The sequence below is a fragment of the Streptomyces endophyticus genome (assembly GCF_035798155.1).
GTDB lineage: Bacteria > Actinomycetota > Actinomycetes > Streptomycetales > Streptomycetaceae > Streptomyces > Streptomyces endophyticus.
In genome coordinates, this window is record NZ_JAOZYC010000094.1 from 1 (window position 1) to 57,671 (window position 57,671).

Annotated in this window: 37 protein-coding genes (1 of these 37 running past the window's edge); 9 read left to right on the forward strand and 28 right to left on the reverse strand. The window is 71.6% G+C overall.

The annotated features are described in order from the left end of the window. The 18 genes from OKJ99_RS13180 to OKJ99_RS13265 form a co-directional block, all read right to left on the reverse strand. A partial coding sequence (locus OKJ99_RS13180; protein ID WP_326016356.1) for an MATE family efflux transporter occupies positions 1–1,061 on the reverse strand: 1,061 nt, incomplete at its 3' end. A gap of 5 nt (positions 1,062–1,066) precedes the next feature. Continuing rightward, positions 1,067–2,350: a DUF4910 domain-containing protein gene (locus OKJ99_RS13185; RefSeq protein WP_326016250.1), complete on the reverse strand. Its 1,284-nt coding sequence runs from the start codon at positions 2,348–2,350 to the stop codon at positions 1,067–1,069. Continuing rightward, positions 2,338–3,363: an NAD-dependent epimerase/dehydratase family protein gene (locus OKJ99_RS13190; RefSeq protein ID WP_326016251.1), complete on the reverse strand. Its 1,026-nt coding sequence runs from the start codon at positions 3,361–3,363 to the stop codon at positions 2,338–2,340. The genes OKJ99_RS13185 and OKJ99_RS13190 overlap by 13 nt, the downstream gene beginning before the upstream one ends. A 3-nt stretch (positions 3,364–3,366) precedes the next feature. Then, positions 3,367–4,044, reverse strand: a complete 678-nt coding sequence (locus OKJ99_RS13195; RefSeq protein ID WP_326016252.1) for a PIG-L deacetylase family protein — start codon at positions 4,042–4,044, stop codon at positions 3,367–3,369. After that, positions 4,041–4,835 (reverse strand): glycosyltransferase family protein, encoded by a 795-nt coding sequence (locus OKJ99_RS13200; protein ID WP_326016253.1) that lies wholly within the window; start codon positions 4,833–4,835, stop codon positions 4,041–4,043. Before OKJ99_RS13200 ends, OKJ99_RS13195 begins: the two co-directional genes overlap by 4 nt. Then, positions 4,832–6,082: a class I SAM-dependent methyltransferase gene (locus tag OKJ99_RS13205; RefSeq protein WP_326016254.1), complete on the reverse strand. Its 1,251-nt coding sequence runs from the start codon at positions 6,080–6,082 to the stop codon at positions 4,832–4,834. The genes OKJ99_RS13200 and OKJ99_RS13205 overlap by 4 nt, the downstream gene beginning before the upstream one ends. Next, positions 6,079–7,359 (reverse strand): glycosyltransferase family 4 protein, encoded by a 1,281-nt coding sequence (locus tag OKJ99_RS13210; RefSeq protein ID WP_326016255.1) that lies wholly within the window; start codon positions 7,357–7,359, stop codon positions 6,079–6,081. Before OKJ99_RS13210 ends, OKJ99_RS13205 begins: the two co-directional genes overlap by 4 nt. A gap of 2 nt (positions 7,360–7,361) precedes the next feature. Continuing rightward, on the reverse strand, positions 7,362–8,597 hold the full coding sequence (locus tag OKJ99_RS13215) for an O-antigen ligase domain-containing protein (RefSeq protein WP_326016357.1): 1,236 nt from the start codon (positions 8,595–8,597) through the stop codon (positions 7,362–7,364). Between the two features lies 1 nt (position 8,598). Next, positions 8,599–10,134: a right-handed parallel beta-helix repeat-containing protein gene (locus OKJ99_RS13220; protein ID WP_326016256.1), complete on the reverse strand. Its 1,536-nt coding sequence runs from the start codon at positions 10,132–10,134 to the stop codon at positions 8,599–8,601. 15 nt (positions 10,135–10,149) lie between these two features. Beyond that, positions 10,150–12,096, reverse strand: a complete 1,947-nt coding sequence (locus OKJ99_RS13225; protein ID WP_326016257.1) for a heparinase II/III family protein — start codon at positions 12,094–12,096, stop codon at positions 10,150–10,152. Next, complete coding sequence (locus OKJ99_RS13230; protein WP_326016258.1) at positions 12,093–14,270, reverse strand: bi-domain-containing oxidoreductase; 2,178 nt, start codon at positions 14,268–14,270, stop codon at positions 12,093–12,095. The genes OKJ99_RS13225 and OKJ99_RS13230 overlap by 4 nt, the downstream gene beginning before the upstream one ends. An 18-nt stretch (positions 14,271–14,288) precedes the next feature. Further along, a complete protein-coding gene (gene asnB / locus OKJ99_RS13235) occupies positions 14,289–16,223 on the reverse strand; it encodes an asparagine synthase (glutamine-hydrolyzing) (RefSeq protein WP_326016259.1) in 1,935 nt (644 codons plus the stop codon). A gap of 3 nt (positions 16,224–16,226) precedes the next feature. Continuing rightward, positions 16,227–17,735, reverse strand: coding sequence for a Wzz/FepE/Etk N-terminal domain-containing protein (locus OKJ99_RS13240; protein ID WP_326016260.1), 1,509 nt, complete (start codon positions 17,733–17,735; stop codon positions 16,227–16,229). Further along, the gene (locus tag OKJ99_RS13245; protein WP_326016261.1) at positions 17,732–19,099 is read right to left on the reverse strand and encodes a Wzz/FepE/Etk N-terminal domain-containing protein; all 1,368 of its coding nucleotides are present in this window, start codon (positions 19,097–19,099) and stop codon (positions 17,732–17,734) included. Before OKJ99_RS13245 ends, OKJ99_RS13240 begins: the two co-directional genes overlap by 4 nt. Then, a complete protein-coding gene (locus OKJ99_RS13250) occupies positions 19,096–20,343 on the reverse strand; it encodes a glycosyltransferase family 4 protein (protein WP_326016262.1) in 1,248 nt (415 codons plus the stop codon). Before OKJ99_RS13250 ends, OKJ99_RS13245 begins: the two co-directional genes overlap by 4 nt. 4 nt (positions 20,344–20,347) lie before the next feature. Then, positions 20,348–21,673 (reverse strand): nucleotide sugar dehydrogenase, encoded by a 1,326-nt coding sequence (locus tag OKJ99_RS13255; RefSeq protein WP_326016263.1) that lies wholly within the window; start codon positions 21,671–21,673, stop codon positions 20,348–20,350. Between the two features lie 71 nt (positions 21,674–21,744). Next, a complete protein-coding gene (locus OKJ99_RS13260) occupies positions 21,745–23,268 on the reverse strand; it encodes a sugar transferase (protein WP_326016264.1) in 1,524 nt (507 codons plus the stop codon). 556 nt (positions 23,269–23,824) lie between these two features. Continuing rightward, positions 23,825–25,834 (reverse strand): beta-N-acetylhexosaminidase family protein, encoded by a 2,010-nt coding sequence (locus OKJ99_RS13265; protein WP_326016265.1) that lies wholly within the window; start codon positions 25,832–25,834, stop codon positions 23,825–23,827. 225 nt (positions 25,835–26,059) lie between these two features. Between OKJ99_RS13265 and OKJ99_RS13270 the strand changes: the two genes are divergently transcribed. From OKJ99_RS13270 to OKJ99_RS13285, 4 genes are all read left to right on the forward strand, one after another. Beyond that, positions 26,060–27,085 (forward strand): hypothetical protein, encoded by a 1,026-nt coding sequence (locus OKJ99_RS13270; protein ID WP_326016266.1) that lies wholly within the window; start codon positions 26,060–26,062, stop codon positions 27,083–27,085. A gap of 84 nt (positions 27,086–27,169) precedes the next feature. Beyond that, the gene (locus OKJ99_RS13275) at positions 27,170–27,892 is read left to right on the forward strand and encodes an AfsR/SARP family transcriptional regulator (protein WP_326016267.1); all 723 of its coding nucleotides are present in this window, start codon (positions 27,170–27,172) and stop codon (positions 27,890–27,892) included. Between the two features lie 37 nt (positions 27,893–27,929). Further along, positions 27,930–35,411, forward strand: a complete 7,482-nt coding sequence (locus OKJ99_RS13280) for a SpvB/TcaC N-terminal domain-containing protein (protein WP_326016268.1) — start codon at positions 27,930–27,932, stop codon at positions 35,409–35,411. 79 nt (positions 35,412–35,490) lie between these two features. Then, positions 35,491–45,156 (forward strand): Tc toxin subunit A-related protein, encoded by a 9,666-nt coding sequence (locus OKJ99_RS13285; protein WP_326016269.1) that lies wholly within the window; start codon positions 35,491–35,493, stop codon positions 45,154–45,156. 36 nt (positions 45,157–45,192) lie between these two features. On the opposite strand, the gene OKJ99_RS13290 is transcribed toward OKJ99_RS13285, so the two are convergent. From OKJ99_RS13290 to rpmB, 3 genes are all read right to left on the reverse strand, one after another. After that, complete coding sequence (locus OKJ99_RS13290) at positions 45,193–47,067, reverse strand: SpoIIE family protein phosphatase (protein ID WP_326016270.1); 1,875 nt, start codon at positions 47,065–47,067, stop codon at positions 45,193–45,195. A 106-nt stretch (positions 47,068–47,173) separates the two neighbouring features. Further along, positions 47,174–47,479, reverse strand: a complete 306-nt coding sequence (gene rpsN / locus OKJ99_RS13295; protein WP_326016271.1) for a 30S ribosomal protein S14 — start codon at positions 47,477–47,479, stop codon at positions 47,174–47,176. Next, complete coding sequence (rpmB, locus tag OKJ99_RS13300) at positions 47,479–47,715, reverse strand: 50S ribosomal protein L28 (protein ID WP_326016272.1); 237 nt, start codon at positions 47,713–47,715, stop codon at positions 47,479–47,481. Before rpmB ends, rpsN begins: the two co-directional genes overlap by 1 nt. Before the next feature lie 82 nt (positions 47,716–47,797). Between rpmB and rpmG the strand changes: the two genes are divergently transcribed. The 4 genes from rpmG to rpsR all read left to right on the forward strand — a co-directional run bounded on the left by rpmG (position 47,798) and on the right by rpsR (position 49,697). Next, positions 47,798–47,962 (forward strand): 50S ribosomal protein L33, encoded by a 165-nt coding sequence (rpmG, locus tag OKJ99_RS13305; protein ID WP_326016273.1) that lies wholly within the window; start codon positions 47,798–47,800, stop codon positions 47,960–47,962. 70 nt (positions 47,963–48,032) lie between these two features. After that, positions 48,033–48,287 (forward strand): type B 50S ribosomal protein L31, encoded by a 255-nt coding sequence (locus OKJ99_RS13310; RefSeq protein ID WP_326016274.1) that lies wholly within the window; start codon positions 48,033–48,035, stop codon positions 48,285–48,287. Next, positions 48,287–49,441: a CobW family GTP-binding protein gene (locus OKJ99_RS13315; protein ID WP_326016275.1), complete on the forward strand. Its 1,155-nt coding sequence runs from the start codon at positions 48,287–48,289 to the stop codon at positions 49,439–49,441. Before OKJ99_RS13310 ends, OKJ99_RS13315 begins: the two co-directional genes overlap by 1 nt. Positions 49,442–49,460: 19 nt before the next feature. Beyond that, positions 49,461–49,697, forward strand: a complete 237-nt coding sequence (rpsR, locus tag OKJ99_RS13320; protein WP_326016276.1) for a 30S ribosomal protein S18 — start codon at positions 49,461–49,463, stop codon at positions 49,695–49,697. Between the two features lie 21 nt (positions 49,698–49,718). On the opposite strand, the gene OKJ99_RS13325 is transcribed toward rpsR, so the two are convergent. The 7 genes from OKJ99_RS13325 to OKJ99_RS13355 form a co-directional block, all read right to left on the reverse strand. Then, positions 49,719–50,699 carry a sensor histidine kinase gene (locus OKJ99_RS13325; RefSeq protein WP_326016277.1) on the reverse strand — a complete coding sequence of 327 codons (981 nt, stop codon included), beginning with the start codon at positions 50,697–50,699 and terminating at the stop codon, positions 49,719–49,721. Beyond that, positions 50,696–51,040, reverse strand: coding sequence for an STAS domain-containing protein (locus tag OKJ99_RS13330; protein ID WP_326016278.1), 345 nt, complete (start codon positions 51,038–51,040; stop codon positions 50,696–50,698). The genes OKJ99_RS13325 and OKJ99_RS13330 overlap by 4 nt, the downstream gene beginning before the upstream one ends. A 104-nt stretch (positions 51,041–51,144) precedes the next feature. After that, positions 51,145–53,913, reverse strand: coding sequence for an AfsR/SARP family transcriptional regulator (locus OKJ99_RS13335; RefSeq protein WP_326016279.1), 2,769 nt, complete (start codon positions 53,911–53,913; stop codon positions 51,145–51,147). Positions 53,914–54,019: 106 nt separating this feature from the next. Then, the gene (locus tag OKJ99_RS13340) at positions 54,020–54,919 is read right to left on the reverse strand and encodes a DUF5753 domain-containing protein (protein WP_326016280.1); all 900 of its coding nucleotides are present in this window, start codon (positions 54,917–54,919) and stop codon (positions 54,020–54,022) included. Beyond that, positions 54,916–55,434, reverse strand: coding sequence for an ATP-binding protein (locus OKJ99_RS13345; protein ID WP_326016281.1), 519 nt, complete (start codon positions 55,432–55,434; stop codon positions 54,916–54,918). The genes OKJ99_RS13340 and OKJ99_RS13345 overlap by 4 nt, the downstream gene beginning before the upstream one ends. Before the next feature lie 133 nt (positions 55,435–55,567). After that, entirely contained in the window at positions 55,568–56,356 is a 789-nt protein-coding gene (locus OKJ99_RS13350; RefSeq protein WP_326016282.1) for a class II aldolase/adducin family protein, read from the reverse strand. After that, on the reverse strand, positions 56,353–57,387 hold the full coding sequence (locus OKJ99_RS13355; RefSeq protein ID WP_326016283.1) for a C-terminal binding protein: 1,035 nt from the start codon (positions 57,385–57,387) through the stop codon (positions 56,353–56,355). The genes OKJ99_RS13350 and OKJ99_RS13355 overlap by 4 nt, the downstream gene beginning before the upstream one ends. A gap of 54 nt (positions 57,388–57,441) precedes the next feature. Between OKJ99_RS13355 and OKJ99_RS13360 the strand changes: the two genes are divergently transcribed. Then, positions 57,442–57,671, forward strand: partial view of an Lrp/AsnC family transcriptional regulator gene (locus OKJ99_RS13360; RefSeq protein ID WP_326016284.1) — the start only. Its footprint extends 775 nt past the window's final position; only the first 230 of its 1,005 coding nucleotides appear in the window; its start codon is at positions 57,442–57,444; its stop codon lies off the right edge, out of view.

Consider the following 57,671-nt stretch of genomic DNA (forward strand, 5'->3'; position numbering starts at 1 on the left):
GCGGCGGCGCCGGTGCCGAGCCCGGCGCCCGCGACGCCGAGGGTGACCGGCACGATGAGCTGGGAGGCGGCGCTCCAGACGTCACCGAGCACCAACGCGCCGGCCCGGTCGGGCACCAGGAGCAGCGCGGCGCCCCACAGCAGCGCGGCGACGGCCTGTCCGCCGCCGAGCAGCAGGCAGAACCGGCCGAGGCGGTGCGGGGCCCTGCGCAGTACCCGGGCCGCCTCGGCGACGGTGACCAGCGAGAGCCCCATCAGCACGGCCATGAACGGGCCGAGCAGCAGCTCGGCGCCGCGGACCACGCCGACCGCGCCGACGCCGACGATCACGCCGAGCCCGTACGCCCGCAGCTGGCTGCCGCCGCTGTTGCTGACGTTCTCGACGAGGTAGCGGGTGCCGAGGTCGCGGTGCTCGCGCAGCCACGCGCGCGCTCCGGTGAGCCGGGGCCGGATGCCGGACTGGAAGCAGCCGTACGCGGCGGCGACCGCGGCGGATCCGCCCCAGGCGAGCACGAAGGCGGGCACGCCGCCCACACGGGCGGCGACCACCAGGGCGGGTATCAGTGCGACGCACCACACGATGTCGTTGACGAACGCCTTGCGTCCGGTGCCCGCGGCGAAGAAGGCGAACCGCCAGGAGTCCTGGAGCAGCAGTCCGGGCAGGACGACGCCGAGGCAGGCGAAGGCGGGCCCGATCCGGTCGCCGAGGGCGAGGCCGATCACCAGGGACGCCGCGCCGAGCGCGAGGCCGACGCCGAGCGCGGTGCCCGAGGACCGGGTCACCGCCCGGCGCCAGGACGCCTCCGGCACGCCGCTGAAGCGCACCACGAGCGGGTCGGTGGCGAGTCCCCGGGAGACGTTGAGCACCACGCCGTACGTCACCCAGGCCAGGCTGAAGATGCCGAACGCGGTCACCCCGAGCGAGCGCGCCACGTAGATGCCCACCGCGAAGTTGGACACGCTGGAGGCCGCCTGGTCGGCGAGGCCCCAGGACAGCCGGCCGGCGAGGGCGCGCCTGGCGGATCCGGCGGATGCCTTCGTCTTCTCCTCCTCGGTGGTCATCGACGTCATGCCTTGACCAGTCCCGCGCCGTGCAGCGCGTCGGCCGCGTCGGCGACGGTGTCGAACGGCAGCCCGGACCGCTCGGCGACGTCGAGCAGGCTGTGCTCGCCGTCGGAGAGGTTGAGCACCCAGAGCATCGCCATCTGGGCCTGCTTGGTGTCACTGCGCCCGCCGAGCGCGTCGTACAGCCCGCGCCGTCCCAACTGCGGCTCCCCGTAAGGACTTTGGTTGAGGTAGCGGCGGTTGCGGTCCAGGACGGCGAACGCCTCGCGGCACACGGCGAGGGTGTCCGCCATCGCCTCCGGGGAGACGAAGTCCAGGTTGTCCGCGGAGGTGTGGTACTCGGGGTAGCCGGCGTACGGGGTGCGGGTGAGCGAGCCCACGCCCAGGTCGAACCCGGGCGAGCAGTACTGCCGCTCGTCGTATCCGTACGGCGTGAACTCCTTGACCTGGTGCGGCCGTTCGGAGGTGCTCAGCACGTGCCGCAGCACACGGTCGATCTCCGCGTCACCGCGTCTGCTCCGCTTGTACGTGAGGTCGCCCCGGTCGCCCGCGCAGGCCAGCACGAGGCCGTGCTTGACGTGTTCCACGCGCTCCTTGTTGCGGGCGAGCCAGGTGATCGCGCCGATGGTGCCGGGCGCGAAGATGAACCGGTAGGTGTAGTACGGCGTGTGCTTCACCAGCGCGCGGGCCAGGTACGTGGCCACCGCGATGCCCGCCAGGTTGTCGTTGGCGAGCGAGGGGTGGCACACGTGACAGGAGACGATCACCTCGTCGGGCACCTGGCCGGGCACGACGTGCTCGGCGTAGGTGAGGTGGCCGTCCTCCAGGGTGGAGTCGACGCGCACCTGGTACTCGCCGTCGGGCAGCGCGTCCAGGGTCTCCTGGGCCAGGCAGAAACCCCAGTCCGGCTTGTAGTAACTGGTGCGGTACGGCACCCACTTGGGCCGGTCCGGCAGTGTGTGCAGGTGGGCGCGGAGCTCGGACAGCGGCATCGTCGCCGACACCGGGACGCTGTAGCCGAGCACGTGCAGGCTGGATTCGGCGAAGTCGACGACGCGGCGTCCGGACGCGTCGGCGATGTACGCGTCGCGGATGTTCCACTCCTGCGGCACCGTCCAGTCGAGCACCTGGGTGCCGGTCGGTACCTCGTGCACGTCGAGCGGGATGTACTCGCCGACGATGGCCAGGGTGGCGCGCACACCATCGCCGGTGATGCTCCGGCACAGCGGGTACATCCGCTCCACCAGTTCGTACATCTGCTCTTCGATCGCGGTCACGGACGCCACCGCAGGGTGTCGTCGACGGCGCCGGCCTCGGACGCCGCGCGCAGCACGGCGAGGCGGGTGAAGCGGCGGTCGAAGTCGTCCTTGGTGAGGCCGAACTTCCGGTAGGCCTCGGCGAGTTCGAGCGCGCCCCGCTTGACCGTCCACTCGCAGTCGAAGCCGGGGATCGCTTCGCGGAAGCGGGCGAAGTCCACCCGGTAGGAGCGCGGGTCGGCGCCGTTCTCCCCGGTGATGCGCACCTTCGCGCCGGCCACCGCCTCGGCGACCTGTTCGGCGATCTCGGCGACCGTGACGTTGTTGGTCTCGCTGCCGATGTTGAACGCCCGGTCGTGCACCGCCTCGCGGGGCGCGCTCAGCGCGGCCGTGAAGGCGCGGGCGATGTCGCCGGCGTGCACCAGCGGCCGCCACGGGGTGCCGTCGGAGAGCACGAGGACCTCGCCGGAGAGCAGTGCGTGGCCCACGAGGTTGTTCAGGACGATGTCGGCGCGCAGCCGGGGCGAGTAGCCGAAGGCGGTGGCGTTGCGCATGTACACCGGGGTGAAGTCGCCGTCGGCGAGCGCGTGCAGGTCGTCCTCGACGCGCACCTTGGACTCGGCGTAGGGCGTGACGGGGCGCAACGGGGCGTCCTCGCCGACGAGTTCGCCGCCGCCCGCGGCTCCGTACACCGAGCACGTCGAGGCGTAGAGGAAGCGCTTGACGCCGGCCTCGCGGGCGAGGCGGGCCAGCTGGACGGAGGCGTGGTGGTTGATGTCGTAGGTGAGTTCCGGTGCCAGGGAGCCGAGCGGGTCGTTGGAGAGCGCGGCGAGGTGGATCACGGCGTCCACCCCGGCCACGTGCTCGGCGGTGACGTCGCGCAGGTCCACCCGGTGCCCCTGCGGGTCGTCGGGGGTCGGGCCGAGGACGCAGTCGGCGAACAGGCCGGAGTCGAGGCCGACGACGTCGTGTCCGGCGGCCCGCAGGACCGGGGCCATCACGGTGCCCAGGTAGCCCTGGTGTCCGGTCAGTAGTACGCGCAAGGTTCAATCCCCCAGAGTGAGAGCGCCCGGTGTGGGAGCGCCCAGGTCGAGCGTGAGTTTGGTGACGGCGAACGCCTCGGCGTAGCGCTCGTGGCATTCGATGCCGCGGATCCGGGCGAGGCCGAGGAAGGCCTCGCGGTCGTACCAGGGCCGGTGGCGCTGCGAGGCGTAGTGCTCCTGGAGCAGCCGCACCTTGTCCTCGGCGATCTCCGGTGTCAGCGGCTGGTACGCGGACATCCGGCCGAGGTCGCCGTCCCACTTGACGATCTCGTAGCCGAGCACGAGGTGGTCGCGGAAGGCGGTGGGTATCAGCCGCGCGAGGCCGCGGTGGTCCTGGTGCGCGTCGTCGGTGCGCGGGGCGAGGACGAGGTCCGGGTCACTCTGCAGGCGCAGTTCCTCGAGCGCGGACTTGACCTCCTCCCAGTGCGCGGGCAGCCGGCCGTCCGGCAGCTTGTGCACGGTCAGGCGCAGGTCGGCGCCCGGGCAGAAGGCGGCGAGTGCGGCCCGCTCCTCCTCCTCGCGCTCCCCGCCGCCACCGGTGAGCACCAACGCGTCGACGCGCAGGCCGGGCCGCGCCCTGCACAGCGTGAGCAGTGTGCCGCCGGCGCCGATGGCGATGTCGTCGCAGTGCGCGCCCACCGCGACGATCCGGTCAGGACCGCCGGCTCCGAGCCGGATCACGCGCTCACCCCCGCTTCGTCCCGCTCCCATACGGCCCACGGACGGTCGCCGCGCGCGTAGCCGGCGTCGAGTGCGGCGCGCTCCTTGACGGTGTCGGTGGGCTTCCAGAAGCCGCGGTGCTGGTGCGCCACGAGGCGTCCCTGCTTGGCGAGTTGGGCGCAGCCGTCGGCTACCAGGTCCCCGTTCTCCGGTATGTGGTCGAAGACCTCCTGGCGGAGCACGAAGTAGCCGCCGTTCTCCCACAGCGGCATGTCGCTGACCGCGGTGATGCCGCCGACCAGCCCGTCCTCGCCGAGGTCCACGCAGTGGAACGAGGACTGCGGCGGGACCACCATCATCGACGCGCCCGCGTCGCGCCGCGCGAACCGGTCGACCATCTCGTCCAGCGGGGCGTCGGTGAGCACGTCGGCGTAGTTGGCGAGGAACATCTCGTCGCCGTCCAGGTGGTGGCGCACCCGGCGCAGGCGCTCGCCGATCGGTGACTCGATGCCGGTCTGCGCGAACGTGATCGTCCAGTCGGCGATGTCGTTGGACAGCAGCTCGGCCCGCCCGTTGCGCAGCACGAAGTCGTTGGACGTCGTCTCCTCGTAGTTGAGGAAGAAGTTCTTGATGTGGTGCGCCCCGTAGCCGAGGCACAGGATGAACTCCTTGTGCCCGTAGTGCGCGTAGTAGCGCATGACGTGCCAGATCAGCGGCCGGGGGCCGACCATCGCCATCGGCTTGGGCACGTCGTCCGCGGCGCCGCTGCGCATCCGCATCCCGTAGCCGCCGCAGAACAGAACGACCTTCATGCTGACACCTCTTTCGCGGGCACCTCGACGATGCTCAGTTCCGGGATGGGGAAGACGAGGCGGCCGCCCCAGTCGCCCACGTACGACAGCTGCTCGGTCAGCTCGGCCCGCAGGTTCCACGGGAGGACCAGGACGTAGTCCGGCTTGTCCTCGGCGATCCGCTCGGGCGGCAGGATCGGGATGCGGGTGCCCGGGGTGAACCGGCCGTGCTTGTAGGGGTTGCGGTCCACCGTGTAGGCGAGCAGGTCCGGGCGGATGCCGCAGTGGTTGAGCAGCGTGTTGCCCTTGCCGGGGGCGCCGTAGCCGACGACCGTCTTTCCCTGCTCGGCCGCCTTGATGAGGAACTTCAGGAGGTCGCGGCGGACCTTGGCCACCCGGGCGGAGAACTCGGTGTACCCGGACAGCTCCTGAAGACCGGCCGCCTTCTCGCGGGCCAGGACGTCGTTGACGCGCTGCGACGGCTCGCCCGCCACCTCGGTGGGCCGCGCCCACAACCGGATGGAGCCGCCGTGGGTGGGCAGCAACTCGACGTCCACCAGGGCGAGTCCGCCGCTGGCGAGCGCGCGGATCGCGGAGGCGACCGTGTAGTACTGGAAGTGCTCGTGGTAGATCGTGTCGTACTGGTTCTCCTCGATCAGCGTCAGCAGGTGCTGCACCTCGATGGAGACCCAGCCGTCGGCCGCGACCAGGGCGCGCAGGCCCTGCGTGAAGCCCACGACGTCGGGGATGTGCGCGTACACGTTGTTCGCCGCGACCAGGTTCGCCGGGCCGTGCTCGGCGCGGACGGCCGCGCCGGTCTCCGGGCTGAGGAACTCGGTGAGCGTGGGCACGCCCGCCTCGCGCGCGGCGGCGCCGACGTTGACCGACGGCTCGATGCCCAGGCAGCGGATCCCCCGGTCCACCACATGCTTGAGCAGATAGCCGTCGTTGCTCGCGACCTCGACCACGAAGGCGTCGGGGCCGAGCCCCGCCCGTTCCACCGCGTCGGCCACGAACGTACGCGCGTGCTCCACCCAGGACGTGGAGAACGACGAGAAGTACGCGTACTCCTTGAACGTCTCCTCCGGCGTGATCAGCGGCGGGATCTGCGCCAGCCAGCAGTCGGTGCAGACCCGCAGGTGCAGCGGGAACGCGGGCTCCGGCGCGTCCAGTTGGTCCGCGGCGAGAAAGCTCTCGCACGGCGGTGTCGCCCCCAGATCGACGACGCTCGCCAGCGTCGCCGAGCCACAGAGTCGGCACTGAGTCATTTACTGCCCCCCATTGATTCCGTCCCCCATGTGTTTCCTTGCGCTGTGTTTCCTTGCGCTGTGTTTCCTTGCGCTGTGTTTCCTTGTTCCGACCGGCCCGCGATCGCGGAGCGGTACTCCTCTTCCAGGCGCGCAAGGCCGACGGCCGGGCTGAAGCCCTGCTCGTAGCGGAGCCGGGCCGCCCGGCCCATCGCCCGGTTGGCGGCCGGATCGGCCGTGATCCGGCGCAGACAGGACGCGAGCGAGGTGCGCTCGCCCGGCCGGTGCAGCAGTCCGGTCTCCCCGTCCTCGACGAGTTCGACGAAGGCGCCGTGACCGGAGGCGACGGCCGGGACCCCCGCCGCCATCGCCTCCGCGACCACCAGGCCGAACGTCTCCGGGGCCAGCGAGGGCGCCACCACCGCGACCGACCGGGCGACGGCCTTGCGGACCTCGTCCGGTTCGAGCAGGCCGACGTAGCGCACGTCGTCCCGGCCCTGCGCCCAGGCGGACACCTCCCGGTCCAGCGGTCCCGCGCCGGCCAGCACGAGCGGCACCCCCACGCCGCCCTCCGCGGCGATCATGTCCCAGGCGGCCATGAGCACCCGCACGCCCTTGGCCTCGGCGAGGCGGCCGAGGTAGAGCAGTTGCTCACCGTCCCCGTCCCTGCCGGCGCCCGGGTCGGGCACGAAGTTGTGCTTCACGGTCAGCAGCTCGGACGGCATGCCGGAGCGCACCAGGACGTCGCGCTGCGCCGCGGAGATGCAGAAGAACCGCTCGACGCCCGTCCACCAGCGCTGCCGGTTGACGGACAGGTTGACCGCGAGCGGCAGCGTGGCGAGGCGGGAGTTGCGGTAGCAGCCGTGCCGGATCGAGGGCAGCGGCAGCGTCTTACCGACGCAGTCGGTGCACAGCCGGCCGTCCCGCTGCAGCGTTCCGGGCGGGCACACCTGGTAGTAGTTGTGCAGCGTGGCGACGGTGGGCACCCCGACGTCGGCGCAGGCGGCGAGGACCGCGGGCGACAGCAGCGGGAAGACGTTGTGGACGTGCACCACATCGGGGCGGTCCGCACGGAGTTTGGCGGCCAGTTCCTTGCGGACCGCCGGGTTCCACGGCACGAGCAGCGGCACCGCGACCTTGCCGAGCAGCGACCGGCCCGCGATGTCGTCGCTGCGCCGCTCGAACAGCTCGACCCGGTGGCCCGCCGCGCGCAGCAGGGCGACCTCCTCGTCGACGACCCGGTTCTCCCCGCTCGGCTGTCCCGAGGAATAGCGGTTGTGCACCACGAGTACATGCATGGTCAGCTCACCTCCCGTTCCCGGGCCCAGCGCGGGATACGTGGTCGGGGCAGTGCGGGCGCCGGCAACGGTGTGGCCTTGGCGGGCGTCGCCAGGAGCGTGGCGGCCAGGGCCAGATGCAGCAGATACGGCGAGGCGTCGCCCAGGCCGGCCTCGGTGTACGACGAGAGCACGACATAGCTGATCAGGAAGATCGCGCAGGCCCTCTCCAGCGACGGTGGCCGCAGCAGGGCGACGGCGCCGAGGACGAGGAGGACGGACGCGACGAGGGTGACACCGATCAGGCCCTGTTCGTTGTAGACGGCGAGCCAGCTGTTGTCGATCGGCAGCCCGCCGAACGACTTGTCGCCCAGGCCGGTGCCGAAGAACTGCTCGGCGCCGGAGCGGGGCGCCGCGAGGAGCGCGTCCCAGACCTTGGCCCGGCCGGTGAGGCTGGTGAAGTACTCCTTGTTCTGTCCGCGCAGGAACCAGGCCTGGACCGCGGAGGCGAAGCCCACCGCGGCCACCGTCGCCACCAGCACCGCCCATCCGAAGAAGCGGCGGGCGGCGGCGCTGGTCAGCAGGAGCGAGCAGATCGCCAGCACGAGCCCGGCGAGCAGGCCGACCGTGGCCGTCCGGGTGTGGGTGAGCGCGAGCAGCACGAGGCACGGGACGATGACCACCGCCGCGCTCGTCCTGTCGATCCGGCGGCCGACGAGGAGCAGCACGGTGAGCCCGATGATCACCGCCGTGTACTGGCCGATCTGCGGCGGGGTGAGCGGCCACAGCGCGCCGACGAGCCGCCCGCCGTACAGCTCGGGCATGGCGGCGCCCGGGGAGATGACCAGGCCCGCGACCACCGTCACCAGCACCCCGAAGTACATCCGGATGTGGTAGCGGACGAAGGTCAGGCTGCCGTCCCACCAGCAACTCAGCAGCCACAGGGTGCCGACGAAGAGCGCGAGCCGGCCGCAGCGGAACAGCCCGCCGGGGCCGATCCCCAGGCTGGCGATCACGCTGGGCACGAGCAGCAGGGTCAGCAGGAACACGAAGGCGCTGGGCCGGATCCGCAGCCGTGTGTTGAGCGCGAGCGCCAGGGCGAAGGCGGCGACCAGCGAGCCCATGGTGACCAGTTGGATGACGGAGCGCGGCAGCGGGAAGATGGTCTTCGCTCCGGCGGAGCCCATCGTGTTGATGCCGAGCAGCAGCCAGACGATGCCGACGGCCTTGGGTGTGGCGAGCCTGTCCTGTTCCTCCATCTCAGCCACCGGCCTTTCGGTGGAAGGTGCTGCCCGCGTCCTGCTTGTACGGCGCGTCCTGCCAGTCCCCGCGGTCGACGACCCGGCTCATGTCCTCGACGACGAACGTCCACGGTCCGCGGTAGACGTTGTCGTGCCAGCGGTTGTGCTGCTTGCGGGCGATCGCCTCGGCGACCCGCTTGCCCTGGTAGGGCGACCACTTCGGATAGGTGCCGTAGACGGAGAGGATCCCCATGCGGCCGCACTTGTCCGTGCACTTGACGACGGAGGTGTCGAGGATGAAGCGGTTGTCGTGGATGTCGACCCGCTGGGTCTTCCACCGGCAGTCGTCGTAGAGCGGCGGCTTCGCGATCGCCGGCCGCGCGCAGCGCTTGACGTCCTTCACCAGGAGCGTGCACTCACCGGTCGAGGTGTTGGCCGGGCTGTTGCAGAACCGGTTGGAGTTCTCCCAGAGGGTGATGCCGTTCCAGTTGTCCTCCATCAGGTTCCGGTAGATCTCGAGCTTGTCGGTGCGGGCCTTGACCCGCGGTTCGCCGCCCGCCTCCGAGATGTAGATGGTCCCGTACGGGAAGCTGTCGCCGCGCTCGGCCGGTTTGCCGCCGCTGATCCAGTTGTTGCGCCGCATCGTGTTGTCGCGGATGACCGCGTTGTAGCTGGTCTCGTACATCAGCGCGGCGCCGTCGTTCTCCTCGATCAGGTTGTTCTCGATGAGGAAGTCGTTGTTGTTGTTGTCGGCCCAGATCCCGACGCCGCGGTTGTCGTGCACCCAGTTGCCGCGGATGTCGGCGCTCTTGACGGCCCAGAACTTCATGCCGGCGGTGCAGCCGCAGCCGGGCTGCTTCTTCTCCCAGTCGTCGGTGTTGTTGCCGACGACCTCGTTGCCCTCGATCACCAGGCCGCGGGCCGTGTCGCCTTCCTTGTAGCCGTTCACGCCGTACTGCCCGTTGTCGCGCAGGCAGTTGGAGAGGATCTTCTGGCGGGTGCCGGTCATCATCCCGGCGCCCGCGTTGCGCTGGATCGTCGAGCGCTCGATCACCCAGCCGTCGGCCGAGCCGGGGTTGACCACGCCCTCGTTCTGCTGCGGGACGAAGCGCTCCACCGTCAGAGAGCGGATGACGACGTCAGGGGCATGGCCGCCGAAGGCGTACTGGTTGACCTTCCGGCCGTCGAGCACGGCGCCGGGCGCGCCGAGATAGCGGTTCCCCTTCTTGGGGATGACCTGGGCGTAGCGCGCCGATTCGAGCCGGTGCTTGCCCGGCTTCAGCCAGAACGTGGTGCCCGCCCGGTGGCTCTTGGTCTTCTCGGTCAGGTCGTTGACCTTCTTGGGGTCGACCGTGACCGCGCCCTTCGGTGCCTTCTCGGGCCCGCCCGACGGCTTGTCGCAGACGCGGGCCGCCGCCGTCCGGGCTCCCTGCCTGGACGGCGATGCGGACGCCTTGGCCCCGGCGTCCGAGGTGCTCGTACAGCCCGTCGCCGCCAGCAGGACCAGCGTCAGCGGTGCCGCCGGCCACGCCCAGTGCCGCCACTTGATACCCACGTCTCCCCTCCTCCCCTAGCCCAGGAACCTGAGCACGGTGGTGAACTCCCCCGCGCCGTCCGCGCGTCCGCTGCCGATCAGCGTGGTGGCCGGTTCCTTGCGCCCGAATCCTGCGGAGTACCAGCCGAGCGGCGGTTCGGTGGCGCCGCGGTGCGCCTGCCAGGACAGCCGCTCGGGCAGGCCGAGTTCGGCCGAGCGGTCCTCCCCGTCGCGCGTCCAGGTCAGCAGGGCCCGGTTCCCTTCCAGTACGGCGGTGACCTCCGGCCCGAGGTGGAACGCCAGGCGCAGGTCGCGGTGCGGCCCGGTCACCTCGTCGTTGATGGTCAACTCCTCGGCCACGGTGTTCAGTTCGACCCGGCGGCGGTGCGCGGAGGGCCGGTAGCCGTCGTGTTCGGCGAGCCAGCGGTCGGTGCCCGCCTCCAGGACCTGGGTTCCCGCGTGCCGGGTCCACAGGAACGGGCCGCCGGATTCGGACTGGTCGGCGCCGTCGAGCTCCAGGGTGTTGTGGCCGATGGTGGAGCGGAAGTAGCGCCGCCACTCGGGCTGGCCGTGGTAGCAGTACGTCCCCGGGTCGGCGAGCACGTCGACGCCGTCGTGGCGCACCTCCACGGACAGCGCGTCCGCGTGGGCGTGCGCGGCGATGGACAGGAAGCCGTGCGGTCCGCCGTCGCAGCGGCACCAGATCTCGCCCGTCTCCCCTGCACTACGCAGGAGGGTGAGGCCCGCGTCCGCGAAGTGCGCGGGCCGGGCCGCCGGGCGCCGCACGGCGGGTGCGGCGGGCTTGATCAGCGCGGCGAGCAGCGGCGTCCGCACATCGGCGCGGGGCGCCTCGGGCCACCAGTCGAGGCGGCCGAACACGGCGTCCCCGGTGGCGAGGAGCGAGCCCCAGCGGTCGGTGCCCGCGCCGGCCGCGCCGTCGACGAGCAGGCCGTGCCCGTCGTCCGCGTCCCCCTGGCGCGGCGGGCGCAGCCGGTTGTCGACGACGGCCGCGAGCGCGTCGGTCATCCGCAGCAGGACGATCCGTACGGTCGCGGGCAGCGGCACGCCGGCCGCGTCGGCCTCGGCGACCGCCGCCAGGCCCAACTCCAGTACGAGGCCGTGGTATTCGGTGGCCAGTTCGCGGTTGAGGCCGGAGTGGAAGGTGTTGCCGCGCAGGTGCCGCTCCAGCGATTTGAGCGCGCCCTTGCGCCAACGCCGGGACGACGGGAACCAGTTGAACGCGCAGGACGCCGCGAACTGCCCGGCGGACTCGGCGATGACGTGGTTGTTCGCCGAGGAGCCCCGGCTGGGGAAGGCGGCCAGCCAGCGCTGGTGGTGCCAGATCTGGTGCACGGCCACCGGGTTGTCCTCGAACAGGTCGAAGACGCCCGGCCAGCCCTCCAGCAGCCGGCGGATCCACACCCAGGACAGCAGCCGGATGCCCAGCTCGATGCCGCTGATCCAGTGCACGCCGCGCAGCGGCGGGTTGGCCGCCCACCACGAGCGCAGGTGCTCGGCCACGCGCTCGGCGTAGCGGTCGTCCCCGGTGAGCGCGTAGGCGGCGGCGAGCTGCGTGAGGTACTGGTGCCGGGACGGCTCCCAGATCTGCTTGATATCGCCCACCACGTCCTCGTCGCGGTAGGGCACGCCGAAGGCGTAGCCGAACGGCGCCCGGCGGCCGGTCTTGGGGTCGTGCCACCAGTCCGGGTCGACCAGGTCGTCGCGGACCACGCCGAAGAACTCGGCGTGCCCGTACATCAGCCGGTCCGCCTCCGCGATCAGGCGCTTCGCGGCCTCCGGCGGCACCGCGGCGAGCGCCCCTTCGGGCAGGACCGCGGTGAACCGGGCGCCGGTGACGCTCGGGGAGGTGGGCCGCGAGGAACGCCAGCGCCGTCTGCGCGCCGCGTCGCCCACCCGGCCCACGACCTCCTGCGGCCCCATCCGGGAAAGGCGCCGCAGGTACCAGCCCGCACTCATGGTCATCGCTGCCCCGCCAGGGTGACGGGCGCGCCGCCGGCCAGGCCCGCCTGCACGGCGAGGGTGGCCGCCGTGGTGGCGACGAGCGACTCCAGCGGTACGGGCATCGGGCCGCCGGTCCGCACGGCCTTGACGAACGAGGCCAGTTCGGCGTTCTGGCCCTTGTCCCGGGCCTTGGGAAGCCGCGAGCTGACCCACCGCTTGGGGCCGTAGACCGAGGCGCGCACGAAGTCGTCGAGCCGCAGGGCCCTGCCGTCCGCGACCAGGTCGAGGGTCTCCTTGGGGAAGGCCGCCGGGCCGGTGGTGACGTAACTGATGGTGGCGGTGGAGCCGTCCGGGTAGCGGAGCACGACCTGGAGGTCCTCGTTGCCGGGCGTGGCGGTGGCGTGGACCGAGACCGGGTCGGCGTCAAGGAGCCAGCTCGCCGTGTCGATGAAGTGGCCGCCCTCGCCGGCGAACCGGGAGCCCTCGGTGCCCTGTCGGAGGTACCAGCTGCCGTGGTCGAGCCGGCCCGCGTTGACCAGATAGCGCAGGTGCGCCGGGCCCGTGCGGGCGCCGAAGCGCTGCTTGGCCTCGCGCAGCAGCGGGGAGAAGCGGCGGTTGAAGCCCACCTGGAGGCGGTCGTTGCCGGATTCCTCCACCGTCGCGAGGACGCTCGCCAGCTCGTCCTCGCCGAGCGCGAGCGGCTTCTCCACGAACACGCTCTTGCCCGCGAGCAGGGCCTGCCGGGTCAGGTCGGCGTGCGAGCTGTGCCGGGTGACCACGAAGACCGCGTCGATGGACGTGTCGCCGAGCACGGCGTCGAGGTCGGTGGTCGCCTCGGCGAAGCCGAACTTGCGCTGCGCGTTGGCCGCGGACAGGGCCGTCGTGGTGACGACGGTCGCCAATTCGACGCCGTCGCGCCCGGTGAGGTGCGGCAGCAGCATCGACGTGGCGTAGTTGCCCGCGCCGACGAACGCGAGGCGCACCGGGCGCGTTCCTGTGGCCCGCGCCCGACTCGGCTTGGCGGCGGTCACCGCGGGCACGGACACCACCGGCGCCTGGGCCTCCACCGGCTGCTCCGGGTAGCGGAACAGCGCGGTCACGGCCTTGAGTTCGCCGTCCTTCAGGCGCTGGTACGTCTCGACGGCGTCGTCGAAGTCGGCGACGTGGGTGATCAGCGGCTCCACGTCGACGCTGCCGCGCGCGAGCAGATCGAGGAAGCACGCCAGGTTGCGGCGCTCGGTCCAGCGCACGTATCCGATCGGGTAGTCGCGCCCCTCCAGCTCGTACGACGGGTCGTAGCGGCCGGGGCCGTAGGAGCGGGAGAAGCAGACGTCGAGTTCCTTCTCGTAGTACGCGTTCCAGGGCAGGTCGAGGCGGCACTTGCCGATGTCGACGACGCGGCCGCGGTCCCTGCACAGCTTGGCGGCCAGTTCGACGGGCTGATTGCTGGAGCCGCCGGCCGCCAGGTACACCTGGTCCACGCCGTGTCCGTCGGTGAGTTCGGCGACGGCCGCCGCCACGGCCGAGGACTCCGGGTCGCCGCAGGCCTCGGCGCCCTGGCGTTCGGCGAGTTCGCAGCGCGCCGGGTCGGGGTCGACGCCGACGACGCGGACGCCCGCGGCGGTGAGCAGCTGCACCACCAGCTGCCCGATCAGGCCGAGGCCGATGACGAGGGCCGTCTCACCGAGCTGCGGCTCGCCCTGGCGGACGCCCTGGAGGGCGATCGAGCCGACGGTGCCGAAGGCGGCGTGCCGGGGCGCGAGGCCTTCCGGCACGCGCGCGTAGAGGTGCTTCGGCACCCAGTTGAGCTCGGCGTGCAGCGCGTGCTCGTTGCCCGCGCAGGCCACGAGGTCGCCGACCTTCACGTCGTCGACACCGGCGCCGACCTGCTCGACGACCCCGCACAGCGAGTAGCCGAGCGGCGTGTAGGAGTCGAGCTTGCCCATCACCTTGCGGTAGGTGGCGGGCACGCCGTTGGTGGCCACGCTCTGCATGACCTTGGCCACCTGGTCGGGGCGCGAGCGGGCCTTGCCCAGCATCGACATGCCGGCCTCGGACACCTTCATCAGCTCGGTCCCGGTGGAGATCAGCGAGTAGCCGGTGCGCACGAGCACGCCGCCGGGCTTGCACCCGGGCACCGGCACGTCGAGCACCGCCAACTCGCCGCTCTTGTAGTTCTGAACAACTTGCTTCACCCGAACTCCTCTGAATTCCTACGCTGTTGACCGAGTGCTCTTGTCGGACCCAGAGGTCGCGTCGCGATACCAGTACTCGAGGGTCAGTACGTGCCACAGATGCTTGGAGTAGTCGCTCTGCCCGGCGGCGTCCGCGGCGGCGAGCCGCTGGAGCGCGTCGCGCCGCAGGAACCCGGAGCGGACCAGCTCGCCGTCGTTGATCACCTCGCGCACGAGCGGCGCCAGGTCCCGGCTCATCCAGGCCCGCAGCGGGGCGCTGAACAGGCCCTTGGGCCGGTAGACGATCTCGCGGGGCAGGATCGAGGTGGCCGCCTCCTTGAGCACGGCCTTGCCCTGCCGTCCGACGATCTTGCGGTCGCCGGGGAACGCGAACGCGGCCTTGACCACCTCTACGTCGACGTAGGGCACGCGCACCTCGGTGGAGGCGGCCATGCTGGAGCGGTCCGTGTACGCGAGGTTGAGGCCCGGCAGGAACATCCGGGCATCGCCCAGGCACATGCGGTTCACGAAGTCGTCGAGCTCGTTGTCCTCGTAGATGTCCGCGTGCTCGGTCAGCACGTCGTCGACCGCCGGGGCCAGGTCCGGATTGAGCAGCGCGAGCAGCTCCTGCTGGTCGTACATGGTGTAGCTGCGCCGGAACGCGGTCTCCTCCGGCAGATCGGCGAAGGAGAGGAACCGCTTGGCGAAGCGGACCGAACGCAGGCCGCGCCGGGACGTGGCGACCGGCAGCCTGTCGACGGCCGCGGAGAGCCCGCGCCGCAGCGGCCGGGGCACCCGCTGGTAGCGCAGCGCGATCAGGTTGGCCAGGTGCTTGCGGTAGCCGGCGAACAGTTCGTCGGCGCCCATCCCCGAGAGCATGACCTTGACACCGGCCTCGCGGGCGGCCTGGCAGATCAGGTACGTGTTGATCGCGGCGGGGTCGCCGATCGGCTCGTCCAGGGAGTACGTCATCTGCGGCAGCAGGTCGAGGACGTTCGGCGCGATCTCGATCTCGTGCAGGTCGACGCCGAACCGCTGGGCGACCTGCCGGGCGTAGCGCAGATCGTCCGGCATCGCCTCGAACTTGGCGTCCTCGGCGCGGAATCCGATGGTGTACGCGGAGATCCCCGGCTGGTGGCGGGCCGCGATGGCGGTCAGATAGCTGGAGTCGAGGCCGCCGGAGAGGAAGGTCGCCACGGGCACGTCGGACATCAGGTGTCGCTTGGTCGACTCCTCGACGATGGCGGCCAGGTCCGGCTGTTCGCCGCTGCGGGCCCGCTCGCGGCCCTCGGTGGCGACGTCCTTCAGGTTCCAGTAGCGGCCGTGCTCCACCCGTCCGTCGGGCCGGAATCGCATCCAGCTGCCCGGCGGGAGCTTCTCGGCCTCGCGGAACGCGCAGCGCGAGTCCGGCACCCAGTAGTACAGCAGCGAGGCCACCAGGGCCGCGTGGTCCACCTCCAGCTTGCCGCCGGTGCCCGCGGCGAGCGCCTTCAGCTCGGAGGCGAACACCAGGCCGCCGCCGCGCCGGAGCAGGAACAGCGGCTTGATGCCCAACTGGTCGCGGGCGAGCACCAGTTCACCGGAGCGCTCGTCGAAGATCCCGAACGCGAACATGCCGCGAAGCCGGGGCAGGCAGTCCGTGCCCCAGCGCCGCCAGGCCTCCAGGAGCACCTCGGTGTCGGAGGTGCCGCGAAAGCGCACCCCGGCGGACGCCAGCTCGGCGCGCAGTTCGGGTGCGTTGTACAGCTCGCCGTTGTACGTCAGGGCGAGGCCGCCCGAGACCATCGGCTGGGCGCCGGTCTCGGACAGGTCGATGATGGACAGCCGGCGGTGCCCCAGCTGCACGTCGCCGTCGCCGACGGGGTGGCCGTAGCGGCCGGCCCCGTCGGGACCGCGGTGGGCGAGGGTGTCGGTGAGCCGGTCGGTCACGGCCTTCCCGTCCGGCCACCGGTAAGTGCCTGCGATGCCACACATGTGCTAGCGAGCCTCCTGGTCGTTGTCCACGCCCCGTGCGGCCCACGCGGGCTTGCGCTCCGTGCGCCGCGGGCCCGACCCGTTCTGCCGGGCCTGCCGGTCGCCCCGGCCGCGCAGCGCGGTGTGCAGGCCGTCCCAGAGCGTGCCGTCGGTGCGGTCGCGCCGATCGGGGTCGACGAGCACCACACCGATCACCGGGATGCGCTGCTCGGCGAGTTGGCGCGCCACGGTGTGCAGCCATGCGGCGCTGCCGTACCCGGCCCGCACGACGAGCACGGTCTGGGTGCCGAGGTACTGGAGGTCGGTCCACGCCGTGCCGGGCGCCACGGAGCCGACGCCGATGCGGCGGTCCTGGGGCGCCAGGGCCGCGGCGTGCTCGCCGCCGACGACCCTGGGACCGCCCGGCTGCGGGCGGTGGTCGGCGAGCTCCGGTCCCGGCAGTCCGTCGATGACGGCCACCGGGCCCTCCGCCGCCAGGGCCCCCGCGAGGTCCATCGCGATCGCGCTCGTGGTGCGCGCGCAGCCCAGTTCGAGCAGCGACAGCGGTTCAGCGGATCCGTGCACCGTGCGGGTCAGGGTCGCGGTGAGGCGTTCGCGGGTCGCCCGCGTCCTCCTGCGCCGCCCTCGCCGGGGCAGCTCCGCGATGACGGAGGCGCCCAGGTTCGCCGAGATGTCCCGGCGCAGCACGGGGCGGTCCGCCACCACCGCGCCGACCGCGGACAGGGCGAGCCCGAGGACGAGGCCGAGGACGAGCCCGATCGCGGCGTTGGTGGCGGCCGCCTTGGGCAGCGAGTGCTTCACCGCGCGCGGGGCGTCCACGATCTGCGTACCGGCGACGACCTTGGGCGTTCCGGTGCGGGCCTCCGCGGCCCGCTGGTCGAAGTCGGCGATGCGCGAGTTGAGTTCGGCGCGGCGGGCGAAGAGCGTCTCGGTGACTGCCGAGTCCTTGCGGGCGCTGTCCGGCGACCGGTCGCCGATCTCCTTGTTGACCCGGGCGAGCTCCGCTCGCATCCGGTCGCGCTGGTCGAGCAGGGCCTGGGACTCGGCCTTCGCCGCCGCCTGCATCCGGCGCACATGGTCGGCGACGAACGCGTCGGCGAGCGCCTTGGCCCGGTCCACCGCCAGGGCTTCGCTGTCGGCCGCCACGTCGATCTGCAGCACGTTGTTGGTCAGTCCGGTGCCCCGGTAGTCCTTCATGAAGTCCTCGGGGCGTTCTTGGGACTTGAGGGTCTGCAGGGCGTCTTTGGCGATGCGGGTGGTCCCCAGCACCTCGATGTCGGTCCGGATCAGCGTTCCGGTGTCGTTCGGCTGGTCCTCCTCGTGCGCGACGAGCACCTTGGTCACCGCGCTCGGCGGGGGCGGCAGCAGGACCGCCACCGCCGCGCCGACGATCAGCCCGAGCAGCGCCAGGGCGCCCCACAGGCGACGGCGCCTGCGCACCGCGACCACCAGCGCGTGCAGGTCGAGCAGCGGGGTACCCGCCGACGACTCCGAAGTCCTGTTCGTCGTCACGCCGAGCCTCCCGTCGCGTGGCCACGCACCGCGAGCGCGGGAGTGGCGTGGTCCGGCGGCGGCTCCGCGGCTCCCGCCGGGCGGGCCCTGACAGGACCCGCCACGACGATGCCGACGATCTCGTGCCGTGCGTCCGCGCATGCCTCGGCGATGCCGGCGAGCTCTTCCGCGGTCCAGCTGCCTGCGCTGAGGACGACCACGGCGCCCGATTCGGTGCCGCGGTCCGGCACGATCGGCCGGTCCACCGGCACGACGACCACGCGCAGCACCGGGTCGCCCTTGGCCTCGGCGACGAGCTGCCCCGCGGCCCGCAGGGCGAGCTCGTCGCCGTCCGGGACGACGACCAACAGGCGCCGGGGTGCGGGCAGTTGGGCGCGGACGTGGGCGCACACCCGCCGGTAGCGGGTGCGCCTCGCGGCCTCGTCGCCGGAGCGCTGCGGGGGCGGCACGTCCCATCGGACGTCGGTGCCGAGCAGCCGGCGCAGTCCGGCCCGCGGGCCGCCTCCCTGGGCGTGCTGCGCCCGTTGTTCGCCGGGCACGTCGACGGCTCCGAGGAGCGTCGAGCCGAGCGCGGCGGCGATCTCCTGCTCGGTACGCAGCCGGCGGTTCATCCGGGCGGCGGTGAGATGGCCGATGACCGCGAACAGGAAGAACAGCAGCGCACCGGCGACGATGAGTTGCGTCCTCGTCGGCGGCGACTGGCCGGTCGGCTTGGCGGCCGGGCCCATGACGACCATGCTCGCCTTGTCCGTCGCCGGGTCGGACTCCTCCAGCTTCTTCATGGCCGCCTCCAGCGAGTTGCGCAGGTTCTCCAGCGCGGTGCGGGCCTGCACGCCCTCGACCGTCCGGCCCGGGTCGGCCCCCTCGGCCAGTTCGGTGATCCGGCGGTTGGTCTCCTGCACCTTCTTGCGCAGGGCCTCGGGTCCCGCGGCCGCGTCGGCGTCGGTCGCGCCGCCCGCGATCCGCGCGGAGAACGCGACGAACTGCTGGGCCACGCGGTCGGTGAGCTGCTGCGCGCGCCGCGGGTTCTCGGCCGTGCCGGAGATCGTGATGATGTTGCCGTCGGCGGCCTTGGCCGCCACGCGGTCGCGCAGGTCGCTGCCGTTGACGCCCGCCCAGTCGAGCTTGGCGGCCGCGCGGTCGACGACCGACGAACTCGTGGCGATGTCCACCTGGGTGAGCAGCTCGCGCTCCTCCCACTGGCCGGGCAGCAGCACCGAGGCCGACGCCGTGTACCGCGGGGGGAACACCACGGAGATGCCGTAGCCGACGAGCGCGCCCACCACGGTGAGGACGGCGAGCAGCCGCCACCTTCGACGCAGAATCCGGCCGATCGTGACCAGGCGGATCGTGTCCTCGCTCAACGCCGCCGCCTCCTCCTTGCCTGGGCGGGTCCGCGCTTGGCCACCGCGGCGGCGTAGGCGGCGAGCAGTGACTCCTGCGAGTTCCGCCAGGACAGCGGGCCGCCGATCCGCTCCTGGCCGAGCTTGCCCATCCGGGCCCGCTGCTCGGGGTCGTCCAGCAGCCGCGCGATGAGACCGGCGAATTCGGCCTCGTCGTTGGCACGCGCGTAGAGCGCCGCTTCACCTGCGGAGACGCGCGCCTCTCTGAGATCGAAGGAGACGATGGGCCGGCCCATCGCCATGTACTCCAGGACCTTGTTCATGGTCGATACGTCGTTGAGCGGGTTGCGCGGGTCGGGCGAGAGGCAGACGTCCGCGGTGGACAGGTAGCGCACCAGGTCGGCGTCCGGGATGCGCCCGGTGAACTCCACCTGGTCCGCGAGCCCGAGCTCGCGGGACAGCTCCACCATCGCGTCGAAGGCGTCGCCGGAGCCGACGAACACGGCGTGCCAGTCGGTCCGCCCGAGTCCGTCGCGCAGCTTGGCGAGGGACCGCAGGGCGTAGTCGACGCCGTCCTGGGGCCCCATCACGCCGAGGTAGCACAGCAGATGGGGCTTGCCGCGCTTCAACTCCGGCTCGGGCGGCACGGGTTGGAAGCGGTCGACCTGGGGCGCGCTGCGCACCACGAAGACGTCCTCCGGCCGTTTGCCGCCGCGGCCGAGCGCGACGTCGCGGTAGCTCTCGTTCGTGGCGAGCACGACGTCAGCGGCCCGGTAGGTCCGCCGCTCCAGGGCGCACACCGCACGGTGGAGCAGGTCCTCGCCGCGGTCGAAGCGCGAGAGGTACAGCTCGGGCACCAGGTCGTGCTGGTCGAAGACGAACTGCGCGCCGCGCCGCCTCAGCCACCGGGCCGCCAGGAACAGCAGGTCCGGGGGGTTGCAGGCGTGGACGACGTGGACCGGTCCCACCTTGCGGGCGAGCCGGGCCGTGTGCCACAGGGCCGATCCGTACTCCCGCAGATAGCCGGCCGGTCCCCCGGTGGCGGCGCGCAGCGGGTAGCGGTGGATCCGCACCCCGTCGATCACCGTCTCCGGCTCCGTGTCCCGCTTCGTCCCCTGCGGGCAGATGACGTGCACGGTCCAGCCCGCGTCGCGCAGCGTCGTGCACTCCTGCCACACCCGCCGGTCGAAGGGGACCGACAGGTTCTCCACCAGGACCAGCGCGCGCCGCTCGGGGCCGCCGTCGCGGGTTGCCTCTTCGTTCATCGCGTCACCAAGCAAGGCCCATGTACCCCGGTTCGGCCCGACGCGCCTCGGCGTCGGGAAGGCGGACGAGATCGACGATCGCCGGGCCGCCGCTGAGGGGCAGCGCCGACAGGACGGCCTGATCTCTGGTGCCGACGAGGCACACCTCTGCGTGGTCGAGCACCTCGTCGACGGAGTCCGCGAGCAGCTGCGCGAGGTGCGGGAGCCGGCCCTCGATGTACTCGCGGTTGGCGCCCATCAGCCGGGAGAGGCTCACGTTGGCGTCGTAGATCTTGAGGTCGTACCCCTTGCCGTAGAGCCGCTCCGCCAGTTCGACGAGCGGGCTCTCGCGCAGGTCGTCGGTGCCCGGCTTGAAGGACAGGCCGAACAGGCCCACCTTGCGCTTGCCGGTGCGTTCGACGAGCTCCACCGCGCGCTGCAAGTGGTCGGCGTTGGACGCCAGGACGTGGGACAGGATCGGCACGGAGACGTCGGCCCGGCGCGCCGCGTGGACGAGGCTGCGCAGGTCCTTGGGCAGGCAGGAGCCGCCGAAGGCGAAGCCGGGCCGCAGGTAGGCGGGGCTGATGTTGAGCTTGCGGTCGGCGAGGAAGACGTCCATCACCTGGTGCGAGTCGACGCCCAACGCCTGGCACACGGCGCCCAGTTCGTTGGCGAAGCCGATCTTGAGGCCGTGGAACGAGTTGTCCGCGTACTTGATCGCCTCGGCGACCGGGACAGGCACCCGGAACACCTCGCCGGGCAGCCCTTCGTACAACTGGGCCACCACGTCGCCACTGGCCTGGTCCAGTTGGCCGATGACGGTCTTGGGCGGGTCGAAGAAGTCCCGCACGCTCGTGCCCTCGCGCAGGAACTCCGGGTTGACCGCGACGCCGAAGTCGACGCCCGCCGTGCCGCCGAGGCTCTTCTCCAGGATCGGCACCAGCAGGTTCAGGCAGGTGCCCGGCAGCATGGTGCTGCGGAACACGACCGTGTGCCGGCCGCCCTTCTGCCCGCGTTCGGCCAGCGCGGCGCCGATCTGCTCGGCGACCCGCTCCAAGTACGTGGTGCACAGGCTGCCGTTGGGCTCCGACGGCGTGCCGACGCAGATCAGCGACACGTCGCTCTCCATGATCGCCTCATGGACGTCGCGGGTGGCGCGCAGGGCCCCGGTCCGCACGACCTCGGCGGTGAGCTCGCCGATGCGTTCCTCGACCACGGGGGCCCTGCCGTTGTTGACCAGGTCCACCTTCGCCTGGTTCACGTCCACGCCGATGACCTCGTGGCCCTGTCCTGCCAGGCATGCCGCCGACACACAGCCGACGTAGCCGAGCCCTAGGACGCTGATCCTCATTCCCGTTCCTCCCCCAGAGCAGGCCTTGGTGACCTGCCGTCCATACGCCGACGAGTCGGCGCCCCCCTGCTTCAGTAGGCCCCTTGTCCGTGGAGCACGGCCCGCAGCGTCTTCCACAAGATCACCGTGTCCAGGGCGAGCGACCAGTCCTCGACGTAGCGCAGGTCGAGGCGGACCGCCTCCTCCCACGGCAGGTCGCTGCGCCCGCTTATCTGCCACAGCCCGGTGAGGCCGGGCTTGACCAGCAGCCGCCGCCGGATGTCCGGGCCGTACGCCGCGGATTCCTCGGGCAGCGGAGGCCGCGGGCCGACGAGCGACATCGATCCGGTCAACACGTTGAACAGCTGCGGGAGTTCGTCGAGCGAGTAGCGGCGCAGCACGTGCCCCACCTTGGTCACCCGCGGATCCCTCCGGAGCTTGAACAGCAGCCCCGCCCCGTCGTTCCGGTCGGCGAGACCGGCCCGCTTCCCATGGGCCCCGTCCTCCATGGTGCGGAACTTGACGATGGTGAACTCGCGGCCGTCCTTGCCCACCCTGCGCTGCCGGTAGAACACCCCGCCGGGGCTGTCCATGAGAACGGACAGGCCGACGAGCACCATGAGCGGCGCGAACAGCAGGATCAGGAACAGCGCGCCCAGCCGGTCGACGATCTCCTTGATCGCCCGGCGCCCCCCGGTGAACGCCGGCATGCTGACCCGCAGCAGCGGTATCCCCAGTACCGCGTCGACGTGCAGCCGCGGCCCCGCCACCTCCATCAGCACGGGGGCCACGACCATTTCGGCGTCGCTGCCCTCGAGGTTCCAGGCCAGCCGCTGCAGCCGGTCCGGTGTCCAGTGCGGGTCCGGGGTGACCGCGACGACCCGGTAGCCGTCGCGCGAGACGTGGCTCGCGACGTCCGTCAGGGGGCCGACGACCGGCACCCCGTCCAGATGGTCACCGCCGAGCACATGACCGTCCGTCGTGCAGACCGCCTCCACCTGCCAGCCGATGTGCGGGAACTTGCGCGTTCTGCTGATCAGGTCGCGCACGGTGGCCGGACTCCCTGCGGCCAGCACCGGACGCAGACAACGTCCTTCCTTGCGCTGTCTGTGCAGCCAAAGCCGCAGCAGATAGCGCGCGGTCATCGTCACCAGCGCGATCGCGGGGATCGCGACGAAGATCCAGAGCTTGATGTTCCGCGAGGTGAGGGCGATCCCGCCGAGCGCGAGGACGACGGTCGCCGCGAACAGCGATCGTCCGAGCCGGCGGAATTCCTCGGCGCCCTGGCCGAGCACGGCCGGGGCCCAGGAGCGGCTCACCGCGAGCGCCCCCAGCACCAGCAACTCGGTGCCGAAAGCGAGGATCTTCCACTTCTCGTGCCAGTTGGCCGCGTCCCTGACCCCGAAGAAGCCGCCGAAGGCCGCCACCACGAAGGCGGTCGCCACCGTATCGCTGATGATCACGATGCGGCGGTAACGCTGCTCCCAGTCGCTCGCGGGCCGACGCAGTGCCCCGTTCACCGGCCGCCCGCGGACCGGAGGGAACGGGCTGACTAATTCCCCCTGCTGTACATCCCCGTCTCGGTCGCCAGCGGGTTCGACGTGCTCGCCCAACACGGTTACTCCCCCCTCGGGAGGCCGCCGCCCCCCGTGCTGTTTCCCCTCCTCGGGAGGCCCCCCGCCCCCCGTACCGCGCTGCTCCTCCCCCTCGGGAGGCCCCCGCCTCCCGCGCATGACTCACCGGCTGGTTCAGCGCCGCGCAAGCAGTCCGCTCAGTCGGTGGCGGACCTGACGCGCTGCCCCGGGATCCGATGGCCGAGGCATTCGGGAATCCCTCGACCTCTGGGGCGCTCCCCGCGCTCCGGTTCCCCTGTCGGGCACCACGAAAAGATCACCCCCCGTTCGATTCCGGCGCAGCCGCGGTCGGTCGCGCTCCGCACCGGCCCCCATAGATCATCATTTGTCGCCTAGTGTCCCGGCATGTGAAGCACGGTCAATCTAGACCATTGAGGCCGCCCATAGAGAGGGATGTGTGGAATTTGTGGTCAAGGTTTGAAGTTGCCTCCACGATCAGCCAACTTCGGCGGGATGTAGCCCCTGCACACCGGCGCGGAACCCCGGAAACGACAACGCCCGCCCCGGTCGGATACCGGGGCGGGCGTCAGCGGTCGTGTCACATCTGGGGCGCCTGCTCGATGAAGGTGTCCAGCACTCCGTCGGCCACCTTGATCGGGCCCTGCGGACGGGTGGTGTCAGGGATGGTGGTGATGGCCGAGGCCTGCTTCGCCAGGTCGGCCGCCTTCGCGAAGTCCGCTTCCCCGCTGCCGGAGTTGAGCTGGGCGCGAAGCCCGTCCAGGGTGGCGTTGAGCGCGCCGCCCCACAGGTCGAGGGCGTCGAGCCACGGCTTCGTCTGCGCCAGGAAGGCCTCGTCCCGCATTCCGGCGCGAATCCGCTCCGGGGCCCCGGAGAGCACGTCGGCGTAGGCCGAAATCTTGCGCAGGGCGGCCTGCCGGTCGGCGCGGGATCCGCCGTCCCACTCCTTGCGGAACTCCGCGAGGCGCGAGGCGAGTTCGGGCGCCTGCGGCTGCCAGTTCGTGTCGCCGAAGGTCGGCGCGAGGTGCTGGGTGTCGAAGAAGGCGAGCAGGGCCTTCGCGGTCCCCTGGTCACCGCCGGCCAGGTAGTCGGCGGACGCGCGCCAGGTGCGGTCGGCATCGTAGTTCTCGTCGTTCCAGGCGAACGACGCGCCGCCGAAGAGCGCGACCTTGCTCGGCGCCGCCTGGTTCATCGGGTTGAGCACGATGCCGCTCAACTCCTTGTGCAGACCGGCTTCCCGCTTGTCGTACGGGGCCATCAGGAGCCGTCCGGTGGTCTGCCCGTAGTCGTTGACCGGATAGTTGTCCCAGAGGAACACCTTGCGCCCCCACACCGTGGACGCGGCCTTCGCGTCCGCGAGACTGATGGAGGGCGGCACGACGTCCGTGCCGGTCCACTGCACGACGACCTTCGGGTCCAGCTTCTCGCGCAGCACCGACTTGTACGCGGAGTCCGCCGTGTCGGAGTACTCGGTGGGCACGAACTGGAGCGGCTTGGCGCCCTCATGGGTGTCGATGAAGTCCTGCTGTACCGCGTTCAGCAGATCGGCCTGCGCCTGCCCCGCGGCGGCCCGGCCCGGCGCCCCGTACTTCGCCTGGTCGGCATCGCAGTTCCACTTGGTGTAGCTGATGTCGTCGAGCGCCACATAGAAGCTGCGGGCGCCCTGGTCGTAGAGCGAGCCCAGCTTCTCCTTCAGCGCCTTCACGTCATCGGGATCGCTGTAGCAGACGGAGAGCCCCGGGGAGAGGGCGTACGTGAAGTCGACATGGTGGACGGCGGCCTGCTCGATCAACTCGCGCAGATCGGCAAGCTTGTCCGCGGGATACGGGGTCCGCCACTTCTCCCGCAGGTACGTGTCGTCCTTCGGCGTGTAGATGTACGTGTTGGCCTTGACGTCGCCGTAGAAGGCGAGTTGGTCGACGCGGTCGCTGTGCGACCAGGGCGCGCCGTAGAAACCCTCGATGCTGCCGCGCAGCGGCATGCTCGGGTAGTCGGTGATCGAGACGGAGGCGATGGTGTGCGCCCCGGTCACCAGCTGACGCAGCGTCTGGGCGGCGTAGTAGACACCGTCGCCGTCGTTGCCCGCGAGGACAACGATGTCAGACTCGGCGGCGCCCCGGGACGCGAGCGAGTAGCCCTCCGGGTTCAGGGTGTCGGGCACGGTGCCGCCCGCGGTCTTCAGTGCGGATGCCACCGCGGTGTCCTTGATGGATCCGGCCACCACGGTCAACTCACCACGCGCCGGTGCCTTCTTGGCGGCGTCAGCGGCCTTGACGGTGTCGACGGAACGGGCCCCGGCCGCGGTCAGCGCGCGCTTGATGACATCGACGCTGGACGCGTCGACGCCGTCACCGAGGACGAGACGCACCCGGCTCGGCACCCGCAGATCGGCGCCCGCCGATCTCATGTCCTGCGGGGTGGGCGTGACCACGGGCAACTTCTTCGCCGCCGAACCGGCGCCGGCCGCGCCCTGCGCACCGTCGAACGCCTGGGCGGGCGCGGCGACCGCCCCCAGGGTCAGCAGGAGCGCGGCACCGGCGAGCGCGGAGCGGGAAACATGGGGACGACAGGACGAATGACGTTCAGACATACGGGACACTGCACCTCCATGGAAGCGGACCCTCGCCTTCGGGCGAGAGCGCGTGGTCTAAACCACCACCCATCCAGGGCGGTGTCAAGATCCCCTAACCGAGGAGGAGTTGCTCGCTCCGGTTGAACGGGGATGCCGGTGACGCGTGATTGACGTCTGGTTGACGGCCCACTGACGGCCGACGTCTACCGTGCCCGGATCGGACGAGACGGACCGGGGGCGGTCATGGAGCCGAGAAAGCAGGGCACTTGGCGGTTCTGGCCGTCGGGGCCGGGCTGGGCGCTGGTGACGAGCACGATCCTGCTGGCCGCACTCGTCACGGGCTTCTTCCTGCTCAGAGAGTTCGCCGACTGGCCCGGTGCGGACCTCGAACCCGGCGTGCTGATAGCCATCCTGGTCATCTCGTCCGTGCCGGTGCTGCTGATGCTGCTCGAGGCGGTCGCGGCCAGAGGCGGATCCCTGGGCGGGTTCGGCTTCACCCTCAACTTCGGCGCGGTCGCCGAGGCCGCCGCGGAGCAACCTCCGACGGGTGACGTCCCCCGCAACATGGGCGCGTCCGAAGGCCTGGACATCGCCGACAGCGCGGGACCCCAAGTCCTGGACGCGATCAACGAGTTCGCCAAGAACGAGGTCGCCATCATCGATCTGCAGGACGGCACCGCCTGGTGGGAGACGCGGCTGGCCGTCGTCTGCGCGGGCGCGCGCCGATTGGGAAGTCCACGGGCGATCGCGTTCGTCGCCACGGACGCGGGTCGCCCGCGCGTGTTCCAGGGCTGGGCGGAGCCGGCGCACATGCTGAACGCGCTGGCGGCATCCGACCAGGCACTGCGGCAGGCACTCGACCGCGCGGCGGTGTTCGCGGCCCAGTGGAACCAGGTCCTGCAGCCCACACCGGCTGCGACCGGCAATCCGCAGTACCAGAACCTCGCCTTCACGGGGGCCGTGCGCAGGACCGACACGCACGAACAGATTCTCCTTCACGAGATGCACGCGCTGGAGAAGACGGGTCCGAAGAAGATCAGCATCATCAGGTTGAACGACCTCTTCCGTGCCTTCCTGAACACGGAAACCCTCGATGAATCCCTGCCGGAAGAGCAGTGGCTGCGGACCGTCTTCTGCACCCGCACCGACTATCTCGCCGTGACACGAAGGGGCCGCTACATGGGGCTCGCCTCGCGCACCACACTGCTCACAGACCTGTACCGGAACAGGCTCTTCCCCGGCCTGAACTGTGACGACGCACGCGGATAGGTGCCGCGAGACTGATGGCCCGTTCATGGCGGCGTCCCTATCCTGCGGGAGATGCACGGCACCGCATCTCTCGGGGGAGGCACGATGCGCGGACAACCGGCCGGTGCGGTGAGCGTTCAGCTCCTGCAAGGGTTCACCCTCAACGTCGACGGCACCTGGGTGCCCACGGCCGGCAGCGCCCAACGCCTGATCGCATACCTGGCCGTGCGGCGCCGCCCCCTGAGCCGCTCTCACGTGGCGGAATCCCTGTGGCCGGACACGCCTCCGGACAAGGCCGCGGCCAATCTTCGTTCGACTCTGTGGCGGGTCCACAAGTCGTGCCCGTGCACACTGAACGGCTCGGCACCGCACCTTCTGCTCGCCCCGGAGGTGACCGTCGACCTGAACACCGTGCAGGACCGGGCGCACCGGCTGCTCGACCGCGCTACGCCGTGCGACGACCTACTGACACCGCAAACGTGCGCCGAACTCTCGGTCGACCTGCTCCCCGACTGGTCCGACGAGTGGCTGATCGCGGTGCGCGAACGCCACCACCATCTGCGCCTGCACGCGCTGGAGACACTCTGCGAGCGCCTTTCCCGCGCCGGCCGCCACGGCGAGTCGATCGAGGCCGGCCTCGCCGCCGTGCACGCCGAACCCTTGCGGGAGAGCGCCCACGCGACCCTCATCAGGGCACACGTCGCCGCAGGCAACCGCTGGGAAGCGGCACGCCAGTACGAGCGGTGCCGCCGCATCCTCCTGCGGGAGATCGCCCTGGAACCGACACCCGAACTACGAAGCCTGCTTCCTGCTCCACTCGTCCGCTGACACCGGACGGCCCCTGCCCCACGAGAGGGGGTGTGCCGTGACGGATACCGCTTCGGACACACCGGGCGCTTCGACCGGGACACCGTTCGTGCCTCCGGCGATCTCCGTGCCCAAGGGGGGCGGTGCGATCCGTGGCATCGACGAGAAGTTCACCGCCACGCCCGCCACCGGCACGGGCACCGTGAGCGTCCCGGTGGCCACCAGCCCCGGCCGGTCCGGCTTCGGCCCGCAGCTGTCGCTGTCGTACGACTCCGGCACGGGCAACGGCCTCTTCGGATTCGGCTGGCGGCTGTCGGCATCGGCGATCACCCGGCGGACGGACCGCGGGGTGCCCCGCTACCACGACGTGCATCCCGAGAGCGACGACTTCCTGTTCAACGGCGAAGAACTCGTCCCCGAACTCTCCCGGCAGCCGGACGGCACCTGGACCCACCCCGTCACCCACCGCCCGCCGACGAGCGGGCCGCGCTGGCGGATCGAACGCTACCGGCCGCGCGTCGAGGGCAGCTTCGCCCGGACCGAGCGCTGGACCGACCTCGATTCGGGCATCGCCCACTGGCGCACGATCTCCCGGGACAACGTCACCACGCTCTACGGCCGCACCGCGGAGTCCCGCGTCCACGACCCCGCGGATCCGCGACGCGTCTTCAGCTGGCTGATCTGCGAGACCTTCGACGACCGCGGAAACGCGGTGCTCTACCGCTACAAACCGGAGGATGCCGCCGACACCCACCCCGCCCGACCGAACGAGCGCAATCGCAGCCGGGGAGCGGCCCGGCACATCAAGCGCATCCTGTATGGAAACCGCACTCCTCGCGCCACGGACGAGGACCTCACGCAGCGCACCGACTGGATGTTCGAGGTCGTCCTCGACTACGGCGAGCACGGCGACGACACCCCCGACGAGCGGGCGATCTGGCCCTGTCGGGAGGACCCGTTCTCCACGTACCGCGCGGGCTTCGAGATCCGTACGTACCGGCTGTGCCGCCGGGTCCTCATGTTCCACCACTTCAAGGACGAGCCGGGGGTGGGCGCGAACTGTCTGGTGCGCTCGACGGAACTCACGTACGTCCAGGGCCCGGTGGCCTCGTTCCTGACCTCGGTGACGAGCAGGGGGTACGCGCCCGGCCTCGTGTCGCGCGCCCTGCCGCCGCTCGAATTCGAGTACAGCGCGGCGCGGATCAGCGATGTGCTGCGGGATCTCGACGCGGTCAGTGCGCGCAATCTGCCGGACGGCATCGACGGTGACTCGGTCCAGTGGACGGATCTCGCGGGTACGGGGGTCTCCGGCGCCCTCCTCAAGCAGCCGGACGGCTGGCTGTACAAGGCCAACCTCAGCCCGCTCGACCCCGATCCGGACCGGGCCGCGCTCGGCCCCGCCGTCCCGGTGCCGACCCGGCCGACGACAACGGGCGGCGCTCAATTCGGCGCGGACGGATCCCAGTTGATGGATCTGGACGGTGACGGTCGCCTCGATCTGGTCCGCCTGGACCGCACCCCGGCCGGGTTCAACGAGCGTGCCGGGAGCGGCGGTTGGGCTCCGTTCACCGTCTTCGGCTCACTGCCCGCCCTCGACTGGGACTCCCCCGACCTGCGCTTCGTCGACCTCACCGGAGACGGCACCGCCGATGTCCTGCTGACCGAGGACCGGGCGCTGACCTGGTACCCGTCGCTGCACGGGGACGGCTTCGCAGCGGCCGAGGACATGCCGTGGCCGCGGGACGAGGAGGCGGGCCCGGCAGTCCGCTTCGCGGACGGCACGGAGAGTGTGTTCACCGCGGACATGTGCGGGGACGGACTGTCGGCACTGGTCCGGATCCGCAACGGCGAGATCTGCTACTGGCCGAACCTGGGACACGGCCGCTTCGGGCCGAAGGTCACGATGGACGACGCGCCCGTCCTCGCCCCGCCCGACCGCTTCGACCCCCGCAGGGCCCTCCTCCTCGACGTCGACGGAACCGGCTGCGCGGACCTGTGCTACTTCGCCGACGACGGTGTGCGCCTCTACCTCAACCAGTCGGGCAACGGCTGGGGAAACCCACGGGAGTTGACAGCGCTGCCGCCCGGCACCCAGGCCGCCGACACGACGGTGACCGACCTCCTCGGCAACGGCACGGCCTGCCTCGTGCTCTCCTCCCCCTCGACGGCGGCCGTCACCCGGCGGCCGGTGCGCTACCTGGACCTCATGGGAGGCGTGAAGCCCCATCTGCTCACGAAGATGCGCAACAACCTCGGTGCGGAGACCACCATCACCTACGCCTCGTCGGCCAAGTTCGCGCTTCAGGACGAGGCCGCGGGCCGCCCCTGGATCACCCGGCTCCCGTTCCCGGTGCACGTGGTGGAGCGGACGGAGACGTACGACCGGATCGGCCGCTGCCGCTTCGTCACCCGCTACGCGTACCACCACGGTCACTACGAGGACCGGGAGTTCCGCGGCTTCGCGCGGGTCGAGCAGTACGACGCGGAGGCGTTCGACGTCGCGGAGACGGCACCCGCGAACATCGACGCCGCCTCGCACCTGCCGTCGGCGCTCACGACCACCTGGTTCCACACCGGGGCGTGCGAGGAGGGCGACGCGGTCTCGCTGCACCTGGCCGCCGAGTACTACCGCGAGCCCGGCCTCCCGCCCGCGGAGCTGCCCGACACTCCGCTCCCGGACACGCTGTTGACGCCGAGGGGGCGTCACCCGTTCCCGCTGGGCCCGGCGGAGGAGCGGGAGGTGCGGCGCGCCCTCAAGGGCTCGGTGCTGCGCACGGAGGTGCGGGCGCTCGACGGCACGACGATGCCGTACACCGTCACGGAGCAGAACTTCGGCGTCGAACTCCTCCAGCCGGTCGCAGGCGGCAATCGGTACGCCGTGGTCTTCCTACGGCCGCGGGAGTCCATCGAGCTGCACTACGAGCGCCGACTGCGGGAGGTGGCGGGCAAGCAGGTCGCCGACCCACGGGTCGGCCACACCCTGACCCTGGACGTCGACGCCTATGGCGACGTCCTCACCTCGGTCACGGTGGCCTACGGCAGGCGGCACGACGACCCGTCCCTCCCCCAGGAGGACCGGGACCGGCAGCGGCGCTCCCGAGTGACCTGCACGGAAAGCGCCTACACCGCCGCCGTGGACACGGACGACGCGCACCGCGCTCCCCTGCCGAGCGAGACCCGCACCTACGAGCTGCTGAATGTCGCCGACGGCCCCGCGCCGCTCGCCTTCGGCACCGTCGCGCAGCGGGTGGCGCAGGCGGCGCAGGCCGCCGAGATCCCGTACGAGAACCACGACGCGAAGAACATCGGCGCCGCACCCCGACGACGTCGGATCGATCAACTCCGCACGCTCTACCGGGCGGACGACCTGTCGGGTCTGCTGCCGTTGCACCAGATGGGGCCGCTGGCGCTGCCCGGCGAGACGTACACCTTGGCGTTCACGGCGGGAGTGCTCGCCGAGCAGTACGCCCGGGGCACCGAGACCCTGATCCAGCCGGGCATGCTCGCCGCGGCCGGCTACCGCTCCGGGGCAAGCCTGAAGCCACTGTTCCCGCCCGCGGACGCCGACGACCACTGGTGGCTGCCGTCCGGGACGGTCTTCTACTCCCCCGACCCGGGCCACAGCGCGCAGCAGGAACTCGCCCTCGCGCGGGGCAACTTCTTCCTGCCGTGCCGCTTCCGCGACCCGTTCGCAGCCGACACGGTCGTCACGTACGACACACCACACCATCTGCTGATGCGCGAGACCCTCGACCCGGTGGGCAACCGCGTCTCGGCGACCCTCGACTACCGGGTCCTGCGGCCGAGCGCGGTCACGGACCCCAACCGCAACCGCACGGTCGTCGCCTTCGACAGCCTGGGCATGATCGTCGCGACGGCCGTGCAGGGCAAGAACGGTGAGGGTGACTCGCTGGACGGCACGGTCGTGGACCTGCCAGAGGCCACCGTGTCCGCGTATCTGGCCGATCCGCTGAGCAATCCGGCGCCGCTGCTGAAGCGAGCGACCACCCGCCTCGTCCACGACCTGTTCGCCTACCACCGCACGCGCCACCTCGCGGCCCCCGCTCCACCCCTCGTAGCACTGCTGTCACGCGAGACACACGACGCGGACGGCCCGACCACCCGCATCCAGCACCGGTTCAGCTACTCCGACGGGTTCGGCAGGGAGATCCAGAGCAAGGTGCGCGCCGAGCCCGCGGGCCCGAACATCCAATGGCTGTGCACCGGTTGGACGATCTTCAACAACAAGGGCAGCCCGTTCCGCACCTACGAGCCGTCCTTCACCCCTCTGCATACCTTCCAGTTCGCGAAGCAGGTCGGGGTCAGCACGATCCTCCTCTACGACCCCGTGCAGCGGGTCGTCGCGACCGTCCACCCACATCACGCGTACGAGAAGACGGTCTTCGACGCCTGGCACCAGACGACGTGGGACGTCAACGACACCGTGGCACGGGAGGACCCGCGCTCCGACCCCGATGTGGGCGCGTTGATCGCACGGCTGCCGGAGGGCGACGTGCTGCCCACGTGGTACACGGTGCGCAAGTGCGGCGCCCTCGGCGGCCGGGAGAAGGAGGCCGCCGCCAAGGCGCTCGGACATGCGGGTACGCCGTCGCGCACCGACCTGGACGCGTTGGGGCGAGTGTTCCGGACGGAGACGCACAACCGTTTCGTACGCTCCGGGGCGATCGTCGAAGAGCGGTACGTGACAAGGGAGTTCACGGACATCGAGGGCAACGCCCGCTCGGTGTGGGACGCACGGGGACACCTCGTGATGACCTACGGCTACGGCCTGGTCGGCAACCGGATCCGCGCGGCGAGCATGGAAGCGGGCACGCGCTGGACGCTGAACGACGCGCTCGGCAAGCCGCTGTTCACGTGGGACAGCCAGAACCGGCGCGTCGAGACGCGCTACGACGCGGCCCGCCGTCCGCTCGAAGTACGGCTGCGCACTGGGGTGTCGGGCACCGGTTCCCTCATCGAGAAGACGGAGTACGGCGAGGCCCAGGGCGACGCGGAGAACATGCGCGGCAAGCTCTACCGGACCTTCGATGCGGCCGGGATCGTGACGAGCGACCGCTACGACTTCAAGGGCAACCTGCTACGCAGTCGCCGCCGGCTCTGCACCAACTACCGCGAACCACCGGACTGGTCGGCCAACCCGCCACTGGAGCCCGCGCTTCCCGCGGCCGCCACGACCTTCGACGCACTCAACCGTCCGACCTCGCGGACGACGCCGGACGGCAGCACGACCCTCCTCACGTACAACGAGGGCGGTCTGCTGGAGACGGTCTCGGTGCGGGTGGCCGGAGCCGCGGCCAAAGTGTTCGTGCAGGGCATCGACTACGACGCCAAGGGACAGCGCCGGCGCATCGAGTACGGCAACGGCGCGGCGACGACCTACCGCTACGACAGCGCGACCTACCGCCTCACCGAACTGCGCACCGTGCGCGACGCGACACCCGCCACGGTCCAGCACCTCACGTACACCTACGACCCCGTGGGCAACGTCATCGACATCCGCGACGACGCGCAGCAGACGGTCTTCTTCAAGAACGCGCGGGTCGAGCCGCACACCTCGTACACCTACGACGCGGTGTACCGGCTGGTGGAGGCCGTGGGCCGGGAGCACACGGGCCAGGCGGGCGCGGCGCCACGCCCACCGACCGCCACGGACCTGCCGGTCGTCGCGCACCCCGACGACGGCACGGCGCTGGCCGGTTACCGGGAGGAGTACACGTACGACGCGGTCGGGAACCTCGACCTCTTGGTGCATCGCGGGACCGACCCCGCGCACTCGGGCTGGACCCGCGACTTCACGTACGCCGCGTCGAGCAACCGTTTGTCGAGCTCGACGCTCAGCGGTGTGACGGGTACGGAGACATTCCGCTACGACGAGCACGGCAACACGCTGGAGATGCCGCACCTGGCGGTGATGCGCTGGAACCACCGGGACCAACTCCAGTCTTCGGCACATGACGTGGGCCCGACCGATGGCGCACCGGAGACCACGTACTACGTGTACGACTCGACGGGCGAGCGGGTCCGCAAGGTCACGGACAAGCAGCGCGCGGGTCCGTCGGATGCCGCTGTCCCGCTGCGGGAGCGGGTGTATCTGGGCGGGGTCGAGTTCTACCGCGAGTACAACGGCGACGGCACGGCCACGACCCTGGAGCGGGCGGCCCTGCACGTCATGGATGACACGGGTCGCATCGCCCTGGTGGAACACCGCGTCAAGGGAACGGACGGATCCCCGGCGGAATTGACGCGCTACCAGCTGGGCAATCATCTCGGCTCAGCGACGGTCGAGCTAGCCGACGACGGCGAGGTCATCACGTACGAGGAGTATTTCCCTTACGGCAGCTCGGCGTTCCGCTCGGCGGGCACGCAGACGAACATTCCGAAGCGATACCGCTACTCGGCCATGGAACACGACGAGGAAAACGGCCTCGCCTATCACGGGGCCCGGTACTACGTGCCGTGGTTGGGCCGGTGGAGCAGCTGCGATCCGAGCGGGACGCAGGGCGGCATCAACCTCTACCGCTACGGCTCGTCGAACCCCGTGCGCTTCGTCGATACCCATGGCCGGGACACCTTGGACAAGGTCGGCGGCTACTACGCCGGATTCTGGGACTCCGTCATCGGCACGCAGGTCGACATGCTCTTCAAGCGGGAGGAATTCCGGGAGTCCTACGCGCGGTCCCGCGAGATCTTCGACTGGAGGAAGTTCCCTTCAGTCGTCGCCGCCCGCAAGGACGTGATCAGCAACAAGTACTCGGCCAACATCGCCGGCGGGACGCTGGGCCTCATGAGCGGCTTCGTCCCTGGGGCTCCGGACGGCTCGGACCTGCCGGAGTCGGTGCAGTACTCGTACTCGATGATGCGGTTCGCCTCGACCAACGCGACAGCGATCGTCGGCCACGTCGAGACATTCGGAGCCCTGCGTATGCCCCCTTCCCCGCCGCTGGGCCCTCCACCGGCACCGGCCGCGGTCGGCGTCGTCGCGGCTCCCGTGGTCGTGGAGATGCAGGTCTCGTCGGTACTCATGGCCGCGAGCTCCGGCGGGAAGGGCGCGCCGTCGGCTCCGACCAATGGCAAGGAGTGGGCGGAGAAGTGGAAGAAGGAGGAAGTGCGGGGAAAGGAGTTCCGCGAGAAAGAGAACGGCCCGGACACCATCGACCGTGAGATCGAGGTGTGGGTCGAGGAGGACCCCTCCTCCCCGTGGCGGAAGGCCCCAGGTATTCGCATCGACGCGGCGAATCAGGCCAAACGGCTCATGGAGGAATGGACGACGCCCAATCAGATCGCACAGACCGCCCCCGGAGCCGGGAAGTGGGACCAGATAATCCGGCGGATGGGTCTCTGGCAGGAGGCGCGGGACAACGGCTGGCGGCTGCACGGCTGGTCACAGGTGAGCGGAAAGTACATCGGCGATATCACCGACTGGCAACTGCTCACGACGAAGTACCCGCACTGGAACTGGCCTTCGGTCGAGCCGGTCGCGCCCGCCGCTGCCCCGCCGGTAGGCCCGAAGCCGAAGTGACGGGCGAAGGCGCCCACCGTCAGTGAGGTTCATCCCGATTTTCAGGAGGCATGCCATGGCAACGGGTGGCACAGAGCACATGGCAGACACGACGGACGCACTGCGCGTCGTTCACGGACGGTTGACCCTGCACGGCGGAACCCCCGTACCCCGCGCCCGCATCCGCGTCCTCGACGTCGAACTCGCCGGGGACACCCTCCTCGGCGACACCCCGACCGACGCCTCCGGGACCTACACACTGCGCTACTCCCCCACCCGCCTCGGCCGCCCCGGAAAGACCGCCGCCGACCTCAAGCTCCTCGTCCTCCCGCCGGACGGCGATGACCAGGTTCTCGCCCAGTCCGACGTCCGCTACGGCGCGGCCCCGGACGAGACCGTCGACCTGGAGATCGAGGTCGCCGCCTGGCTGCCCTCCGCCTACGAACGCCTCGTCGACACCCTCGCCCCCGCCCTCGCCGGCCGCCCCGCGTACACCCTGCGCGACGACGAGATCCGCTACCTGGCCGCCACCCTCAAACTGGACCCCGAACCCATCCGCAACCTCAGGGAAAGCAGCGACTGGGCCCACAGGACCGGGCTGCCCGCGGAGGTCTTCCACGCGTTGCAGCACGCCCGGCTGCCCGCCGACCCGCTTCGCGTCGCCGCCGAGGACCGGGACCTGGTGGCGGACGCGATCCGCTCCGCGGCGCACGCCCATGTCATCCCGCCGCATTTCGAGGACGACGCCGACGCCCTGGCGGATACCGATCTCCCGGATCGCGCGGCGGACCAACTGCTCGCCGAGGCACCGGACACCGCACCCGCCTCACTCGGCGACCTCCTCCGCAAGGCGTCCGTTCCGGAAGCCGGTCGCCGCACCTTCGCCAAGCTGGTGGCGAAACGCCCGCTGGAGGGCGAGTCCTTCTGGAAGTCGGTCGCCCGGCAACTCGACCTCACCGAGGCCCGGTTGGCCGAACTGCGCACGCTCCTCGACCTCAGCGCGCTCAGCGGCGGCTTCCTGCCCATGGTCGACCGGCTGCTGCGTGAACCCCTGCGTGCGGGCGTCCGTGACCTCGCACGCCTGCAACCCCGCGACTGGGAGGAGTTCGTGACCGGCACGGGCGTGCCGCGCGATGTGCTGCCCGGCGGCGACCCGCAGCGCCGAATCGCGTTCTATGCCGCGCAGTTGCACCGGGGCCTGGAGGAGCGTCACCCCACCGCGGTGCTGGCCGCCCGGATCGGGCAGGGCCACGTCCCGGTGGCCGAGCGGATCAGGCCGCACCTGGAACGGTTCTTCGCCCAGAACCCCGTCTTCGAGTTCGACGAGCACCACATCACTGGATTCCTCGCCCCGGACGGCGGCGCCGATCTGCGCGGCATTCCCTCGGCGGTACGGCCCCGACTGCGCGAGGACCTGCTGCGTCTCGACCGGGTGACCCGGATCGTGCCCCGGCAGCTCAAGCCGGGGCAACCACCGCGTTACGGCGTCATGGCCGCGCTCCTTTCCGCCGGATTCGACTCGGCGTACAAGATCACCCGAGTGGGGCGCGCCGACTTCACCGCGGCGATGACCGACGCTCTCGCGGGCGACCGGGAATTGGCCGAACAGGTGCACGCACGGGCCGAGGACGTCACCGCCCTCGCGTCCACACTGGTCACCGGGTACGCCACGACGGCCGCCACCCTCGGCACTGCGGTGCTGCCCGCGACGTCGACCGAGGACCGCGCAGGGGACCCGGCCGCGCCCCCACCAAAGCCCGGCCTCCAAGTCCCCGACATGCGCACCCTCCTGGGCAACCTGGACTTCTGCGCCTGCGAGCACTGCCGGTCCGCCTACAGTCCGGCCGCCTACCTCGTGGACGCCCTGAAGTTCCTGGCCGACCGGCCGCTCCCCGCCGGCACCGGCCCGAGGACCGCCCTGGAGGCGCTGACGGCGCCCGGCCGGCGCCCCGACCTCGCGGAGACCAAGCTCAGTTGCGAGAACACCAACACCAGGCTGGAACAGGCCGACCTGGCGATGGAGATCCTGGAGAACGCCGTCAGCCCGCGGCCCGCAGGACCGTACCCGCAGACCACCTGGACCGAGGAGGAGCTGCTCGCCAACCCGGAGCATCTGCACGACCCCGCCTACGACGAACTCCGCCGGGCCGTCTACCCCTGGGCGCTGCCCTTCGATCTGCGCCTCGCCGAGGTCCGCACCTATCTGGGCGAACTCGGCGTGTCCCGCCGTGAGTTGATGCAGTCCCTCGGCGAGCCCGCGCACGACGAGGCGCTGGGGCTCGACCCGCGGACCACCCAGCTCATCACCGAAGCCACCCCCGCGGCCCCATGGGCACTGTGGGGCCTCGACGAAACCGTGAACGACCTGCGCGACGCGCGCGACGGCAGCACCGTCTCCGGCCCCTGGGTCACCGTGCTCAGCGGCCGCATCTCCCTCCTCCTCCAGCAATCAGGCCTGGAACTGGTGGAGTTGCGGGACCTGCTCGACACCCGCTTCGTCAACCCGGACGGGCATCGGCCGACCATCGAGGGCGCCGCCTGCGACCTCACCAAGCGCACCGCCACCTGGCTCACCGCGCCGCATCTGACCCGCATGGCACGCTTCGTACGCCTCGCGCACATCCTCGGATGGCACGTCCACGACCTCGACCGCGCCGCGACCGCGTACGGAGCGAACGCGCTCACCCCCGACTTCCTGCGCTGGCTCGCGCACGCGCACCATCTCGCGTCGACCTTGAAGCTGCGCCCCGCCGACGTGGCCGCCTGGTGGTCCAGGATCGACACCCACCGCTACGTCGACCACGGTGAGGAGTCCGAGACCCCGGCGTCCTCCCCCTACGACCTGCTGTTCCTGAACCTGACCGTTGTCAGCCCGGCCCCCGAGGCCCTCGCCCTGAACGCCGCGCGCAGTGAACTGGCCCGGCCCTACCGGGCTCCGGACGGCACGGTGGCGAACGCCGACGCGACCATCACCGCCCACCGTGCGGCCGTCGTCCTCGCCCTCGGCATCGGCACCGGCGATCTCTCCCGGTTGCTCGACGCGGGTGTGCCCGACGAGTTGGGCCTCGCGAACCTGTCGACGCTGCACCGCATGACGTCCCTGGCGCGGGCGTTGGGCCTGAGCGTCCGCGACTGGCTGCGCGTCACGGCACTGACCGGCCTGGATCCGTTCCCAGGGCCGCCGCTCGCGCCGCCGGATCGGGCGGCGGCGACGGTGCGCTTCGTGATGGACGTCGAGCACATCCGGGCCTCGGGGTTCACGCCGACCGAACTCGACCACGTGCTGCGCCATCAACCCGCCCCCGACGTCGCCGCCTCCGCACCCCAGTTGGCGGCAGCGGTCGGCGAGATCCGTGACGGCCTTCGGACCATCGCCGCCCGCACCACCGCGGCCACGGATCCGCAGGGTGAGGCGCTGGCCGGGTTCCTCTCCCAACTGGGCTGGGACGCCGAGCTGATCAGCGGCGCCCTGGGCGCGGGCGCGCTCGGCGCCGACGCGCGCACCGACGTACCGCTTGCCGAGCTGCCGCCGGGCGTCGTCTTCCCCGGCCAACTGCCCGCGGGGCTCAAGGAGAAGGTCTCCTTCGACCAGGGGACCCTCATCACGCTCGGCGCGCTGCGCAAGTCGGAACAGGATCTGCTGCTCGACCTTCCCGCCGACAAGTCGACCGCTCAGTACGCGAGGTACGCCACCGCCGTACAGCTGCTGCACACCACGTCCCAGGCGCGCGCCGCAGCCCCGGTCGACTTCCTGGTCCGGCGGATGCAGTCCCTGACCCTGCCCGTCTTCCGTGCCGAGCTGCGCTTCGAAGCGGACCTGGAGCAACTGCCCGCGGGGGTCGTGCTGCCCGACGATCTCCCGGCGCGGCTCGCGGACCGGGTCACCTTCCAGGCCAAGAAGCTGCGCTGCTCCGGGCTGATGTCCGCGGGCGACCACGACGCGCTGCGCTCCCTGTCCGACACCGCCGCCTGGCACAAGGCCGTCGACGAGCTCTACGTCGACCTCCGCATCCCGGCCACCCTCGCCCCCGGCTTCGGCTACGACGCGGAGGCCCGGAGCCTGTACTTCACCGGCTGGATGACCGACACCGTGCGGGGCCGGCTGCTCGCGCTGTCCACCGCGCCCGCCTGCACCACCGCCGTGCAGGTCCTGTTCACCGCATCGAACTCGTACGTGGAACTGGACCCGGACAACGCCTACTTGGGCTCCGCGGCATTCGGAGCGGCCGATGCCCCGCTGCGCCTGTTCGAGGACGCCCGCAGCGCCGCCGACCGGTTCCGGATGGCCCTGGATCTGCTGCTGCCCACGCTACGCCGGCGCCAGAGCGCCGAGTGGGTGGCGGCGGCGCTCGCACGCTCGCTCGCCGTGCCCGGCCCGGTCGCGAGGGCCCTTGCCGACCGGCTGACCTGGCCGGGCCGCACGGCACAGACGGTGCTCGACGCCTTCCTCGACCCGCTGTTCGTGGCCACGACCGGCGCCGTGTCCATGGCCGCCTGCCCGGATCAGTACAGCGCGTTCATACGCCTCCGCAAGGCGGCGCTCGTCCTGACCAGGCTCCGCTGCGACACCGATGACGTCGCCGGGCTGCTCCGTGAGGACGACTGGACCTTCCTGGCAGCACTGCCGATCCAGCCGAGCAAGTCCCCTGTGGGATACGCGGCGTGGCGGAAGCTGACCGCCCTCTGCGCGCTGCGGGACCGGTTGCCCGGTCAAGGCGCCACCCTGCGGGCGGTGTTCGCCGCGTCCCGCACGCCGCAGACCACCCTGGCCGCCGTGCTCGCGCGGCTCGCCGAGCTCACCGCCTGGAACGCCGCCGATCTCGCCCAGGCCGCCACGGGGCTCGGCATGACCGTGCCCGCCGACGTCCGCGACGAAGCCCTCCTCACCCAACTCACCGACTGTGTCGGGCTGTTCCTGCGCCTCGGCTCCTCCGCCGCGCAGTGCCGCCGCTGGGCGCAGCACCCGATCCTGGCGGCCGACGCGGACGCCGCGCGGCAGGCCGCGCGGGCCGGGCTCGGTGCCAACGCATGGCTGGAGCGCGCCCGTCCGCTGCGGGACGAACTGCGCGAACGGCAACGCGTGGCGCTCGTCGACCATCTGGTCCACCACGAGCGGCTGCGCGACGCGGACGACCTGTACGGCCGCTTCCTGATCGACGTACAGATGTCGCCGTGTGCCCGGACCACCCGGATCCGGCAGGCCATGAGTGCGGTGCAACTGTTCGTGCAGCGCTGCCACATGAACCTGGAGCCGGAGGTGCCGCCCTCGGCCATTCCTGTGGAGCAGTGGACCTGGATGAAGAGCTACCGGGTCTGGGAGGCCAACCGCAAGGTTCTCTTCCACCCGGCACGGTTCGCCGAACCCGAGCTGCGCCGCGACAAATCACCGGCCTTCGTACGCCTGGAGAGCGAGCTGCAGCAGGGCGAGATCGATGCCGACAAGGCCGAGCGTGCCTTCCGTGGCTACCTTGAGGAACTCGACCAGGTGGCCCGGCTCGAAACCGTCGCGACCTGTGTGCAGCGTGCGGGCGGCCGGGAGATCCGGCATGTGTTCGGGCGTACGTTCAACACCCCCACCAGGTACTTCTACCGGCGGCGCGTGGAGTCGCTGTGGTATCCGTGGCAGCCCGTCGACCTCGATATCGAGGGCGACCATCTGCTGCCGGTCGTCTGGGACGAGCGGCTGATGCTGTTCTGGCTCAAGTTCCAGGAGAAGGCCGAGGAGCCGGTGTCGCTGCCGCAGTCCGCCACGGGCTCCCGCCCGAAGAAGTTCTGGACGGTCCAGCTGGTGTGGAGCGAGTGCCGGGACGGGAAGTGGTCCACGGCCCAACTCCTCGATCCGCCGCTGAAGTCGGCGGGCATCCAGTTCGCCCAGCCCAAGGAGTTCTTCCTCGCGCCGCTGCCGGACAAGGACTCCCTGACGATCGCGGTCGGCTCCCGCGGCACCCCCGAGTCGAACCCCTCCTCCTACGACGGTTCCGATCCCGTCTACGAGTGGAAGGTGCTGCGGGCGCCCCGCGGAAAGGGCCGCCTCGTCCTCGGCAACGACCGCGTGCGGAACAAGGCCTCCCACCCGTTCGGCGCGATCACCCCGTACACGGACCTGAGCTTCAACGCCGTCGCCGAGCGGAACGTCACCATTCAGCTGCCCGTCTATGTGCTCACCGCGGGCGGCACGGGACGCCAGGCCACCGCGGCCAACAAGCTGTTCGACCGCCGGACCCAGGAGGCCGCCAACCCCTTCCGGCTGACCTTCCCGGTACAGGCGGAGATGATGGAACCGGCGGGCCAGGGGCTCACGGTGACCTTCCTGGACCGGGACTCCTTCTTCTACTCCGACCGGCGCAGGTCGTATCTGGCGGCTCCGGTGACGTACTCGCTCCTCGTCAACTACCCGCGGGGGGCCGTGCTCGGACCGCTCCTCGACCGGCGGGGCGCCGTGCGCTTCGAGTCCCACTTCCACCCGTACGTCGCGCAGTTCACGACCGCCCTCAACACCGGCGGCATCCCGGGCCTGCTCTCGCTGGACACCCAGCGGCTCAGCGACTCCGGGGTCATCACCGGTCCCTTCGGCCCTGCCGGTCCGGTGGCGGCCGGTGCGGCGTTCGTCACCGAGTACGCGCCGCGCTGGGACAACGTGTACCCCTTCGACTGGCCGAGGGAGACCGTCGACTTCTCCGCCGACGGCGCCTACTCCTCGTACAACTGGGAGCTGTTCTTCCACGCTCCGCTGCTGATCGCGACGCGGCTCGGCAAGAACCGGCGCTTCGCCCAGGCACAGCAGTGGTTCCACAAGATCTTCGATCCCACGGTCAGTTCGACGGAGCCGAGTCCTGCGCGCTACTGGCGCCTGCTGCCGTTCCACACGGCCGCCCTCGCCCCGCCGATCCAGGAGTTGGCGCGGCTGCTCGCCGACAAGTCGCATCCTTCGCGGGAGCGTCAGGAGATGCTCGCCCAGGTGCGGACCTGGCGCGAGAACCCCTTCGACCCGCATGCCGTGGCCCGGCTGCGGCCCAGCGCCTACCAGCAGAACGTGCTGATGAAGTACCTCACCAACCTGGTGGAGTGGGGCGATCAGCTGTTCCGGCAGGACACCATCGAGTCGATCAACCAGGCCGCGCAGCTCTACGTCCTGGCCGACCAATTGCTCGGCCCGCGCCCCGAGGAGCTGCCCGCCCAGACCAGGCCTGCGCCGCTGACGTACCGGGAACTGGAGCCGTCGCTGGACGAACTCGCCAACGCGCTCGTCGCCGTGGAGGGCCTGCTCCCGCCGTCGACCACGGGACCCGGCTCAGTGAACGGCCAGGCGAAGACACCGCCCGTCCCCGTGCCGCTCACCCTGTACTTCTGCGTCCCGCACGACGACGCGCTGCTGCGGCAGTGGGACATCGTCGCCGACCGGCTCTTCAAGATCCGGCACTGCATGAACCTCGCGGGGACCGTGCGCGAACTCGACCTCTTCGGCACACCCCTCGACCCCGGCGCCCTGGTCCGCGCCCTCGCCGGCGGAGCCGATCTCGACCAGGTGCTCGCCGACGGGGCCGCGGGACCCCCCAGCCACCGGTTCGCCGCACTGGCCCGCAAGGCCACCGAACTCTGCACCGACGTACGGCAATTGGGCTCGCTCCTGCTCGCCGCTCTGGAGAAGCGGGACGCCGAACGGCTCGCCGTGCTGCGCTCCGGGCACGAGCTGGCCCTGCTCGATGCCACACGGTCGGTACGCAACCTGCAGATCCAGGAGGCACAGGCCCAGGTCGACGCGCTGCTGAAGTCCATGACCCTGGCCCACACACGGTGCCTGTTCTACGTCGAGCAGCTCAAGGCGCTGGAGACGATCACCATCCCGGCACCCACCGGGCAGACCCGTAGCCAGATCCTCGGCGCCATGCGCGAAGTCGTCGACGGGCTCCAGCCACGCACCCCGCTCACCCGCTTCACCGACCAGCTCACCTCCCTGTTCCGCTCCGAGATGGACGCCATCCACACCAAGCTGGAGGAGGCGATCTCCCAGAAGGACCAGGACGAGGCCCCGGGCGCGAGCGAGAGCTTCACGCTCCCGATGAACAGCTTCGAGCGCCGACAGCTCGCGGAGCTGAAGACCTCGAACGAGAAGCAACTGCGCGCCATGGACCACGAGGCGGCCGCCCAACTCTTCGCCCTCATCCCCGACTTCACGCTGGGACTGCAGGGCTGGGCGGCAAGCCCGGTGATCCAGGCCCAGATCGGCGGCACCCTGCTGTCCACGGCGGCCCGGCTGCACGCCAGCGGCCTCAACTACGAGGCGAACGAGCACTCGTACCGCGCGAGCCTGCACCAACTCCTGGGCGGGTACCGGCGGCGCGCGGACGAATGGCTGCATCAGGCGGACCTGGCGCGTCAGGAGGGCGAACAGATCGGCGCCCAGCTCTCCGCCGCCGGACTGCGTCTGGCAATCACCCGGCTCGAACTGCTCAACCACGACACCCAGACCGCGGGCGCCCGCGAGGCCGACGCCGCGCTGCGGGACAAGTACACGGACGAGGACCTGTACGCGTGGCAGGTCGAGCAGATCTCGGCCGTGCACCACGCCGCGTACGAGCTCGCCTTCGACCTGGCCCGCCGCGCCGAGCGCGCCTACCGCTTCGAACTCGGCATCCAGGACAGCGACTTCATCCGCCCCGGCCACTGGGACGGCCTCAAACAGGGCCTGCTCGCCGGGGAGCGGCTCGCCCAGGACCTCCAGCGGATGGAGGTGTCCTACCTCGACCAGCACCGCCGCGCATACGAACTCACCCGCCACGTCTCGCTCTCCCAGCTCGACGCGGCGGCGCTGATCCGGCTGAAGGTGACGGGCGCATGCGAGGTGGAGCTCCCCGAGGGATACCTCGACCTCGACTGCCCCGGCCACTACGCCCGCCGCATCAACTCGGTGGCCCTCAGCGTCCTCGGCGTCGCCGGACGCCACACCAGCGTCAACTGCACCCTGACACTGCTGCGCAGCACCGTCCGCGTCGACCCGGACCCGCGCGGGGGCTACCCGCGGACCGGCCCCGGCGACACCCGGTTCGTCGACGACCTCGCCGCCGCCCAGTCCATCGTGACCAGCCGCGGCACCGAGGACCCGGGCCTCTTTGAGTCGCAGGGCGGCACCGACGAGCGGTATCTGCCCTTCGAGGGCTACGGCGCGATCTCCCGGTGGCGACTCGAACTCCCCTCGGAGTTCCGGCAGTTCGACTACGCGACCATCACCGATGCCGTGATTCATCTGCGCTACACGGCGCGCGACGGCGGACGGCGCCTCGCCGACGCGGTCCGCTCGGCGCAGCGCACGGACCTCGGCAAGCTGATGGCCTCGGCCGACGGCAGGGGCGGCTTCACCAGGGCCCTGAGCCTGCGCCACGAGTTCGCCGACTGGTACCGGCTCACGGCCGCCACCGGTGACCGCGAGATCACCCTGGAGATCGCGGACCGGTTCCCCTTCCTGCTCCGCGACGGCACGCTCACCATCGACGAGGTCGGCGTGTTCATCAAGGCGACGGACCGGCTGACGGACCAGCAGGTGGCGCGGCTGCGCAAGGCGACGTTCGACGGGAAGCCGCTGTCCGACCTGACGGGCTGGCTGCGCCGCAAGGACGTCGTCCAGGCGGTCGTCCCGGTGCCCGGTCCGGGCTGGAACCCCGCCGTGTCCAGGAAATTCGCCCTCGCCGAGGTCCCGCAGGACACGATCCCCCTCATCGACGACATCTGGCTGCTCTGTCACTACACCGTCAAGTTCGACAAGGCCTGAGCCGACGCGGGCCGGGCCGGGCCGCGAAGGACGGTCCTACGGCTCCTCAGGGCCGTCCTCGTCCAGTTCGAACCACACCGTCTTGCCCTCCGGCTCCGGGCGGAGGTTCCAGCGGTGGGCCAGGAGATCGAGGAGGACGAGGCCGCGGCCCGAGGAGGAGAGTTCGCCGGGGGCGCGGCGGGAGGGGACCTCGTCGCTGCGGTCGGAGACCTCCACGCGCAGCCGGCGGTGGCCCTCGGCGCCGCTGATGTCGGCGCGCAGGACGGCGGCCTGCTCGGTGTGGATCAGTACGTTGCCGAGGAGTTCGGAGACGAGCAGCAGGACGGTGTCGACCTGTTCGGGGCGGGCCCAGTCGTGGAGCAGTCCCTGGAATTCGATGCGGGCGTCGGCGATGCCCTGCGCCTGGTCCTGTTCGAGGGTGAACCGCAGGTTGCGTCCGGGCCGGTCCGCGTGGTCGGCGAGCGGGTCGCGGCGCAGGAGCAGCAGCGCGATGTCGTCCTCGGTGAACGAGGTGACCGGACGGTCGCCCGGCTGCGTGCTCTGCGGGGCCACCACCGCGTTCAGGAGCCGGTCGGCCATGCCGTCGAGGTCGTCGGCGCCGCCCGGTGTCAGCGCGCTCCGCACCCGGAGCCAGCCGGAGTACATGTCGTGGCCGCCGGACTCGATCAGGCCGTCCGTGCACAGCATGAGGATCTCGTTCTCACGCAGCGTGATGACGCTGACCGGGTAGTCGTCCTCGCCGAGGTCGAGCCCCAGGGGCAGGCCGCCGCGCACGTGCTTGAGCAGGCAGGTGCCGTCCGGGAGCCGCAGGACCGGGTGCGGGTGCCCGGCGCGGGCGATGCGCAGCGTGCCCGTCCTGGGGTCGGCCTCCAGATAGATGCAGGTGGCGAAGCGGCCCTCGTCGAGGGATGCCAGGAAGTGCGAGGCGCGGACGAGGACGGCGTCGGGGCCGTGGCCCTCGGCCGCGTAGGCGTGGATGGCGGTGCGCAGTTGCGACATCAGCCCGGCGGCCTGCACGTCGTGGCCCTGGACGTCGCCGATCACCACGCCGAGGCGCCCGTTGGGCAGGGTGATGCTGTCGAACCAGTCGCCGCCGACCATGAGCCCGCCGCCGGTGGGTACGTAACGGGCGGTGACGGTGACCCCTTCGGGTCCCGGGCCGATCCTGCCCATGCTGCTGCGCAGGCTCTGGGACAGGGTGCGGTCCGCCTGGCCGTCGTAGGTCTGCTCGATGCACTGGCCCAGCAGCCGGGCGAGGGTCACCAGGAAGGTGCCGGTGCCGTCGGTCGTCTCCACCGGGGCGTCGAAGGCGGCCATCCACACGCCGGTGAGCTGGCCGTACGTGGTGAGCGGCAGGAACGCCCAGGCCTCGTACCGTGTCGGCTCCGCGTACCCACTGGCGGAGGGGAACCGGTCCCGGTAGTCCTGCGGCGAGGCCAGCACCACGGGCCGACCGGTTCTGGCCACCTGCGCGGCGGGGTGGGCGGTGCGCAGCGGCAGCCGGAACGCGTCGGACTCGCCGTCGCTCAGGCCGAACTGGCCCACGCAGTGCAGCACTTCGCGGTCCGCCCGGAAGACCGCCTGCCCGCGCAGCGGGAAGTCGGCGTCGGCCAGCTGGGAGATCAGGGCGAGGGCCTCCCCGAGTGACGCGATGCGCGCCAGCGCGTGTCCGGTGACGAGCAGGTCGGTGTCGCGGTGGCTCGTACGCCGCAGGGCCCGGTCCGAGCCCGCACCGGGCCCTCCGGAGGCCGGGCCCGCCAGCCGGTTGAGCACGTCGACCTGGCGCACCTCGGCGTCGTACGCCTCGGGTGCCTCGTGCTCCTCGGGCTCCTCTTCGGGGATTCCGCGCTCGCGCCCGCCACCCACCTGCGGCACTCCCCTCGGCTCGACGCTCTCCGGTTTCCCCTCCATCGTCCGACGATCGGCCGTGCCGCGCCTGCTCTCGCACGCCATGCGGGCGACCACGCCGGGCGCCCGACCAGGGCGTGGCCCGGTCGGGCGCCCGCGCGCGGCGCTGTCACCAGGAGGACTTGGTGACCCCCGGCAGGTGTCCGGCGTGTGCCTCCTCCCGCAGCCGCACGCGGGACAGGCCGAACTTGCGCAGATGCCCGCGCGGCCTGCCGTCCACGCTGTCGCGGTTGCGGACCCGGGTCGCGCTGGCGTCGCGGGGCTGGCGGCGCAGTTCGGCCAGGGCCGCGGTGCGCTCGGCCTCCGGGGTGCCGGGGCGGCGGATGATCTCCTTCAGTGCCGCGCGCCGGGCGGCGTGCCGCTCGACGATCGCCTTCCGCTTCTCGTTCTTCGCGATCTTGCTCTGCTTCGCCATCAGACCTTTCCCCCTCGGGACCGGATCCGCGCGACCGCGGCCTCGACGCCGATGACGTCGACCGTCTTGACCCCCCTGACGCTCAGGGTCAGTCGCACGCTACGGCCCTCACTGGCCAGCCAGTAGCGCTTGCGCTGGATGTTCGGGTCGAAGCGGCGCGAGGTGCGCCGGTGCGAGTGGGAGATGCGGTTGCCGAAGCGCGGTGCGGTGCCTGTCAGTTGGCAGTGGGCGGACATGCGGTCCCTCTCCGTCGTGCTGTGTCGTGCGTGACCATGGCCCCGTTATTGAACATGGAAACCATTGCCATATAGTAGCGGCATGGCACGCAACGAACTGCGCCCGATCCTCAAACTCCGCTCAACGGCAGGCACGGGCTACACCTACGTCACCCGCAAGAACCGCAGGAACAACCCGGACCGCCTGGTCCTGCGCAAGTACGACCCCGTGGTCGGCCGCCACGTCGACTTCCGCGAAGAACGCTGAGCGCCACACCTCCACACCCCCGCACGACCACCCGAACCATCCGACCCATCCGAACCACCTGGAGTCCGCCATGAAGCCCGGCATCCACCCGGCCTACCGGCCCGTTGTCTTCCGCGACAAGGCCGCCGGATTCGCCTTCCTGACCCGTTCCACGCTCACCACCGACCGCACCGTCGAGTGGGAGGACGGGCACACCTACCCCGTGTACGACGTCGAGGTCTCCTCGGCGAGCCACCCCTTCTACACCGGCACCGCCCGCGTCATGGACACCGCGGGACGCGTCGAGCGCTTCGAGCGTCGCTTCGGCCGCCGAGGGGCCCGGTGATGGGGCGCCGCGACCGGCTGCCCGTCGTGATCGTCGGCGGCCTGCACAGCGAAGCGCGCCGGGAGGTGGTGCGGGGCCTGCTCGACGCGGTGCCGTCCAGCGTGGCCCTCCACCACGACCTCGGCACCGCCCCGTCGGGGACCGTGACCCGCACCGTCCGGGACGCCTCCGGTGAACTCGGCCGCGGCGAGGCGCCGTTGGTCAACGACTGCGCCTGCTGCGCCCTGCGCGAGGACCTCGTGCCGGAGCTCGAACGCCTCGCGGGCGACGGGCTGACCCGCCTCGCCGTCGTGGAGCTGTGGGACTCCGTCGAACCGCAGGCCATGGCGGACGTCGTCGCCGCGCACGGTGCGCCCGCGCTCCAGCTGACCGGCGTCGTCACGGCCGTCGACCCCGCGCTCGTCCTGCCCTATCTCGGCAACGGGGACGACCTCGCCGAGGCCGGGCTCGCGGCCGCCGCGAGCGATCAGCGTACGGTCGCGGACACCTGGGCCCGGCAGCTGGAGTACGCCTCCGTCGTCGCCGTCACCGAGAGCCCGGAGGCGGACGAGGAGGACCGGGCCCTGCTCGCCCAGCTGCACCCCACGGCGCAGCAGGTGCCGGCCCGCTCCACCGAACTGGCCCGGCTCGTCCTGGCCGGATTCGACGTCGAGGCGGCCCGCACCGCCCAGCACCCGGCCAGTGCCCGGCTGCCGCAGGAAGCGGAGGAGGCCGGGGTCGGCACCCTCGTATGGCACCGGCACCGGCCGTTCCATCCGCAGCGGCTGTACGACGCCCTGGAGGATCTGTGCTGCGCCGCGGCCCGCAGCCGGGGGCGCTTCTGGCTCGCCGACCGGCCCGACACCCTGCTGTCCTGGGACGCGGCGGGCGGCGCCCTGGGCGTCGACGACTGCGGCCCCTGGCTGCACTCACTGCCCGACGCCGCCTGGGAGTTGATGCCGCCCGAGCGGCGCGCGGCGGCGGCCATGGACTGGCACCCCGAGCACGGCGACCGCTGCCAGCACCTCGTGTTCACCTCCCCCGCCCTCGACCGCGAGGGCCTGACCGCACTCCTCGACTCCTGCCTGCTCACCGACGCCGAGTACCGCGCGGGCCCGGCCGGCTGGAGCCGGCTCCCCGCCGCCTTCGACCCGCTGCTCGACCCCGCGCGCTGACCCGCCGAAAGGAACCGACATGCCCCGTTCCCGCATCCCCCGCAAGCCCGCCAAGCCGCGCCCGAACCCGCTCGACGCGGCCGGCATCACCTACGTCGACTACAAGGACACCGACCTGCTGCGCCAGTTCGTCTCCGACCGCGGCAAGATCCGCAGCCGCCGCGTCACCCGTCTCACGGTCCGCCAGCAGCGCCGGGTGACCTCCGCCATCAAGAACGCCCGGGAGATGGCGCTGCTGCCGTACGGGAAGAGGTGAGGGGATGCGGCTGCGGGCAGGTCACGCGCAGGTCCGCAGCCGCACCGTCGTCCCCTTGGCCCCCGGCCTCACCTGCACCGTGTCGCACAGCATGCCCGCGCCCCACAGACCGAAGCCGGCGTCCGCGGCGGAGTCCGGTGGGTCCCAGCTGAGGTGGGCGTCGGGCTGCCAGTCGCCGGAGTCGGTGATCTCGCAGATCAGGCCCTTGTCCGGCCAGGTGCGCAGGGTGACGGGGGCGTCGCCGTGGCGGATGGCGTTGGTCGCCACCTCGGTGACGGCCACCAGCAGGTTGTGCAGGGCGTCGCCCGTCACTCCGCAGCCGCGCGCCTGTTCGGCCACGAAGGCGCGCACGGCGTGCAGGTCCGCGGGCAGGATCCGCATGGACGCGGCCGTGTGCGGTGAGGCGGGCAGCGACCGGCGGTCAAGGTCCTTGAGGAGGGCCGTCTGGTCTCCGTACACGGGGCTGTCCCGCAGGGCCTCGCCCTCGAAGACCTCGGGGTGGGTGCGGCGCACATGGTCGACGACCTCGGATGTCACCACGCTCGTGTCGTAGCAACACAGGCTGTGGAAGGGCTGGTTGGGGAAGCTGACGTTGAGCAGCGCCTCGTAACGCACCCACTCGATGGGGTCCGGGTAGCGTTCCCAGTCGTCGGTCGCCACCACCCAGGCGGGGCGGGGGCCGAGCGTCCTGGCGACCGCCGATATCGCGGCCATGGCCCGCACGGGATTCGTGTAGACGTCCAGGGGGTGGAGGAACTGCACCGCAGGGGCGTCCTGGCCGAGTGCCTCGCGCAGCGCGTCGGCCTCGCGCGCCGGGGCCACGGCGAGCGTCGGCGCCCCCGCCTCGATGCCCTCGCGCAGGTGCGGCACGGTGCCCGCGAGGAACTCCGGCATTCCGTCGTACAGCACCGCCTGGTGCTGGTGGACCAGCGGCTCGTCGAAGCCCGGGCCTTCCGCCGGGCCGAGCCGGGCGAGCGCCTCGATGATCTCGTCGATGGTCATGCCGTCCTCTCCGTTCCCGGTACCAGGCCCGGCAGCCGGCCCCAGCCCACGATCGCGATGACGCCCGCCACCTGCGGTGCCACCTGGTCGAGGACCAGCCCCCGGCGCGGGCCGCGGCGGTGTCCGATGCCCGCGAGCAGGCGCAGCGCCCCGAGGTCGATGAAGGTCAACCCGCCGAGGTCGAGGTGGAGTTCGCCGTCCACCTCCGCGAGGTCCGCGAGCGCCTGCGCGACGACGCCGTACCGGGTGGTGTCCAGTTCCCCCGCGAGGCCGAGCCCCGGCGGGTCGTCGGTTCGGGTGATCCGCAGGATGCGCTGCTCGCTGGGTGCCGTGGCGTCCATGGGGCCTGCCGAGTGGTGAGATGGGTCCTTGTGCAAGGCGTCCTTGAAGGTAGAACGGTTCGGTAGAGCGGCGGTAGATCCGGTCGCCGCCGGCTTGAAACCGTTTACAGCGGCGGTGGGCCGAGCGTTTCCGGGCCCATGCCCAGGCTCAGGCACGCGGGGAAGAACGCGCTCCACGCGTGTCCGCGCCAGCGGACATACCCCGTGAGGTCACTGCCCAGCCCGGCGGCGCGTGCAAGAAGTTTCGCCGCCTCCACGTGCCTGCCCTCGTACAGGAGGATGCGGCTGACTTCGTGCAGGGCGAAGCACTGCAGGCCGTCGTCGCCGGTCTCGTCCGCGATCCGGGCGCTCTCCGCGTAGGCCTCCAGCGCGTCGTTGGTGCGGCCGAGACCGCGCAGGGCGCGGCCGAGGTCGCCGAGGCCGACCACCAGGGCCGTGCGGTCGTCCGCCGCGCGGGCCAGGGCGAGATGCGCCCGCTGCACGGTGAGGGACTCCTCGTACTTCTCCTTCTCCGTGAGCGCGTCCGCGAGGCAGTACAGGGTGCGCCGCTCCCCCTTGGCGTCGCCGATCCAGCGCCAGACGGCGAGCGCCGCGTCCAGGCACTGGCGCATGTGGTCGAGCCTGCCGTGCAGCCAGTACACCGCCGCCAGGTTGTGCAGTCCCTGGGCCTCGCTCCTGCGGTCGCCGAGTCGGCGGGCGGTGCGGATGGCGAGTACACCGAGGGTGCGCAACTCCCGTGCGCGGGCGTACGGGTAGAGGTACCAGTGCAGGAGTCCGGTGAGGCGGACGGCGTGGCGCGCCGCGTCGTCGGACGCGCTGGAGGCGTGCGTGATGGTGGCGATGAGGTTGGCGCGCTCGCTGTCCAGCCAGGCCTCCGCCTGCCCGAGGTCGTCGATGCGGACCGGCGTCGGGGCGTCGGCCCGGCGGGCGAGGCCGGGTGGCACCTCCAGGTGGGCCACGGCGCGGCCGGTGGTGGCGGCGTAGAAGCACAGGACGCGTTCGAGGGCCCCGGTGCGTTCGGCCTCGGGTTCCTCGGCGCACACCTCGCGGGCGAACAGGCGGAGCAGGTCGTGCATTTGATAACGGCCGGGGGCCGGGCTGTTCAACAGGTGGGCGTCGACGAGGCGTTCGAGCGCGTCCTCGGCGCGGGCGGCGGGGACGCCGAGCAGCGCGGTCGCGGCGGGCAGGCTGGTGCTCGATCCCGGTACGACGCCCAGGAGCCGGAACGCGCGGGCGGCGGCCTGGTCGCTGGGGTGGGCCCCGTGGCACAGGGTCCGGTAGCCGGCGTGGAAGCTCGCGCGGACCGAGATGTCGCCGACGCTGATCTCGTCGAGGCGTCCCTGTGCGTCACTGAGCCGCTCGACGAAGGCGCTCAGCGGCCAGCTGGGACGGGCGGCGAGGCGGGCGCCGACGATCCGCAGGGCGAGCGGAAGCCCGCCGCACATCCGGATGATCGCGTCGGCCGCCTCGGTCTCTGCGCCGACCCGGTCCGCGCCGAGCAGCCTCTCCAGGAGCGCCATCGCCTGGTCGTGGAAGAGCACGCCGAGGTGCAGTTGGCTGGCGCCCTCCAGCGTCGTGAGCATTTCGCGGCTGGTGATCAGGACGGCGCAGCCGGGCCCTGCGGGCAGCAGCGGGCGCACCTGTTCCACGCCCGCCGCGTTGTCGAGGACGACCAGGACGCGCCGGTCGGCGACCATGGAGCGGAACGCGGCGGCCGCCTCCTCCGTGTTGGTGGGAACGGCGACGCGCGGCACGCCCAGCGTGCTGAGGAAGCGGCCGAGCACCTCCACCGGTTCGAGGGGCGAGAGGCCCGCGGTGGCGCCGTGCAGATCCACGTAGAACTGGCCGTCGGGGAAGCGGTCGGCGAGCCGGTGCGCCGCGTGGATGGCCAGGGCCGACTTGCCGACGCCGCCGGTGCCGTCGATCGCGGCGATGGCGAGACGGCCGCGTCCGGTGGAGCCGAGGATCTCCTGGAGGACGGACGCCTCGCCGGTGCGGCCGAGGAACTCGGCGGTGGTGTGCGGCAGTTCACGCGGGACGCGGGCCGGCGCCTCGGCCGGGGCACGGTCGACCTCCGCGGGCTCGGGCGCCTCGGGCGGTTCGGGTTCCAGGAGCAGGGAGGTGTCGCCGGTGAGGATGCGCTGGTGGAGTTCGCGCACCGGCGGTCCCGGTTCGATGCCCAGGTCGTCGGCGAGGCTGCGGCGCAGGTCGCGGTAGGAGCTCAGGGCGTCGGCCTGACGGCCGCAGCGGTACAGGGCGAGCATCAGCCGGGCCCGCAGCGCCTCGCGCAGGGGGTGTTCGGCGGACAGAGCCTGGAGTTCGCCGAGGACCGCCTCGTGGTGGCCCAGCCGCAGACGCGCCTCGATGAGGAGTTCGCGGGCCTGGGTGTGCGCGGCGACGAGGCGGGTGGTCTCGGTCTCCACCGCGGGGGTCGGCGGCACGTCGGCGAAGGGGGTGTCGTGCCACAGGTCGAGGGCCTCGGCGAGCCGTTCGGCGGCGGCCTTCGCGGCGTTGCGCTTGAGGTCGCGGCCGGCTTCCTGGACGAGGTCGGCGAAGCGGTGGGCGTCGACGGCGCCGGGCTCGACGAGGAGCCGGTACCCATGGGCCCGGTAGCCGTGTACATGGGTGACCAGGACGTCGCCCGAGGTGTCACCGAGCGCGCGACGCACCCGCGAGACGTAGCCCTGGAGCAGTTTGTGGACGCTCTGCGGCGGGTGGGGGCCCCAGAGTTCCTCGACCAGCCGGTCGGTGGAGACGAGTTGGTTGGCCTCGCACAGCAGGACGGCCAGGAGCATGCGCCACTTCGCCGGCGTGAGCGGCACCTGAGCGCCGTCGCGCCACAGGCCGAGCGGCCCGAGCAATCTATATCTCATGGCCTCGTGTCATGTGTCATGTGTCCTGTGCCGTCTCCCGCGCTCTTGTCGGACGGGTGGGGTGGCCCCCGATTGTGGTGCGAACTCACGTGCGGGACAAGGAGGTTCACCAAGGTGCGGGGACACCGCGGTCGAGTTCCCCCTTGAGTTCGCGGATCAGTTCCCGTGTGTCGTCCCATGACAGGGCCCGGGACCGGATCAGCCGGAAGGCGAGCCGGTGCTCCCTGATCCGCCCGGCGTCGACCGTGCTCTGCGCGCCGAGGGAGGACTCGCCGCACAGCACGTCGGGCCCCTCCCCGAAGCCCAGGATCCGGAACGGCGGCAGCGCGCCCGGGTGGTCCCGCGCCCCGAAGGGAAGCACCCGGAGGTGGATCCGGGGCAGTGCGCCACTGTCGAGGAGGTGCCCGAGCTGCCCGCTCATCACCCGCTCCCCGCCGACGCGGTGGCGCAGAACGCCCTCGTCGAGGAGCACGACGAGGTGCGCCGGTTCGCGGCGGGCCAGGATGCGCCGGCGCCGGGCGACGGCCGCCAGGCGCTGTTCGATCCGCAGGGGCGGGTCGAGCGGGTGGGCCGTGGCGCACAGGGCGCGCGCGTAGTCCTCCGTGCGCAGCAGCTCGGGGACGGCGGCGGACGCGAACTCGTGGATGACGGCGGCCCGTTGTTCCAGTTCGGCGATGTGCCGGGGGCGATCGACGGGGGCGGGGCGCAGGGCCGTCGCCCCGTGGGGCAGCCAGGCGACGGTGCCGTCGGGCCCCGGCGCGGCCCACGCGATCGGCGTGCGCGGGCCGGCCGCCGGGGTCCCCGCCGCCCCGGGCGCCTGGGAGCGCACGCGGCTGAGCAGGCCCCAGGCGTACGCGCCCGGGTCGGCGGCGACGGTGAGGGCCGCCTCGACGCACGCACGCGCGCCGTCCTCACTGACGCTGGTGCCGCAGGGGCCGTGCTGATGGCGGCTGCCCGCGACGCGGTGGATGTCCCACCGGTAGACGCTCCCCCGCTGCGTGTTCATCGGGCCCGCCGTGCCGTGTCGCCGCCGTCCAGGGCGAGCGTGCACCAGGTGGTCTTGCCGCGGCCCGGTTCCCTGCGCGAGCCCCAGGCCGAGGCGACGGCCTCCACGAGCTGCATCCCGCGTCCCCGTTCGTCCTGCGGCCCCGCCGCGCGCAGCGCGGGGCGGACCGGCGAGGAGTCGGTGACCTCGATGAGCAGCCGGTTCCCGAGGTCCACCACGTTGACGGCGACCGTGGTGTCGGCGGTGTGCACGACGGCGTTGGTGACGAGTTCGCTGACGAGCAGCTCACCGTCGTCGACGGCGCCCGGCGGGCATCCCCAGGCGGTCAGTGCGGCGAGCACGGCCGCGCGCACCCGGACGACCTCCGCGGGGACCGCGCGGACGTGCCGGTGCAGTTGTCGGCCCACTGCGAGGTCGCAGTCGGCGCAGGAGCGCCGGGTGCGTGAGTAGGCGTACGGGCCCGCGTCCAGCAGGGACGTGCGGGACCGCGCGGATGTGCCTTTCGAGGAACCCATGGCCCTCCCCCTCGATGTGCCGCCGCTTGGGGCGGCTCGGCTGCGTGCAGCGTGCACGGCGAGGGGAGAGCGGCGGTACAGCGCCGGTAGGCGGTCCCGGGATCCGGCCGCGAGGGGCCGGATCCCGGCGCGCTCAGTCCTTGTAGTCCGGCGCGGTCCGCTCGACGAGTCGCAGCAGCGCGCCCCAGGCCAGGTCGTACGCGATGTCGTCCTCGACGTCCGAGGACGCCTCGCCCTCGCCGGTGAGCTGCTGGGCGGTGTACTCGCAGACCTGCTCGGAGGGGATGATCAGCTGTCCGCCCGCCTGGGCGGTGACCTGGATCTCGCAGGCCTTCTCCAGGTAGTACATGCGCAGGAACGCCTGCTTGGCGCTCTCGCCGACGGTCAGCAGGCCGTGGTTGCGCAGGATCAGCGCGGGCTGCGTGCCGAGGTCCTCGACGAGGCGCTTCTGCTCGTCGAAGTTGAGGGCGACGCCTTCGTAGTCGTGGTAGCCGACGCGGTTGTGGAACTCCATCGACATCTGGTTGACCGGGAGCAGCCCGCCCTGCTGCGCGGCGACGGCGCAGCCGGCCTTGGTGTGGGTGTGCAGCACGCAGTGGGCGTCGGGGCGGGCCTTGTGGATCGCGCTGTGGATCATGAAGCCGGCCGGGTTGACGGGGTGCGGGCTCGGCTCGACCGCGTTGCCGTCGAGGTCGATCTTCACCAGGTTCGAGGCGGTTATCTCCTCGAACAGCAGGCCGTAGGGGTTGATCAGGAAGTGGTTGTCCGGACCCGGGAGGCGCTGCGAGATGTGCGTGAAGATCAGGTCGGTCATGCGGAAGTGCGCGACCAGGCGGTAGACGGCGGCCAGTTCGCGGCGCAGGCGCAGCTCCTCCCGGGCGGCGTCGTCGGCCGTGACGGGGGCGGTGAGGGTGTCGGTCACGCGAGTACTCCTTGCGTACGAGAGGCGGTGCGGGAGGTGGTGCGGGAGGCGTTACGAGAGGTGGGGTCGACGACGGGGGTGTGCGGGCGTCCGGTGGCCCACCAGGCGATGACGTTGCGCGCGGGCTCGGTGACGTAGGCGCGCAGTGAGGCGTCGGAGAGGAAGGCGCTGTGCGGCGAGAGCAGCAGGCGCGGGTGGCTGCGCAACCGGTCGTCCGCCGCGGGCGGTTCGACGGGGAAGACGTCGAGGGCGGCGCCCGCGAGGTGCCCGCCGTCGAGGGCGGCGAGCAGGGCGACCGGGTCGACGAGGTCGCCCCGGGAGACGTTGACGAGGACGCTGCCGGGGCGCATGCGGGACAGCAGGCCGGCGTCGACCAGGCCCTTGGTCTGCGGGGTGGAGGGGATGTGCAGCGACAGGACGTCGGCGCGCTCCACGAGCGTGTCCAGGTCGAGGCGTTCGACGCCCTCGGGCCAGTCCGTGGCGCGCGGGTCGTGCGCGGCGATCCCGCCGAAGAGGGGTGCGGCGAGGCGGGCGAGGGTGCGCGCGATGCGTCCCATGCCGACCAGGCCGAGCGTCAACTCGCTCGCCCGGCGCGGCACTTCGCGCAGCTCGCCGCTCCAGCCGCCGGAGCGGACCACGGCGTCGGCCTGCGGCAGGCGGCGGGTCAGCGCGAGCGCCTGGGCGAGGGCGTGCACGGCGACGTCCTCGGTCGCGCCGCCCGGCAGGTTCGCCACCCACAGGCCGCGCCGCTCCGCCTCCGCGATGTCGACCATGTCGTAGCCCGCGGACATGGTGGCGAGCATCCGCACCTTGGGCACGCGGTCGAGCAGGTCCGCGTCCACGCGCGCGTACCCGACGATCAGCGCGTCGGCGTCGTGCGCGACGGCGCCGATCGCCTCCGGGTCCCGGCTGCCGGCGACCCGCACCTCCCAGCCGGCGTCGGCGAGGAGACGGATGCCCGGTGCGGGGTCCAGTTCCTCGGTGTCGGTGATCACGACGACGGGTCGCGGCACACCATCCTCCAGGGCCATCAGAAATGATTCGATCGACTTACGGGAACGAAACCTACGTTTCGACTGCCACAATTGTCCAGACCGAACGAGACGGTCGCCCACCCGGTGACCGACAATGAGCGGGCGCCCGGCCGGTCCACGGCCGGGCCGGAACCGAACCGCCGAGGGGAACAGCACGTGGATCTCGACGAGACCGACCTGGGCATCGTGCGCGAGTTGCAGGGCGACGGCCGCCTCACGTACGAGACCCTCGCCCAGCGCGTGGGCCTGTCCCGGCCCGCGGCACGGATGCGCGCGCAGCG

Coding starts and splice junctions, on each gene's coding strand:
- OKJ99_RS13255 (WP_326016263.1), bottom strand. CDS start 21,673: ATGAGGATCAGCGTCCTAGGGCTCGGCTACGTCGGCTGTGTGTCGGCG.
- asnB (WP_326016259.1), bottom strand. CDS start 16,223: ATGTGTGGCATCGCAGGCACTTACCGGTGGCCGGACGGGAAGGCCGTG.
- OKJ99_RS13315 (WP_326016275.1), top strand. CDS start 48,287: ATGGGGCGCCGCGACCGGCTGCCCGTCGTGATCGTCGGCGGCCTGCAC.
- OKJ99_RS13200 (WP_326016253.1), bottom strand. CDS start 4,835: ATGAAGGTCGTTCTGTTCTGCGGCGGCTACGGGATGCGGATGCGCAGC.
- OKJ99_RS13335 (WP_326016279.1), bottom strand. CDS start 53,913: ATGAGATATAGATTGCTCGGGCCGCTCGGCCTGTGGCGCGACGGCGCT.
- OKJ99_RS13285 (WP_326016269.1), top strand. CDS start 35,491: ATGGCAGACACGACGGACGCACTGCGCGTCGTTCACGGACGGTTGACC.
- OKJ99_RS13270 (WP_326016266.1), top strand. CDS start 26,060: ATGGAGCCGAGAAAGCAGGGCACTTGGCGGTTCTGGCCGTCGGGGCCG.
- rpmB (WP_326016272.1), bottom strand. CDS start 47,715: ATGTCCGCCCACTGCCAACTGACAGGCACCGCACCGCGCTTCGGCAAC.
- rpsR (WP_326016276.1), top strand. CDS start 49,461: ATGCCCCGTTCCCGCATCCCCCGCAAGCCCGCCAAGCCGCGCCCGAAC.
- rpmG (WP_326016273.1), top strand. CDS start 47,798: ATGGCACGCAACGAACTGCGCCCGATCCTCAAACTCCGCTCAACGGCA.
- OKJ99_RS13250 (WP_326016262.1), bottom strand. CDS start 20,343: ATGAACGAAGAGGCAACCCGCGACGGCGGCCCCGAGCGGCGCGCGCTG.
- OKJ99_RS13225 (WP_326016257.1), bottom strand. CDS start 12,096: ATGACCATGAGTGCGGGCTGGTACCTGCGGCGCCTTTCCCGGATGGGG.
- OKJ99_RS13275 (WP_326016267.1), top strand. CDS start 27,170: ATGCGCGGACAACCGGCCGGTGCGGTGAGCGTTCAGCTCCTGCAAGGG.
- OKJ99_RS13340 (WP_326016280.1), bottom strand. CDS start 54,919: ATGAACACGCAGCGGGGGAGCGTCTACCGGTGGGACATCCACCGCGTC.
- OKJ99_RS13290 (WP_326016270.1), bottom strand. CDS start 47,067: ATGGAGGGGAAACCGGAGAGCGTCGAGCCGAGGGGAGTGCCGCAGGTG.
- OKJ99_RS13325 (WP_326016277.1), bottom strand. CDS start 50,699: ATGACCATCGACGAGATCATCGAGGCGCTCGCCCGGCTCGGCCCGGCG.
- OKJ99_RS13355 (WP_326016283.1), bottom strand. CDS start 57,387: ATGGCCCTGGAGGATGGTGTGCCGCGACCCGTCGTCGTGATCACCGAC.
- OKJ99_RS13310 (WP_326016274.1), top strand. CDS start 48,033: ATGAAGCCCGGCATCCACCCGGCCTACCGGCCCGTTGTCTTCCGCGAC.
- OKJ99_RS13330 (WP_326016278.1), bottom strand. CDS start 51,040: ATGGACGCCACGGCACCCAGCGAGCAGCGCATCCTGCGGATCACCCGA.
- OKJ99_RS13205 (WP_326016254.1), bottom strand. CDS start 6,082: ATGACTCAGTGCCGACTCTGTGGCTCGGCGACGCTGGCGAGCGTCGTC.
- OKJ99_RS13210 (WP_326016255.1), bottom strand. CDS start 7,359: ATGCATGTACTCGTGGTGCACAACCGCTATTCCTCGGGACAGCCGAGC.
- rpsN (WP_326016271.1), bottom strand. CDS start 47,479: ATGGCGAAGCAGAGCAAGATCGCGAAGAACGAGAAGCGGAAGGCGATC.
- OKJ99_RS13215 (WP_326016357.1), bottom strand. CDS start 8,597: ATGGAGGAACAGGACAGGCTCGCCACACCCAAGGCCGTCGGCATCGTC.
- OKJ99_RS13345 (WP_326016281.1), bottom strand. CDS start 55,434: ATGGGTTCCTCGAAAGGCACATCCGCGCGGTCCCGCACGTCCCTGCTG.
- OKJ99_RS13265 (WP_326016265.1), bottom strand. CDS start 25,834: ATGTCTGAACGTCATTCGTCCTGTCGTCCCCATGTTTCCCGCTCCGCG.